Genomic DNA, 49917 nt, shown 5'->3' on the forward strand with positions numbered 1-49917 from the left:
ATAGAATAATTAATACTGGAAACAAAATATAGGTAATATATTTAGTTCTGTATTTTTTCTGTTTTTATATCAAAAATATTTTGTTTATTAAAAATTAAAAAAAAATTATTTAATATCATTTTTTGTAGAATAATTATTTTTTAAGAAATATTCTTATATTTTCACTTTAATATTTAAAGAAATTAGGTTGAATTAATTCTATTATTTGTAAAAGATATTTACTTAGATGTTAAAAAGGCGCCTTGAGCCCTAAGACTTAGCTGTTTTTTTTGAAGTGTACTTAGTAAGCTTTGACGTGTTCTTGAGATATGGTTTTCAATAAGTGATATCGTTTTTTGTATTTTTCCTTTTTTTAAGGCAATCACTATTTGACGATGTTCATCCCATCCCGTGTGATCATATTTATTTTCAAGCCAGCGGGCTCGTCTTAATCTCATCATTGCATTTTCAGTGCCTTGAATAATAAATTCATTTTCTGACAGTTTTGCAATCCATATGTGAAAATCATGGCCAATTTGATCAAGCTGTTCATGAGTTGAGGTTGGTGAAATTGAATTCAGTAGATTTTCAACTTTTGAAATATTTTTATCTATAACTATTTGTGTTGTTTCTTGAATAGCGGCAACCTCAAGTATTTTACGATAAATGCACACTTGAGAAATTTCTTCTAGATTAATCGGGGATACAATCCAACCGGATTTTTTGTGAATAACCAGTCCCTCACTAGCAAGTTTAAATAATGCGGTTCGAATGGAGGTTCTAGAAATTCCAATGAACCCTACAATATCACGTTCTGTTATACGTTCACCCGGTGCTATTTCCATATTCAGAATAAGATTTCTTAATTTTATTTCAGCATGCTGAGCTTGAGTAAGGGTTTCGTTCATAAATTTGTTTCTTATTATTGATTATATGATAGGATCATTTTGGTATACCAAATTGGTATACCAAACAAAGACAATTTTATGGTAGATTTATCATGTCCTCAACAATTGAAACAGATCAAGATGAGTCATATTGGGTTTGCAATCTTTTTGTTTGTTTATTTGGATCATTTACAACCTTTCTTGCAATGACATTAATGTTGCCTTTTTTACCGATCTATGTTCAGCAGTTGGGAGTCAAAGATCATGCAAGTATAGCTCAATGGTCAGGAATAGCCTATAGCGCAACATTTTTTATAGCAGGAATGATTGCGCCATTCTGGGGATATCTGGGGGATCGTTATGGTCGTAAACCAATGCTTCTTAGGGCGAGTCTAGGTATGGCCGTGACAATGGCATTGATGGGATGTGCGACAAATATTTGGCAATTGGTTGGATTACGATTGCTTGCGGGTTTTGCTGGAGGATATTCTTCAGGTGCAACAATCATGATTGCTGCCCAAACTCCCAAGGATCGTTCTGCTTGGGCACTTGGACTGCTTTCATCCGGTATCATGGCAGGAAATCTGATTGGTCCCCTGATTGGGGGGATATTGCCATCTTTAATAGGAATCCGTATTACGTTCATAGGGGCAGGATGTTTAATTTTCATCACGTTTCTTGTTACATTGGGTTTTATTCGAGAACCTTCAAAGTTGGTTATTCATGAAAAAACCGTTAAAGGAAATTGGTTCGATATTCCCAATAAAAGATTGATTTTCATAATGCTGGTTACGGGTATGTTACTAATGATTGCCAATATGTCTATCGAACCAATTATAACCTTATATGTTCATCAACTGGCTGTTGAGCAATCCAGAATAACTTTCTTTGCAGGTTTGATTATGTCGGCTGGTGCTTTTGGGAGTATTTTGTCTGCTTCATGGCTTGGTCATTTAGCGGATAAAATAGGTCATGCACGGATTATTATCTGGACCTTAATTATCGCCGGGATATTGCTTGTTCCCCAAGCCTATGTCACGTCAGTCTGGCAACTTATCGTATTACGTTTTTTTATGGGATTGGCCCTTGGTGGTTTAATGCCCTGCATTATAACAATCATTCGACATCAAGTTCCAAATCATTTAGTGGGAACTGTATTGGGTTATATTATTTCCGTACAATATGTTGGTCAGGTTATCGGTCCATTGGCTGGCGGGTTTGTCAGTGGTTATATGGGTATGTATTTCGTATTTCTCGCAACAAGTGTTCTATTGCTGATTGGTGCCATAGGCAATTGGTTTACGCTAAAAATATTAGATTATAAATATTAATATTATATTAAAAAGGCTAATTTAATGGTTTATTTAAAAATGAATAAAGAAAAACAGCTTTTCTATTTATGGATTTTCAAGATTTTATATTAAATAATTTTATATCTTTTTCAGTCGCTGGACAGATTACGGCACTGGATTATAAATTAACTGTTTTAAAAGCTGCTTGTGTCAATAGTGATTCTGCAAACACATAATTTTCTGACAGATAATTTTTTTTCAAAAATTTGGTTCTGTTATATATAATGATGAATTACTAAGTCAGCTTTCATAATACTACTGATACGTCTTCCCGATAAATTAAAACATTTTTCTTTCATGGGTCTAGATAGTAGGTTCTATTTTTATTCATAAAATCTTCTATTACTTTTGATTCCTTTGCAAAAAACATTCTTATAAACGAAATTCAGGTTTCGATCCTATATCTGTTTTTTTTGCAAATAAAAGGTTGATTAATTCAAAAATATGTCTCATTAACAGTATCCTTTGCATAAGGCAAAGTAAATCTGTTGATAACAATGATATGTGATATTAATTTGTAAAAAATATTTTCTTAATAAAAAAAAATATTTTCTTAATAAAAAAAATAGTTTCTTAATAAAAATGTTTTGTTACTATAAATTTTATAAATAATATTCTTAAAATTGTTTGTAAAATTTATTTAGATAATAAAGGCAGGCATATGAATGAGTTAGCACCGCACCAAGCTCAGTTATCTCTTTGGCGAGTTATTATCATCGGGATAGCTTACATGACTCCCATGACTGTTTTTGACACATTTGGTATCGTATCAGGTGTAACGAATGGTCGTGTTCCTATGGCTTATTTATTGGCATTGGGTGCCATCATGTTGACTGCTTTTAGTTACAGTCGACTCGCTGTTATTTTTCCTAAATCAGGCTCTGCTTATAGTTATACCAATCAAGTTTGCGGTAAAATTAGTGGTTTTATTGTCGGGTGGGGAACCCTGCTTGATTATCTTTTATTGCCAATGATTAATAGTTTACTTTCAGGAATTTATCTCAAAGCTTTATTCCCTGGTATTCCCGCGTGGATGTTAATCATTCTTTATACGGCATTAGTTACGTTTATTAATTGTCGAAATATTAAATTTCTTGCCAATCTTAATGCCTTGTTCGTTGGTATTCCTCTAATTTTGATGGTTTATTTCATCTATTTGGTTATCCATGCTTTGGTCTTTAAATATGATGTATCGCATGTAATGACGTTAAAACCTTTATTGAATGGGGATAATTCTTTCATTCCCTTGGTAAGTGGTGCTGCTATTTTATGTTTTTCTTTTTTGGGATTTGATGCTGTAACCACGCTTGCAAATGAAACTTTTGATGCCAGAAAAAATATACCGCGGGCGATTATTGCTACGGTTTTAACGGGTGGTATTATCTTTTTTGTATCGGCATGGTTTATCCAGCTTTACTATCCGAATAATAGCCTTTTCAAAGATCCTATTGAGGCAATGCCTGAAATTGTTTTGTACGTGGGGGGAAAATTGTTCCAATCGATCTTTTTATTAGCTATCTTGATTAATACTTTCGCTTCGGCTCTGGCATCGCATGCCAGTGCAGCACGCTTAATTTATATTATGGGTATTGATGGGGTTATTCCAGGAAAAAAATTGCAATATATTCATCCTCACTATCGCTCTCCTATCGTTTGTGTGCTGTTGGTGGGAATTCTTTCTTTAAATGCTATTTTCTTTCGGTTAGATACAGCCGTCTCATTAATTAGTTTTGGTGCGATGGTCGCTTTTAGTGCGGTTAACATTTCTGTGTTTATATGGTTTGTATGTTATAAAAAAGAGTTTTCAACGCTTAAACAAATTTTAAAAAATATTATCTGCCCTTCTTTGGGAATGTTCTCAGTAATTGTGATGTGGTCTAATTTAAAAGAAGACGCACTTTTATTGGGAGGCTTTTGGACCGCTTTAGGAATAACCTATATTTTATACTGTAAAGTTCGTAAACGGCCTTTATTTAAAAGGCATGATTTGTCGTTAACGTCTGGAACAGATATTCATGTAGCTAAATCAACATTATAAGTGTGGTCGGATGAAAATGATGAATACAGAACAAAAACTTGAAAAACCTATTTTAACAGAAGATGTTATCTTTAGAAAAACGGATGAAAGTCCTAAACAGGAAGAATGGAATTGGGTTGATTCGCGACAAGTACAAGATGAGGATGTATTAGCTAGACCCGCCAATTATTATGAGGCGACTTTATCCCCATGGAAAACATTTCCAGCCTTAGAACATGATTGTGAATGTGATGTGGTAGTAATTGGTGGCGGATTGCTTGGGGCTTCTACGGCTTTACATTTGTCAGAATCTGGTGTTGAAACAATCCTTCTTGAAAAAAATAAGGTGGGGTCAGCTGCTTCGGGAAGAAATGGCGGACAATTGACGCCTGGATTGGCACGATGGGAAGCAGAATCTATTATTGAGAATTTCGATTATGACGAAGCTTGTCGTTTGTGGAAATTTACATCCATTGAATCGTTTGATCTTATTCAAGAAATAACAGAACGTTATGCTTTGGATTTGGATATGCGTCGTGGGCATTTAACCGCGGCGATTCATCCTGGTCATATCAATGCTTTGACGGTTGGGGCAGATGCACGTCGATATTTAGGTGACGATAGTGTTCGCATTTTAGGGCCTTATGAAATTCGTGATCATATCAATTCAGAACTTTATTATGGTGGTGCTTTGGATAAGATTGGAGGGCAAATTCATTCTTTAGGTTTAACGCGTGGTTTGATTTATGGATTTGTTAAAAATGGTGGGCATGTTTATGAGGATAGTGAAGTTCTAAAAATAGAAACTGTATCAGAAGGGGTATCTATTGAAACGGCACAGGGTAAAATTCTTGCAAAAAAAGGCGTGGTATTAGCCGTTCACCAAACGACCTTTCAATTATTATCAGATGTTAATTCAACCATTCCTTTTTATACTTATGTTGGTGTTACTAATCCGGTTGAGGGGGGGAGTAAAACATTACTTCCGACACAAATGGCTGTTTATGATACGCAGCTACAAATAGATTATTATCGCCCGGTCCGTAAAGAGCGTATCTTATTTGGAGGGCAAGGAACAGGAATGCGATGGAATTCTGATAAAGTTGTTGATTATTTAATGTCACGAATTAAGACTATTTTTCCTCAACGTGATGATATTCATTTAGAATTAGCGTGGAGTGGAACAACTGATTTAACCCTAAATGGGGCGGTAGATTGTCGTAAATTAGGAGAAAAAGCGCCTATTTATGCGGTTCACGGATGGAGTGGTCATGGGATTGCCCAAACGGTCCGTATAGGCAAAGCGATACGAGATGATTTCCTAAAATTAAATGATGATTTTGAAATGCTGGCCTCTATCGAGCACCGTTCAATTTTAATGGGGAGACAACTTGCACCTGTTGCAATTCCTTTAGCCAAGTCGCTGTTGGGACTTGGAAATAAAATTACACCCGGTAAAATGATTTCTTTCTGATAAAATTGCTCGTCATTATTATTTATTTATTGAATTTTGACGAGCTTTTTATAAAAGAAATAGAAATATTATTTTTTAAAAATAGGTTTGAGTTTCACGATAAAATCCCAGCACATAATTAAAGCGCCTATAGAAAAGAAAATATCCCCGATTATACGTAACCATTGCCAAAATGTTTTGGTATCATAAAAGCTTAAGCTTCTGGCGTAAGTTAATCCGTGTTCGTAAACAGCGTTGAGTTGGGGCCAGCCGACAGGGAAAAAGGTTAATGTAGTCCATAGGACAAGTGTGATATTATAGAGGAATAAGGCAATATATCCCCATTTTTCTATAAATGGATATTTGTCACTAGCAATATATCTTAAACAGAAATAAATCATTCCCAGTCCCAAAAGACCAAAGGCTCCAAAAAGAGAGGTGTGGGCATGATTCAAGGTTAAAAACGTCCCATGTTCATAATAATTAACAAGTGGTGCATTCAATACACCCCCACCAAAGACACCCGCACCGATAAAATTCCATACTGCAGCAGCAATAATATACATATATCCCAATTTATACTGGAAAGTCTGATGGGCTGTAATGATTTTATATTCGTCAATAGATTCGATAACCAATAGAATTAGGGGTAAAACCTCGATAAATGAGAACATGCTTCCCATGGGGATCCAAATGGATGGTTCACCGGCCCAATACATATGGTGCCCTGTGCCAATGACCCCACCAATAAAGATTAGGATAAGTTCAAAATAAACTGTCCGCTCAGCAAAACAACGGGAAATCAATCCTATCCCCATCAAAAGATAGGCGGTAACACATGCCGTGAAGAATTCAAATGATTCCTCAACCCAAAGATGAACGACCCACCATCTCCAGAAGTCGTCCATGGTATAGGACTTGCCTATTTCAAACATGGGTATCATGCCAAATACGTATAAAATGGCAATATTTAGAGTCGATAACCAGAATAAATGTTCAAGACGTATATTTCCAATACGGAATGATTTAAAGGCTCTTTGCCAGTGACGTTTATCGGGCCAGAAGGAGCGGAATACTAAATAACTCCAAAACAAAAGAGCGGCAAAAAAAGCATATTGCCAACCTCTGCCTAATTCCAGATAGGAATTGCCCTGGTTGCCGAACCAAAACCATAAATGAGGCAGGTAACCCATGATGCCCAGATAGTTGCCAATGACAATACCCGCAATAACAATCACTGATGCATAAAATAAAAGATCAACAAGTATATTCTGATATTTTGCTTCCTTTCCACTGATAATTGGCCCTAAAAACAGAGCTGAACCAATCCAGGAAAATGCAATCCATACAATCGGGGTTTGCAAATGAATACTTCGTAGAAAATTAAAAGGTAAATATTTTCCTATTTCAAATCCGTAAAAACTTGTCCGTTCAGAATAGTAATGGGCCATTAATCCACCCATTAGAAGCTGGACGAGGAAAATAGCGGCAACAAATAAAAAATATTTACCGATTTTTTTCTGGCTTGGGGTCAGATTCTTAAATCCGTCGATAACCTGGTCCATCGCCTCCCTATCTTCACCAGATAGCCAGATACGATTGATCATGATCACGGCACCAAAGCCTGCAAAGGCAAAACAGAACCCAGCCCATGTCCAGGTAAAGGTTTGGCTGGTAGGTTGGTTTCCTGCAATGGGTTCATAAGGCCAATTTTGTGTCCAGGATATGGTGCTGTTGGGGCGATGGCCTACGGATGTGAGGGCGGTATAGATAATAAATTCAGAAGTGCTTTTGGCATCCGCCTGATTTAATGCATGAGCCCGCGAGTAACCGGCCTTGAAATTATCCTGTACTAATTCTTGAGATAAATTTTTTCTGACATCGACGATTGCCTGACTAAACGCAGTAGGAAAACGTAAAGATTTCTGTGTAAGATCAACGTTATGTAACATTATTTGCATTTTCCTTTGAATAAGGAATTGTTGATCTGAAGTTAATAAATGAAAAGACTGATGAAATTTTTCTCGGGCTAGATATTCTCGAGTTGCTTTGGCAAGATCCACGAGAGTTTTGGCAGTATAATCGGGTCCAAACATGGATCCCATACCGTATAATCCACCGTAATCAATCAGATCGGCTTTTTGAAAACCCTGTTTTCCAAGAAAAATATCTTTGTCTGTGAATAAAACCTGATCTTGTGATGAAATGAATTGAACTGGAATAGGTGGGCTTTGCTGATAGGTGAATAATGTTGCCCATCCCATAAATAAAAAACATAGAAAGGCTGAAATTAAAAGTAGCCATTTCAATTTTCTGTTAACAGGGTTCCTGTTAAGCTTTGTAAGTATTTCTGATGTTAGAGTACTGATAACACCATCTTGATAATTACTTTTCATAGACTTATCGATTCAGTATTTTTAAATATATTTATTTGAAATAAAAGGATTCTTAATATTTAAGCAAAAGATTTATTTCAAATACATCTTATATAACGTTTAATATGAAAAGGCAATAAAGATATATTTTAATTACATCTTTTTAATTTTTACGAATTAATAATAAAAATGACGAATAAGTTTGATTGTAATTGAAAAGATTTTAAGAGGTATTAATTGATTAGTAATAATGTTAATATATATAGAAAATTGATTTTTAATTGTAAAAAAGAATTTATAACGAACTTAAATTAATATTTTAATTGTTTTTTAATTATTTTATTCAAAAAAGATGCAAGATTTTTCTCTTTAAAAAGATATCCTGCAATATTTGCATTTTCTGCAGCCTGTAAATCAGTCAATTTATCACCAATCAAAAAAGAATGCTGACGATCAATGAATAAATCATGAATTGCATGTTCAATCATTCCTGCATGCGGTTTACGATCAGGGTGATCCTGTCGATACTTTTTAATCTTGGCTTCTGGATGGTAGGGACAATAATAAAAGGCATCAATAGCGGTATTATATTTTTTTAGTTTTTCTTGAATATAGTGATGAAAGTTCTGGACGTCCCGTTCTGTGAAAAAGCCGCGTGCAACCCCAGATTGGTTGGTTACTACGACGGTAAGGAAACCGAGTTTCTTGGCTTGACAAATAGCCTCTTCAACCCCTTCAACCAAAATTAAATCTTCCAGACGATAAGGATAGTTCGTATCGATATTGATAACACCATCCCGGTCAAAAAAGATTGCGGGTTTTATAATTTTTGATAAAAAACGGGACATTCGAGAATATTTTCTATTTCATTGACGATTGTTAAATAAAATAATCAATTCGTTTTGACCGGTTATGAAACAGAAATCAATTTAAAAGTTTTCTTATCATGTTTAAAGATTTATGATGATTTCAAATAAAGAAAGCGGTTGATTGTAAGATATAATAATAATTTATTAAAAAAATCATGTATAAAATTGCTTTTACAGAATAGTGAACTAATTCAATAGGAATTAATTTTAATCACAATTTATTTTAATTTTTTCATGCAAGGGTTAACGGATGCCTCAATATCGTTCATACATTTCTACTCATGGTCGTAATATGGCTGGTGCACGTGCTTTATGGCGTGCAACTGGAATGAAAGATGATGATTTTCATAAACCAATTATTGCTGTGGTTAATTCTTTTACCCAATTTGTTCCCGGCCATGTTCATTTAAAGGATTTGGGCCAGATGGTTGCAAAAGAAATTGAAAATGCCGGTGGCGTGGCAAAAGAATTTAACACAATTGCGATTGATGACGGAATTGCGATGGGGCATGATGGAATGCTATATTCCTTACCAAGTCGAGAGATTATTGCTGATTCAGTTGAATATATGGTGAATGCGCATTGTGCAGATGCAATGGTTTGTATTTCGAATTGTGATAAGATAACTCCTGGGATGCTAATGGCTGCAATGCGTTTGAACATCCCTGCTGTTTTTGTGTCCGGTGGTCCAATGGAAGCGGGTAAAAGTCATCTGGCTAATCATAAACTGGATCTGATTGATGCGATGATTGCCGCCGGTGATGATAATGTTCAAGATAGTCAGGTAACGGAATATGAACGAAACGCCTGTCCAACTTGTGGTTCTTGTTCTGGTATGTTTACGGCCAATTCCATGAATTGTCTAACCGAAGTTTTGGGTTTTTCCTTTCCTGGTAATGGCACTTTGTTGGCTACGCATAAAGATCGCCAGTTTTTATTCAGAAGGGCGGGCAAAAGAATTGTTGAACTTTGTAATTCTTATTATAGGGATGGTAATGATAAAATATTGCCACGTTCCATTGCAACGAAAGAGGCCTTTGAAAATGCGATGGCCTTGGATATTGCTATGGGGGGGTCAACGAATACGATTTTACATCTTTTGGCTATAGCACAAGAAGGGGAAGTTCCTTTTACATTACAGGATATAGACCGTTTATCTCGTAAAATACCACAATTATGTAAAGTGGCCCCGAATACTCAGCTCTATCATATTGAGGATGTGCATCGGGCCGGAGGTGTTTACGGAATTCTGGGTGAACTGGCTAAAGCAAATTTATTGCATCTAAATACAATCACAGTCCATTCAGATAGTTTAAAGGATGCTATTCTTCATTGGGATATTATTTCAACACATGAAAAATCTGTTTTGGATTTTTTTAAAGCCGCTCCCGGTGGTATTCCTTCTCAACAGGCCTTCAGTCAAAATCAGCGTTGGAAAACGTTGGATCAGGATCGTGTTGGCGGCTGTATCCGTGATATTGAACATGCATATTCCAAAGATGGTGGGCTGGCTGTTTTGTATGGTAATTTAGCCGAAGATGGGTGTGTTGTAAAAACAGCCGGTGTTGATCAATCAATTTTGGTATTTGAAGGCAAGGCACGTGTTTTTGAAAGCCAGGATAGCGCAGTTGAAAGCATTTTATCAGACCAAATTGAACCTGGGGACATTGTTGTTATTCGTTATGAAGGACCTAAGGGAGGTCCCGGAATGCAGGAAATGCTTTATCCAACCAGTTATTTGAAATCAAAAAATCTTGGGAAACTTTGTGCGTTATTGACAGATGGACGCTTTTCAGGTGGAACATCCGGTTTATCAATTGGTCATGTATCTCCAGAGGCTGCCGACAAAGGAACAATTGGCCTAGTTAAAGACGGGGATACAATTAAGATTGATATTCCTAATCGCTTCATTCATTTGCAGGTATCGGATGAGATCCTGAAACAACGCCGAAATGAACAGGATCAAAAGGGCTGGAAACCTGTCAGGGCAAGAGCACGTAAAGTTAGTATGGCCTTGAAATCCTATGCGATGATGGCAACCAGTGCGGACAAGGGAGCGGTTAGAAATAGAAAATTATTTGATTGATTAAAACAACTACGCTTTTAGTGGGATAATTGTTTCATTATTTTATTGAAAGCGTATTATTTCGTAAAAAAATGTGTTTTGAAAATGCAATATAGGATTTTATTTAAATAAGAATATTTTTAACTTTATAACTAAATCCATCTTTTATTCCATTAAACAAATATCTTAAGGATTGGACTCTATTTTTTTGAATCATGCATAAAAGGAAACATGTCATAATTCTGCATAAAGTTGAAGGCAAAGTAAAAAAAGGTTTGTTCCTGTAAATTTTATGGGTAATGATCAGGTTACGTACAAGATAATATAATTTCTTATTTGAAAAAATTTGGGAATGTAAAATAACATCATGTACAAAAATAAAATCTGGAACATACAGAATTTTATTATTTTTTTGTGACAAGTAATATGAAAAAGCCAAATCGTCAAAATAAATAAACAGATCATCTATTATTATATGGGCGTATTTTTTTAAAATGTTTTTATGAATAATGGTTCCTACAAACGAAAAGGTTTGTACCTCACAGATTGCATCAGACTGCGGTAAAAACTGTTTTGGGTTTATTTTATAATGTATTGTGGCCAGTAAAGTTGAAGGTATTTTTTTAAAGGGTATGTTCATGGAACATATTTTATAATCAGGGGTTAATACCCTGCAGCAAAAAATTTGATAATTGTCTTTTTTGAACTGGATAAAATTATCAAGCAAATTCTCAGCTGGATAGGCATCATCATCAAAGAAAAAAATCCAGTCTATGTCTAAAGACGCAATATATTGGGCACCGTATTTAAATCCACCCGCACCCCCAATATTATTTTTCATGCGCAAGATTTGTAGGCGGGATTCTTTTAGAGAGGATAGCCATTGTTCTGTACCATCTGTGGATGCATTGTCAATGACTATTATTGTATCAAATTTAAGGGCAAAAGTTGCGCGTAAACATAATTGTAATTTATTCAGCCGATTGTAAGTTACAATGAGAGCAGCACATTTCATTTATGGGAGAGCCATTTAAAAGAATACATATTTCTTTATATAGCATAAAACAATAGAATAAGTTAAAATAACAAATGGTTATTTAACTTCAGACTAGATATGAATAATATTCGATGCAAATAATTTATGCAATAAATTATTGGCGTCCCGTACGGGAGTCGAACCCGTGTTGCCGCCGTGAAAGGGCGATGTCCTAGGCCTCTAGACGAACGGGACAGAGGCAATGAAGGTTTTAATACATGGGTGTGATCTCTTGGTCAAGTAAAAAATATTAATTTTTTATAAAACTTGCATCTTTTATAAAAAAAGTTGTATTTTCCTGTCCATTCCATTGATTGTTACGTAACCATCCTGCCAAATGAACAGGTCGCCGGTTTTGAGAATCTTCTAAGAATACAGTTATCGGATTCTGATCTGCACGGAAGAGAAGGGCTTTTAAGGATTGTCTTTCTTCTCCTTGAATGATTAACCGTAAGGTATTCCCATCTTTGCCTATCCTGTCCGTACGGATAATGTGTACATAAGACAGGACAATGAGGGGTTCTTCATTTCCATTTCCAAAGGGAGCCAGATTTTCAATCTGTTTGGCCAGTTCAACTGAGGCTCCTGCTGGAGTGATGACGGTTTCAATTTCTAAATCTGCGACAGCCGGATAATGAGTGGCCTGGTTTAAATAATGATTAAGAAAATCGTGTAATTTCTGGCTTTTGTCTTTATGATAGCAATAACCGGCTGCCATTGTATGACCTCCTCCCTGGATCAATAAATCAGCCTGTTTTGCTGCGATAATAGCGGCTCCCAAATCTAGGCCAGGAACAGACCGGCCAGAGCCTTTGACGGTGCCATCCTGTAGTTCTGTCCCGATTAAAATTGGACGGTTGATTTGTTCCTTGATGCGACCGGCAACAATGCCAACGATACCGGAATGCCATTTTGGATTGCTAAGCATAATGACGGCATTACCTTGTCTATATTGTTCCATTGCTTGTTCGGTGGCCTGATCCAATACATCTTTTTCAATATTCTGCCGTTGTTTATTGATGGTATCCAGACGCTCGGCAATCAGTCTTGCATCAAAGGGGTTAGAGTTCGTTAAAAGCTGTAATCCAAGACTTGCTTCGGAAATACGTCCACCAGCATTAATTCTCGGACCTAATGCGAATCCGCAACTAAAGGCGTTGGGTACTTGCGTAATTCCAGCAACATCCAATAAGGCAGCCAACCCTATACGTTCACGTTTTGCTAGGATTTTCAAGCCTTGCGTGACAAAGGCTCTATTTAAGCCTGTCAAAGGCATAACGTCACAAATTGTCGATAAAGCGACGAGATCCATTAATTTAAAAAGATTAGGTTCAGGGTTGGTTTGAAAATAATTTTTTTCCCGCAGATTTCGGGTAATTGCAATGGATGCAATAAAGCTTACTCCACCGGCACAAAGATTGCCTAGTCTGGATGTGCAGTCTAAACGATTAGGATTGACGGTTGCATAAATATTGGGAACGTTCTCTGATTTATGGTGGTCAAAAACGATAAAGTCTGTTTTTTCCTGATTAATCTGATCAAAAACGGAATGAGCTGCGGTTCCACAATCGACACAGATGATAAGGGTTGCCCCTTGTTGAATAAGCTGTTCCAGCGCTTGCACATTTGGACCATAACCTTCCTTGAAGCGATCTGGAATGTATGAAATGGCTTGATTTCCCAGCATGGAAAAAAAGTCGCTAAACAGGGCTGTGGCACAGCCACCATCTACATCGTAATCGCCAAATATGGCAATTTTCTCATGGTTAATTATGGCATCGGCAATACGTGCTGCCGCTTTGTCCATATCTTTTAAACAAGAGGGATTGGGGAGTAATGCTTTAAGGGTTGGGGATAAAAAAAAAGGCAAATTTTCCGCGGAAACCCCTCTTAATGCCATCATGCGACCAACAACCTCGAAAAGGGAAGCTTTCTGAGCAATCGCTTGTGCCTGACGATCCAGAAAATGCTGATCCAGAGAAGAATGACGCCATACCCATTGGCGTCCTGAAAGACTTTGACTGACATTAAGGACTAGAGAAGAGGTTTCCGACATGGAGATTTGAGGAATTTAAATAGTTGTTTGAGGTTTGTTACGCGGGTCGTGGCAAGCGTTAATGAAACGGATGGTTTTTGATACTGATCTCGTAACTATTGAATTTGTCCATACATGATTTCCTTTCCAGCGCACACCTTTAAGGATATCACCATTTGTAACCCCTGTTGCCGAAAATAAGACATTTCCATTGGCCATGTCATGAAGGGAAAGTTTGCGTTGCGGATCAAGGGGATTCATCTTTCTGGCACGATTAATCTGCTCTTTATTTTCAAAAAGCAGTCTGCCCTGCATTTGCCCATCAAAACAACGTAATGCCGCAGCAGCAAGAACGCCTTCTGGGGCACCACCTGATCCTATGACAATATCAACATTACTTTTTGGGAGACAGGTTGAGATAATGCTGGCAACATCGCCATCAGAAACTAGTTTGACATGAGCGCCGGCTTCACGGGCTTTGGCAATAATTTCCTCATGACGCTCTCTTTCCAAAATGCTGAGAGTTAAATCAGAAACATCAACTTTTTTCGCTTTTGCAAGGTTCATTAAATTAGTTTTAACATTATTATCTATGTCAATGACACCTTCGGGGTAGCCCGGACCAATGGCAATTTTGTCCATGTAGATATCAGGGGCATGAAGAAAGTTCCCCTTTTCCGCCAATGCAACGACAGTGATCGCATTGGGCAGATTCTTGGCAACGAGATTTGTTCCTTCCAATGGATCGACAGCAATATCCATTTCGGGTCCGCCAGCCCCAACTTTTTCACCAATATAAAGCATGGGAGCCTCATCCATTTCACCTTCACCGATTACGACGGTGCCTGAAATGGCAACAGTATCAAAAGCTTGCCGCATGCCTTGAACGGCTGCTGCATCAGCTTCGTTTTTCTTGCCAAGTCCAACCCAGTGAAAGGACTTAAGTGCTGCAGCTTCCGTCACGCGTACGAGTTCAAGCGCCAAGTTTCGATCAGAGACGGTATAACCAGATTGAAAAGGAGGCTTATTCATGATTTAAAATTTCCTTGTATGTAATGATTATGGCTCTTCAATGCGGATCATGATGGGTTTTTCCAGAATTGCAGGAAGGTCATAAATTGCTTTTAATGACTTTAATAAAGAACTTTCCCTGTTTTTATGAGTCACAAGTACGATAGGAACTGTATTTTCAGAATCAGTAGTCATATGATTTTTATGTTGCAACAGGCTTCGTAGGGAAACATTGTTTTCTTTGAAAATGGTTGCAATATCAGCCACAACACCTGGTTTATCCTCAACAATAAGACGTATATAATAGGCTTTGTTAAAATCCGAGTTGGGGACAAGTGTTGCGGGACGGAGTTCATTCCAGTCCGTTCCCCACATGGGTATTGTATTGCCTCTGGCGATATCGATGATATCAGCGCAAACAGCTGTGGCGGTTGGGCCTTCGCCAGCTCCGGCACCTTCAAGCATCAGATAACCTGAAAATTCGCCTTTTGTTCTGATGGCATTAATTACGCCATTAACACGGGCCAAGGGAGAGGACTGAGGCAAAAGTGCGGGATGAACACGTAATTCCAGTTTGTTTTCTGAATGATATTGTGCCATACCCACCAATTTAATCGTGTAACCCAATTCTTGGGCATAATGGATATCATGTGGAGAGATGTTTCGAATTCCTTCAACAAAAATATCTTTGAAATTGAAAGTATACCCAAAACCAAGGCTTGCCAGAATGGCAAGTTTATGGGCGGCATCAAGTCCATCAATATCGGTGGATGGATCAGCTTCGGCATATCCAAGTTGCTGAGTTTCCTTTAGGATGTCTTCAAAATCTCGTCCAGTTCTTGTCATGGTGGTCAACATGTAGTTACAGGTTCCGTTTAAGATTCCGCCAATTTCAATCAGGCGATCTGCCGCCAAGGCTTCTTTGATGGTTTTAATAATGGGAATTCCACCTGCAACGGCAGCTTCAAAAAGTAATGGAACATTTTGACTGGCAGCCATTTTGGCAAGTTCGTTACCGTGCAGAGCAATCAGGGCCTTATTTGCTGTAACAACAGCTTTTTTATTTTTTATTGCTTCACAGACAAGTTCATAAGCCGCTCCATTTGCACCGCCGATCAATTCAACAACAACATCTATATCAGGATCAGTTGCAAGATCTAACGGATCTTCGTACCATTTAAAAGTTGTTAAATCAATATTTCGATTTTTATGGCGGTTTTTGGCATTCACGGCATGGATGCGGATCGGGCGTCCAGCACGGTTCGTTATAGTTTTTTGATTATTTTGCAATAATCGTAACACGCCAATTCCTACGGTTCCAAGACCAGCGATTCCAAGGTTTAAGGGTTTATTAACCGAAGGATTATCCATAAAATTTCTCCGAGCAAGATATATATTTTTCTTAAATAAAGATAGTTGGGCTATTTAGAGTAAGCCTGCATGAAATGTTTTATTGAACGGCAGGCTTGTCTCAATCTTTGGGTATTTTCCACCAGACCAATTCGAACATGATCGTCACCGTATTCACCAAAACCAAGACCAGGGGCGACAGCAACCTGGGCTTCCTTGAGAAGAAGTTTGGAAAATTCAACACTTCCCATTGATTTAAACTGTTCAGGAATGGGGGCCCATGCAAACATGGAGGCTTCAGGGGAAGGAACATTCCATCCAGCTGAATGCAACCCTTTGATTATGGTATCCCTTCTTTCTTTATATAGGGTTCGAATTTTTTCTACATAATCCTGGGGATTGTTCAGGGCTGCCGTTGCGGCAACTTGAACTGGTGTGAAGGCCCCATAATCTAAATACGATTTGATTCGAGTTAGTGCAGCAATCAGTTTTCTGTTACCGGCGGCAAAACCGATACGCCAGCCAGCCATTGAGTAGGTTTTAGACATGGAAGTAAATTCGACAGCGATATCTTTTGCTCCTGGTATTTCCAAAATGGAGGGTGGAATTTTCTCACCAAAATAAATTTCAGCATAAGCCAAATCAGAGAGAATCCAGATTGATTCTTTTTTTGCAAACTGAACGAGCTCACGATAAAAATCCAGTTCTGCCAAATAGGCGGTGGGATTTGAAGGAAAATTGACGATAAGGGCGGTGGGTTTCGGAATGGAATGTTTAACAGCACGATGCAGTGCTTCCAGCATATGTTCATCTGGTTTTGCAGGAATTGAGCGAATTGCAGCACCAGCGATAATAAATCCAAATTGATGAATGGGATAGGAAGGATTGGGAACAAGAATAGTATCGCCAGGACTGGTGATTGCAGAAGCCAGGTTTGCCAACCCTTCCTTTGATCCCAAAGTCACGATTGTTTCATGTTCAGGGTCAAGGGTGACATTAAAACGTCTTTGATAATAATTTGCAAGGGCTTTGCGTAGACCGGCAATTCCACGACTGACGGAATAACCGTGGACACGGGGGGCAGAGGTTGTTTCAATTAATTTTTGGATAACATGTTCAGGGGGACGGCTATCTGGATTTCCCATACCCAGATCTATAATATCTTCTCCACGTGCTCGTGCGGCCTTTTTAGCGGCATTTACTTCAGCAAATACATAAGGTGGCAGGCGACGAATACGATGGAATTCTTCTGTCATGACATAGGCTCGTTTGAATAGAATAAATTAAAATTAAAAAAGAAAATACTAATTGTCCATACGAATCCGAACACCGTGTCCAAACGCATAGGCCCGGATTACAATAGCGGATTCTGGTACATTATGGGCGATTAATAATTTTGCAACTGTTTTTGCACGTAGCAAGGCAAGTGAAACCGCCGCAGTTTGTGCATCGGGATCAAGAGAGGTTGTGTCACCATATCCGTGAACAAAAACGGTTCTGCCTTTTCTTTGCCAGGCAATATTATTTATTATATCTTCTTGTTTGGCATAAGGCGTGTCGGAATCAATCGGAAAACGTATAAGCGTTCCTGTTGGTTCCTTAAAGGATAAACCTGAAGGATGGGATAGAGGGGGAAGGTTGATGTCCGGTGGGACATCAAAATCAGGGAAGTGGGATGGAGGGGGAGGATTGACGGGAATAGAGGGAATCACAACATTTTTTTCATCAATTCTTGCCCTAAGTTCTGGCATAACCACGGGTTCGGTTTTATGGGATTCGACAGTCTCGACTGGTTTAACCGATTTTTCTTTTTGATTGATCGTGTTGTGAATATTCGAGTTCTGGTTTGGTTGAGGTGGCTCTCCTGCCGCATCAAAATTCGCAGAGGATGCGAGATTTTCCGCAGGTTGCATGTTGGTGTTCTGACCAGGTTGATTATTGACAGGTTTGGTTTGAACGGACGATTTTGCAGGTGGGTTATTCTGCTGTGCAGGTAATGGAGGAATATCAGGAATAATAATTGGGTTTTTTACATTCTGCCACTGTGTCTCATTTCTATCCTGTGAGAGAGAATCTGTGATTGCATTACGTAAATCTTGGGAGGGCAGAGGAGGGGAGGCTGTTGGTGTCAACCCTACATAGGGATATTTCTGATCATTTCCCGGAACAGGCAGCCTAGGTTGAGATACAATGCCGCCTTCTATATCATGATATGCGTTTACGGGGGCTTTAATAAACACAGATTGGGAGCATCCCCCCAGACAGAAGAGATTAAAAAATAAGAAATATCGTAAAATTGGCTGCTGGATGGAAGACACTCTATCTATACCCTTCTATACCCTTAATTTATAAAATAAAAACATATTTGATGAATTTTATAGTGTTTATAGGTTTTTTCTTAATACGCTATTTTGTTTCCATAATATAGAGAAATAATCTTTTCCCCCTGATTTATAAGATAAATTGCAGATCATAATACGTTTTGTTGTGTAAAAATGATAATTTTACAGGCATATATAAAAAACTGATCAGTGAATAAAAAAAATTTTCATTTATCAATGTAGGGTGTATAAAAAATAGAGTAAATAAAATAAAAATTGTTTTTTTGAAAAGATAATTTGAAGGAAGATATTGGTGAAGCTTATGCAGCTTTCAGATGGTGGACAAAAACATTTCAGTGATAGTGATCCAGATGATGAAGAGAAAAAGGAGGATAAAAATTTTCCTGAGGCTGGTGCAAATAATGAATTGGAAAATAAACTTTTCAAAGAACGTACAATTCTAATTTTTGGTGAAGTGAATGACAAGCTTGCAAGGGAAATAAGCGGGCGTTTGTTGGCCCTGGCTTATGAGTCGTCTAAGCCGATCAATATTTATGTCAATTCGCCTGGCGGTCATGTGGAAAGTGGTGATACAATTCATGATATGATCCGTTTTGTGGACAGCCATGCACCGATTAACATGATTGGTACAGGATGGGTCGCATCGGCAGGGGCCCTGATTTATGCCGCAGGACGTAAAGAACGACGTTTCTGTTTAGCCAATACACGTTTCTTATTGCATCAGCCAATGGGTGGGGTCAGAGGACCGGCGACGGACATTGATATCGAGGCCAGGGAAATTATAAAAATGCGTGAACGTTTGAATGCAATTTTTGCAAAAGAGACTGGACATTCTTATGATAAAATTGCCAAAGATACCGATAGAAATTATTGGATGTCTGCCCAGGAAGCCATCAAATATGGGCTTGTTAACCGTATCATCCATAAATTATCAGAACTGAAATGATTTAAAAAATTAATGATTTTAAAAGTAAGGAGTCGATTTGGAAATGTCTGACTTGGAAGCAATTTATACGCAATTACCTGAAGATTTACATACCTTGCCTCAGCCAAAATCAGATAAAGAGCTCGAGGAGATGAATTATCGAGTGCGCCATTGGATGAGTAATATTCCAGGCTCGATTAAAATCGGTAGTAAAGAGCATAGGCAAATGGTATGTCAGATGTTCCGTGAGACTTTTAATCCTTACAGACCAACTTTTATGGACTGGCCAAAGCTTACCGATCAGGAAATTGATCGTTTAAAATCGTTGCCTATTTGGGATATCGCTGTGCAGACAGAGGGCAAGGCCCGTTTGAGGATGGCTGCCTATGTCAAAGAAATTGTGGATCCAGAATGGGCTGATGCCATTGCACGGAATGCGTGGGAGGAAAATCGTCATAAGGAAGTTCTTTCTGATTTGGTCAGGTTTTATGGTATCCCCCTTGCATCAGAGTCCCCTTATTCGGTCCCAAAAGATCCGGAATGGGCCTATTTGGTAACAGGATTTAGTGAATGTTGGGATAGTTTTTATGCCTTCGGTTTGTTTGCAATCGCAGAAAAGTCTGGATTTTTCACGAAAGAACTGATTGAAACCTTTGAGCCTGTTATGCAGGAAGAATGTCGCCATATCCTTCTATTTGCAAACTGGTTGGCTTGGCATCGTGCGAATTTGCCCTGGATAAAACGTATCTTGTTTGAACTAAAAGTTATCGCTGTTCATGCATTTTTGGTTTACGAACGGATCGGTTTGATTAAAACGATGGATGCAGAGGGAGAGGAGCATTTCCAAGATAATAATTTCACGATTAACGGAGTTGCTGAGCTGGGTAATGAAAAAACGACCCTTGCTGATTTTCTTCGCTTATGTCTTTCAGAAGATGATCGTCGTTTTTCTGGTTATGACCGTCGTTTATTACGTCCAGAAACAGCACCCTTTTTGACAAAAATGGCTCTTTGGCTTCTTCCTAAAAAGCTGCTTGATAAACAATTGGTTGGCTGAACGTTGGTCTGGGTTAATGCCTCATTATTTTAAGGAGGCATTAAAGTGTTACACAAAACTGCTTGGCGATATGACCCGATTTCAGGCTGTTGGGGACTTGACCCAAAAGTTTGAATTCATCGATATATTGGGCAACCTGCTCCCATAAGTTATCATTTATTATGGCCATATTTCTGTTTTCATTCAAAAACATTTTTAATATTTCTTCAGGTCTCATTTTCTGCCATTCATCAGTTAGGATTTGGCTGGCTTCCTGAATATGCTGTGATTGCCATACGGAGGCATTTCGAATTGCTGTTGCAAGATATTTGAGTGCAAGTGGATTGGATTGTTGAAAATGATTTGAGATTCCCAAAACATAATTGATTCTTTGACTCCAGCTACCTGTCTGGCTCCCGGCAAGTTGGAACAATTTTTTATTGTTATGATGAAGAATTTGCCAGATAAAAGGGTCAGAACCTATTAATGCCTGTATTTGACCTGATAAAAGAGCGGGAAGTAATTCATCTTTTTCCAGTTCAACCCATTTAACATTCAAATCCGGATTTATGCCTTTACGTCTTAGAAGAATAGAAAAAAATAGTTTTTCTTTTTCGGAATGAGGTTGAATTCCAATGGATAGATTTGCCAAATCCATCAATCTTTGGATTTTTTGTTTATGTGTAACCAATAACCGAAAATCCCCACCATTTAAACCAATCATTAATTTTCCACCTTCAGAGCGGGATTTAAGAAGTTGTGGCAGCCAGTCCAGAATGGATAAAATAGCCGCATCACACTGATTGGTCTTGAGTAGATCGAAAATCTGGGTTTTATTTTTAATATTGGTAATGGGATCAAGGTTTATTTTGTAATGTTTCAGAAAACCTTTTGTCTGGGCAATGGTGAGAAGCTGGTTTTCTTCATTCTTTAGGTATGCAATACGAATCATTTGTGGTGAGATATCCTGAGGCATTATCTCGGGATCATGTTTGTTAATGGAATGATATAATCCCATTCCTGTTAAAGAGCCTATTGCCCCTAGTCCAACCAGTAAATTGCGGCGATTAAAAGATTTTTTTGTTTTATTTGAAAAAGGGGTCATAGAGCAAATTCTAGAAAATGAAAAAAATTGGATTTTATATAAAAAAATACTTTACCATTAATTTTAAATTAGGTATACAAAGTCTACCAAATGATCCCGAATAGCTCAGTTGGTAGAGCAAGCGACTGTTAATCGCTCGGTCGTAGGTTCGAGTCCTACTTCGGGAGCCATCTAATTTAAAAGATGTGCAAAAAATAAGTTGATAAATTATATCACCTAATAAATATTATTCCTGTAAAATTGGCTATTGTTTTTAATGTTGATAATTTAGAGCAGAGTCAATTGTCAAACCTGTTTAAAAGTTAGCCGATAATTAATAATGATACTATTATTAAATAGTATCATGGGTTATTGAATGCAGTGGGCATGAATTTGTATTATTCATTAATGGATATTAAATGAAGATCATAAATTTAAAATATATACCCACTTATTGAATCATTGAAAGTTATTAGTGCTCTGTAACATGTATAGACATTTCTATCATGTCTTTTGTCTTGGGTTTAATAATTTGCATTTGATCCAATAGTGTTCCAACCTCAAGGCACATCACTTGATTCCATAATGATGCAGGAAATTGATCTAAGGTTTTGGCTTGTTCTTTCCAAGGTGTCCATAACACGGCAGAATGTGAGAAAGGAGCTCGGATGATAATGTTTCTTTTCCATATAGGATCAATAATAGTTATTTCAAAGGGAACATCACTGTAAATTCGATCAACGGGACCAGTTAAATGGTGAAAGAATTTTTGTATGCCTGATTTTTGCTGACCCAATGCATTTTGTTCTGTATAGGTTAGATTTTCCAATCCATGGATATGGATATTACGGATATCACTGACATGGAAATAGTTATGTAAAGCCTGAGTTATGGCCATATCCTGGTTACTCTTGTTTTCAATATGAAGTTGTATGCTTAAAATCTCATTAAAACATATAATGAATTTCAATTCCGTTTCATGTGGCCATTCCGGAGTTAATGTTGGTGAGGTTTGTAGACTATTAATGATAATGATCCCTGATTTTGATGCATCGAGCTGATGATTTTTCCATTCAATGCAACGTGCAAAACCATGCGATAATGCGGGATGAGTTAGGCTATGCATATTTTGGACTATTGAAGGATTGGCTTTAAGATGACCGAACCAGGGCCAGCATAACGGGATGCCACTTCTTATGGCTTTGCCATCCTGATAGGTAGCCTTTGAATTTCCCCATAAAATATCCGGCTTTTTAAGAGATCCATAACGTATTATCTGAGCTCTTTTAGGAATATAATCAAGAAATCTGTCTAAAAAATGTAAACGTAAGGCTTCATAGGGACCATATTGAATTTTTTCAATTTTCATTTTCTTCCATTGAAATAATATTGATGATTAAAATGACCTACTTGCTATAAAAAACAAATAAGACAATTTAGGTTTATAGTCCTAATAAATCTATAAGCCAAAACATATAATGGTTGTTTTTTAATGATGCAGAATTTGGGTGGAATAAATGAACAAAAGAAGTGATTTGATTCCATGTTGTAAAAATCGTGTCGTTTCGTCCAGTTTTGATTACTCCTTGAATTTTGGAAAAATAGATTTTCGCAAACATCCTGAATATTATCGCATTGGCAAGGGAGAGCAAGGAGTATTGCTGGTCGAGCCATACAAGTCAGAAATATTGCCTTATTGGCAATTTGCGACTGTTGAAAAGGCAAGGGAAAGCAGTGAAAAGATATATCAATTATTTTTGCAGTATTTGAAACAAGAAGATTTTGTTGGGGCTGATATGGCGCGTAAATTTCTGCAGATGGGTTATACGCGTGCCCGACGTTATGCTAATCATAAAGGTGGCAAAAAATATAATGGATTTGTTCCCAAAGATAAAAAGGGTTTGAGTGGATCTTATGGTCGTCAGGAGTTACCCAAAGGTTTTGAGGATCCGATTAAGGCAAAAGCGGCATCAGTTTTTAAACAGAAATGGAAACAGGCAAGAGAACATTCAAAATATAAAAGTTTGAAAGAGAATTTTGTAAAAAAAGTTTCAAAAACAGCGGTCAATAATTAAGGTATTATAAAGGTTTTTTGCTCTTTTCCAAGAATATAACCATTTTGTTTTAAGTAGGTATACCAATATTTTTCAATTTGGCATAATCATGGTAACTATTTGGTAAATTTTTTTACTGTGGTTAAATTCAGCTGCATGGCACAGCTCATGGAGGATAACATAATCAATGGCGGCGGGATTTGCCTTGATTAGATGTTGAGTTAAGGTAATGATCACATTATTTTTTTGATTATAACTACCCCATTGATTTTTCAATTCGTAACAAAGGTGGTTTATTTTGCCAATCAATTCAACAAATTCTTGATTTTAAAAGGGAAAGACGTTCAGAAAAAACCTTTAAAGCCTCAAATTTATACCAGTTTTGAAGCATGCTATAGATTCTTGACGGAAAATTCTCTCGAACTGTTATTGCAATATGATGATCAATTAACTGGATAGTTTGTGCCTGATTGGTTATTTTAAGAATTTTTAAAGGATAAAGGTGTCCTAAATAAAGATGTTTTTCATGATTGATATACTGGTAATGGGATTCTTGAAATATAGGATTGGTGTAAATCCAGTTCTTATGATAATCCAGAATTTCAAGAACACGCTGATGGGAAACAGATGGATGAGCCTTTATTTTGATAATTTTATCTGTAGTGATTTCAAGGGTAATTCTGTTCCTATTATGATTATGAGTTAGATGAAGCTGACAGTTGAATTTTTGATTTTTACAAGAAAAATCAAAATGTTTGACAGGATAATCCAAAATAAAACAGATTTTGAAGGGGACAATTATATCATAATACAAGATGGCTGGGGTGGGAGGATTCGAACCTCCGCATGGCGGAATCAAAATCCGCTGCCTTACCGCTTGGCTACACCCCAAGGTTTGTTAAAGCATCTTTTAAAGGAGTTATTAGGTTTCGTAAAGAGGAAAAATAAAAAAATTTTTAAAATTTATTGTTGGTTTCCATCTTTATCTGAATAATAGGAATTATCCACTTGATTCTTCTTTTTTCCATTTTGATCTGTTACAGTTCTTTGAACACAATAACGAGCAAATTTCCCAGCTTTTTTAAAGCTTTTATCTAATGAAGCCATGGTTTGGGATAAATCTGAGCTTTCATCTTTTAACCAGATACGCATATTTAGCGCCCAAATGGCTGTCAGCCCCTTTATACAAGTAATTCCACGTAGGCCGCTTGTGTTGATTTCCGCTGCTTCAGCTAGCCATTTCATACTGTTTTGAATGGCTATCTGTAGAAGAAATGCTAATGGAGGGTTAAGGGGTAAGGAATGAATTGCAGAAATCAAACCTTGTCGATATTGTTGGAACGTATCAAACCGTTCCATAAAAAGATCGAATAAATATTCAGGAACGGGTTGATGCTGGTAGGATTGTTTCAATGCAGCCTGATCGGCGAGACGGTTCAGATAAAGTAAAAGGGAGGATTTGCAAGGGAATAATTTTCGTGCCATATCAAGCGAAACATTACAGCGTCGTGCCGCGTCACTTAATGACATGGCGTTCCATCCTTGTTCTGCCGCCAGATCCATGGAATTTTTTAAAATACGGTGGCGTATTTCTTCATCAGACATCATCAATCTCCTATATTGCTTTTATTTTATGAAGATAAAGCTCTGGAACGATCTGCAGCTGCCTGCAGGGCCTTAGAAAGAATATGGGGCCATGCATCGGGTTGAATTAGAACATTAACAGCTTGTTCTGTTATCCCGTTAGGGGTCGCAACATTTTTTCTTAGTGTTTCCGCCTCTTCCGGGGAATGATTCAATAATGCGGCAGAGCCAATTACGGTTTGTCTGGCTAAAAGACGTGCCAGGTCTTCTGACAATCCTTTCTCTTGTCCTATCTTTTGCAACAATTCCGCTAATAGGAATATATAGGCGGGCCCACATCCAGCAATTGCTGTGGCGATGTCAATTTCCTGTTCTGTATCAAGCCATGCGGTTTTACCAATGGCATTAAACAATCGTTCTGCAATTTGTTTTTGATCCGATTGCGTTTGGGAGTTGGCAATCATGCTGGTCATACCTAATCCTAATTCTGAAGGGGTATTAGGCATAACTCTGATAATAGACTGATGATCTCCGAATTGTTGTTGTAACCAGGCAAGCGTTTTCCCGCCAAGAACGGAAATAACAGGTATATTTTTACACCATGGTTTTAAATGGGGGATAAGTTCGGCAGCTTGATCCGGTTTGACGGCAAGTACAACAGCTTCTGGTTGAAACGTTTTTGGAACATCCTGAATAGTATGTGCCAATTGATGTGGAGTAACTAGATCGAAATCATGTCGATTAACAATGAAAGAATGATTCAAGCCTTTTTTTATCCAGCCTTTTAACATGGCTTTCCCCATATGCCCGCAGCCAATCATTAAAAGGGAGGGAAGTGATGACATAATGAATTCCTCGATCAATAGTGAATAAAATAGGATTGTTTTTTGTATATGATTGTAAGAATTCTAACATAAAAATGTCCAATATAAAAATATTTGTACATTGTCAGAAAAAGCATATGTATTTAACAAAAATTAGTATTAAATAATTAGTATAAACTTTAATATTTTATTTCATGAAAGAAAATTGTCCCATCATTTTTTTTAAGTTAAGTGCGTCCCAAGGCATGTGTTCTGCAAAAGTTATTCCGGCTATATCCGTTATGAGGGAAACATCCTGGATGATTTTGCTCAATTGGGGGATGGTCATTTCTCCTTTTACGTTATTAAAGGTTTGTGGTGAGATGGGATTATTTGAAAATTGCGAATAAAAAGATCGGGGATTAAGGACATCAACGTCCACATGTATTGCAAGATGCTCAAAATTGTTTTTTCTAATCCATGCCAAAATGGCTTGATTATCTGGGGTAAGATCAGGACTGGCAATGGTTTGCAATCCTAAATCATGTACAATTTTTTTTTCATAGGCATTGTTATAATTATGAATGCCAATGATTAAAACCTGGTTGGCTTTAAAAGGTAATCTGACTTCATTTGCAAGATATGGATCACCTTTTCCCAATAAATTTCCCAAAACCATTGCATGTTCTCGATCAAAATGTTTGGGGGTGGAAATATCGGGATGGGAATCAATCCATAACAACCCTATTTTTCCGTTATAATGTCTATTGAGATAGGCAAAAGGCGCCTGGCTAACAATACAAGTACCGCCGAATGTAATAATCCGATCAGGTTCGTGTTCATCTATAATTTTTTGCGTTGCTTTTAATTGATGAATAATGACATCTTGCCAAACAACACCATTTTCCCTGGTTCTTTGTTGTTGATGATAAGGTTCAATGGGAACTTCAACAATCGGGGATGTATTATTTTGGGGAGCTAAGAAAGCTAACAGACGAGCTCCTAGGGGGTAGATCTCGCCGGAGGGTTGATTGTCATAATCTCCACTTTGCCATTCTGGAATTAGAAGTCTTAGGGTTTTGCAATGTTCAGTTTTATAAATCATAATTATTTTTCTTGTCTGAAAATTCAATGGAATTAAATTATTGAGCAAAAAGGAATTATGGATCAACAAGATAGCTAGAATTCAAGTTATTTTTGTACCGTTAGGCACGGGGCGTTCCACGGTTGTAATAACGATTCCATCTTCTGTTTCAAAACCTGTTAGTAAGAATTGCGAACGAAAAGGACCAATTTGTTTTTCAGGAAAATTAATAATTCCTATAATTTGTTTATGAATTAAATCCTCGGGCTGGTAGAGTTTAACCAGTTGAGCGCTTGTTTTAAGCTTGCCATAGTGTCCAAAATCAACCCATATTTTATAGGCGGGTTTACGGGCTTCAGGAAATTTTTCTATTTTTATAATAGTTCCAATTACCATTAAAATTTTTTCAAAATCTTCCCATTCTATTAAATCCATCAATAAAATTTCCCTGGATTGATCAATATAAAAGGGGTTTGAAATATCCCCCTGTTAAAATATTTACGATTAAATATTTGCTTTTTTTTCTAATTCTGCGATTTTTTCCTCAAGTTTTTTGACATGTTCTTCTAACTTTTCTTGAGCGGCACGGGTACGGCTGGCAATTTCTGTAACAATTTCAAATTCATCACGTCTGACCAGTTGAAGGGTTGACAAAACCTCATCAACCCGTCCCTTGACAATGGCAGCAATCTCTTCCTTGATACCACTGAAAACAGAAAATACACTGCCAGAAGCATGAGAGGCATCGTCAAATATTTTTTTTGGATTAGGCATGATTTTTCCTTATTATTATTTCAAAATTAGTAAATTAGTATAAGTTAATCTAATACGTTATCAAAGTTATAATATAGCATGTTTTTTTTAATTTATAATTTATGTGTATGAAAACAATATGATTATTATCACTGGTGCAACAGGGTTTATCGGTTCTTGTTTACAGGCCAGACTCTATGATTTGAAAGAGAAGACGGTTGTAATTGACTGGTTGGGGGATGAGGGAAAATGGCGCAATATTGCAAATCATGTGCCAACAGATTTAATTTTTCCTGAATATATTGATGATTTTCTGGTGCAGCATTGCAAAGTAATAAGGGCTGTCATTCATTTGGGTGCAATTAGTGAAACAACGGCCCGTGATGGGGATCTGGTTTGGAAAACCAATGTCAATTTGTCAAAAAAATTATGGCATTGGTGCGCTTTGAATCAGGTAAGATTCATTTATGCTTCATCTGCCGCAACCTATGGGGGAGCCAATCAGCTGGAGGAATTTACAGATGAACCCAACCATATTGCAGATTTAAAACCCTTGAATTTGTATGGGTGGTCCAAACAGGTTTTTGATCGATTTGTATTGGAACAGGTTAGGAATCATCAACCTGTCCCCCCGCAATGGGCCGGATTAAAATTTTTTAATGTATATGGACCAAATGAATATCACAAGGGCAAGATGATTTCAGTTGTAAAGGTCAAATTTGATGATATTCAGAAGGGAGGTGTTCCCCGTTTATTCAAGTCTGATCGCGATGGTTTGACAGACGGTGCCCAGGCCCGTGATTTTATTTGGGTTGGGGATGTTATTGAAATTATTTTATGGCTTTTAAACAATCCCGATGTAAATGGAATATATAATTGTGGTACCGGACAAGCTAGAACCTATCTTGATTTGGCATATGCCGTCTGTGATGCGGTTGGCTGTAAAAGAGAGGTTGAATTTATAGATATGCCCCAGAGTTTGCAGGGACAATATCAATATTTTACCCAAGCTGACATGACACGTTTGAAAGTTGCCGGATATCAACGGGCATTTACCTCATTGGAAGAAGGTATTTCAAAATATATTCAGGGTTATCTTTTACGGCCAGACCCTTATTTATAAGGTCATATTTTTTAATGAAAGACAGGTTTTATGTCATCTCCCTTGTATTATCCTAATTTTGATCCTGTTATGTTGCATATCGGCCCCTTATCGATACGTTGGTACGCTATGGCCTATATAGCAGCATTGCTTGCCGGTTGGTTTTTGGTAAGACGATTGGTTCAAAGGGAACCCGTGGTTGCAACTGTTACACAAGTTGATGATTTTTTAACTTGGGCGACGTTGGGCGTTATTTTGGGGGGACGTTTGGGATATGTTTGCTTTTATCAGCCTGCTTATTATTTAACGCATCCATTACAGATCATCCAGGTATGGCATGGAGGAATGTCCTTTCATGGTGGTGCTTTGGGGGTTATATTCGCCTTAATAATATTCACCCGTTATAACCGTTTAAGTTTTCTTGGTTTTTCTGATCGTGTCACAACCGTAGTGCCTATGGGACTAGGATTTGGAAGATTGGCAAATTTTATTAATGGGGAGCTAGTGGGTCGTGAAGCTCCGGACTGGCTACCCTGGCGTATGATTTATCCCGGTGTTGAAGGTGCAAGACATCCATCTGAATTATATGAATGTTTTTCAGAAGGTGTGTTGCTATTTTTTATTATGCTTTGTTTGATTCAATGTAAAGCCATTCGAGAGCGGCCAGGATTTCTTTCCGGTGTGTTTCTATTGGGGTATGCCATGGCACGAAGTGTTTGTGAGTTGTTTCGTGAGCCAGATGCTTTTTTGGGTTACTTTGCTTTTGGTTTGACGATGGGGCAAATTTTATGTATCCCAATGGCGATTGCCGGGATATATTTCATTTGGCAGTCTTATCAATTGCCGAAATTGCAAAATTTGACAGTTTCTGAAAAGTAAAGGCAGAAATGAAGAATTGTTCAGAAATGCGATTGGATCAATTTATGGAAAAGGCAAATGCCGCCTATTATGAAAAAAGGGATCCATTTTCTGATTTTATTACTGCACCTGAAATTTCACAGATTTTTGGTGAATTGATCGCGGTTTGGATCATTACGGTTATTCGGTCTATGCCCAAACCAGACAAATTGGCAATCGTGGAGGCCGGGCCGGGCCGGGGGACGCTCATGATGGATATTTTAAGAGTTTTATTCCGTTCGGCTCCTGATATCTGCCAATATTGTAAGGTTTTTCTGATTGAAACCTCGTCGCGTTTACGTCAAATTCAAGAAAATACATTGAAAAATTATGAAATTGAAATTCAATGGCTTGATTCTGTTTATGATATCCCGACTTTACCCCTGATTATGGTGGCGAATGAATTTCTTGACGCTTTACCTATTCGTCAGTTTATTTACAGGGGCGGAAAAAAATGGGATGAGAATTATGTTTCCCAAGGAAATGTGTTTCATAAACCCATATTCCAATTGCCTTTTTCACCTGTATTCCAGCGCCCTATAAAGGTTGGTGACACTGTAGAGGTAAATGAAGCTGGACAGGATATTGTACAATATGTTTCAGCACATATCTGTCATTATGGGGGGGCGGCTTTATTTATTGATTATGGGTATTCTTCCCAGGTTTGGGGAGACAGTTTACAGGCAATTGCAAACCGAGAAAAAGTCTCTCCTTTTGTTCCGCCCGGAGAGGCTGATCTAACCGCTCATATAGATTTTCCTTCCTTGAAAGAAATTGCAGAAAAACAGAATGTGACTGTTTACGGGATACAAACACAAGGTGCTTTTTTAAAGCAGCTTGGCATACTGATAAGGGAAAAAATCTTATTGGATCATGTACCGATAGAACAACGAAATGAAATTCGGTCTTCTGTACAACGTTTGATTGACCCTACAGAAATGGGGGATTTGTTTAAAGTTATGGCAATTTGTAACGCTGAGTTATGTGCTCCACCGGGTTTTTAGGAAAACACACTATACTTTTTTATATTTCAAAAACAAGGCTAATTTAAAAGGGTTATAAATTTCATGAACTGTAAACCATTGGCCATTCAGCATTCCTTATTGTCGAATATTGTTCGGCATGGTTTTTTTACAAGAATAGGTGGGGTTTCTCAAGGAGAATATACTTCGTTAAATTGTGGTTTGAAATCAGGTGATAACCCTCATTTAATTATGGAGAACCGTAAAATTGTTGCTGAGTATATGAAGGTATCCCCGAATTATTTGTGGGGAGGGTTACAGATTCACAGCAATAAAGTTTTATGGATTACAAAATCGAATTGTATACCTGTTGAGGGGGATGGAGCCGTGACGACCGATCCTGATATTGCTATTAGTGTTGTTACAGCTGACTGTGCCCCTGTATTATTTAGTACAAAAACTGGTGATATTGTTGGGGCAGCCCATGCAGGCTGGCGGGGCGCAGCATGTGGAATTTTAGAAAATGTCGTGGATCAAATGGAGGCTTTGGGTGCGGATAGACAGGATATCATTGCTGTTGTAGGACCCTGTATTGCCGTGACACATTATGAAGTGCGGGAAGACATGCGTAATGAGGTTTTGAGACAGGATCCAGATGGAAGAGTTTTTTTTACCCCCGTTCGTGAAGGATATTATTTGTTTGATTTGGGTCGTTATTGTGTTGACCGGTTAAGACGTAAACATGTGGGTATTGCGGCTATAACAGGAAGGGATACATTTATGGATACCACTCATTTTTTTAGTAATCGTAGACGTGTCATGGAACGGAAAGCGGTGTTAGGACATCAAATTTCAACAATTGCCTGCCGTCAATATTCGTAAGGGAAATCATAAAGATGCAATTTAAAAGTTCAAAGTCTTTTAAGATTGGATTCAGTTTTTTAGGTGTTTTATCTTTAATAGGTTGCATCCAGGTTCCACATCCATTTGAAAAAAACAAAACCACATCATTGACGACACCTCCTCCGTCAAGGTTAATTGTTCCACCACCTTCTAATTCAATGTTAAATGATAAAAACGCCCAGGGATTTGCCGAGGAAATGGCAAAGGCAATGTTGGGACAGACGGTTCCCGCAGTTGCACGACCTGCTCAAAAGGGGGACTGGATTTTATTGACCAAGGTGAGATCAGAAGAAGATATGATTATTCCTTCTTTTACAATTATTGCCCCTAATGGAAAAGTCGAAGCGGTGAGAAAAGGAATGCCCGTTTCAAAAAAGGATTGGATAAGTGGACAGCAAAGCATTTTTCATGATGTTTCAGAACAATCTGCGCCAATAATCAATCAGGTATTGACAGGATTACAAGCTCGGCAGATGGCGGCTGATCCACATAGTTTAAAACATCGGGCAGCCAAAATTTATTTCAAGGGTGTTTTTGGGGCTCCTGGAGACGGAAATAAAATTATTGCTCAGCAATTTGCTATTTCGTTTGCGGACAAGGCAAATGCTATTCAATATAAACCTGACCAGGCAGATTATACTGTGGATTGTCATGTCAGTGTAACAGATGGTGCGCAGGGGACACGTGGTAATCCGGTACAACATGTTGAAATTATTTGGCGGGTGACCGATAGCAAGGGAAAAGAGGCGGGTAAAGTTTCACAAATCAATGATGTTCCTGCGCATCGTCTTGATCACTATTGGGGTGATATTGGCTCTGCGGTTGGAGAAGAGGCTGCTGGTGGGGTTAGGCAGGTCATCACTAATTATTCTGGTCGTGATAATCAGCCTTTGCCTGCAAATAATGCAAAAGAGTCCGCTTCTTCTAATGCACCAGAATTGAAAAATATTCAGATGCAACATAAATAATATGTTTTTTATGGTATAGATCGTTTTAACTGGTTCTGTGTGTTGGAGTTCGTTGATGAAAATTATTGCAGGGAATAGTAACCGTCCATTGGCAGAGGCGATTGCGGCAGAGTTGAAAATGCCTTTATGTGATGCGTCCGTACAACGTTTTTCGGACAAGGAAGTTTTTGTGGAAATCTACGAAAATGTAAGGGGTGAAGATATTTTTGCTGTACAAAGCACGAGTTATCCAACCAATGATAATCTTATGGAATTATTGATTATGTTGGATGCCTTGCGTAGAGGGTCTGCACGACGAATTACAGCTGTTATGCCCTATTTTGGCTATGCCCGGCAAGATCGCAAATCGGGTCCAAGAACGCCCATAAGCGCGAAGCTTGTTGCCAATCTTTTGGTTGAAGCAGGAGCGAATCGTATTTTAACACTCGATTTGCATGCAGGACAGATTCAGGGTTTTTTTGATATTCCTGTAGATAATTTATATGCGGCACCTCTATTCACACGTGATATTAAACACAAACATGCTGGTAAATCGAATTTAATGGTTGTTTCTCCTGACGTTGGCGGAGTTGTAAGAGCACGTCAATTGGCAAAAAGACTTGATGTTGATTTGGCAATTATTGATAAGAGACGTGAGCGTGCCGGTGTTTCCGAGGTTATGAATGTTATTGGTCGCGTTAAGGGACGTCACTGTCTATTGGTCGATGACATTATCGATAGTGGCGGTTCACTTTGTAATGCGGCACAAGCTTTGATGGATGCGGGGGCAACTGGAATTGACGCATATGTGACTCATGGGGTTTTATCCGGCAGTGCCGCACAACGTGTTGAAGATTCGGTTATTGGAGAGTTAGTCATCACCGACAGTATTAAAATGACAGATGCAGTGCGTTCCGTTCGTAAAATTCGTCAGATTAGTTTGAATAATTTGATTGGTCGGGCCATTCGTGCCGTAGCGGATGAAAGCTCCGTTTCTTCTTTATTTGATTAATTATTTGAAAGGTATATCGTTATGTCTCCTTTACTGCATCGGCCCTACTGGTATCTTCGTCATGGGCAAACAGATTGGAATGTATTAAATCTGTCTCAGGGTAGAACAGATATACCTTTGAATAATACCGGCATTAAACAGGCCATAACCGCAGGGAATGCGTTGGCTAGAAACTGGAACAATTTAGAATTATCCATTACTCAGATTATAAGTTCACCTCTTGGAAGGGCAAGACGTACAGCAGATATTGTGAAATCAATCATTCATGACAAAGTTGGTGTCCAATTACCATTGGAATTGGATGATGGGCTCAAGGAGGTGTGTTTTGGTGAAGAGGAGCAAAAACCTATGGGACCATGGTATGACAAATGGATTTCAGGTGAATTTACGCCAAAAGGTGCCGAGCCTTTTCATGTTTTATGTAAAAGGATTAGCGACGCTGTAAACCGTTCTATACTGAAAGCTGGTGATGGTCATGTTTTGATTATTGCGCATGGAGGTGTTTTTCGTTCCTTGCGTTATATGATGGGATTAAAACCTAATGTAAGATTGGCCAATGCACAACCTTTATGTGCTTGTCCTCCCTTTCAGGGAGGTAAGTCCTGGTCTTTGGATCCTGTTTCTCTGGAAGCCTGATAGAGTTGGACTGGAAAGGGTGATACAATTTTTTCTTTCCTGGATAGGGTATTTATTGTGCAAATGATCGAAAGATGATTGCAACGGCTCGCCCGATTGACGCGGGAATTACACTTTGATGATCTTCATTTTCAAATTCTGTGCATGTTGTTGAAAGATCATCTATTTTTTTAAATGTTTCACAAGCTGCCAGAATACGAGAAACTTGCTGTTTTCTAAGAAGCTGTTGTTTTATTTTTGCGACTTGAGGAATTGATTGCCAATAATCAGGAAATTTCTGTTCATACTCTCCAACGGATAAGGATAGGGTTGGATGTAGTTTATGAACGTCAAGACTGGATTTAAAAGATTGGGTATGCTTGTCAATAATGCTTGGATCAAGCCATAAAGAAGGACTTGCGGCTATATAAATCTGATAGGAATCTGGATGATAGATAAGATTATATATTGTAAATAATCCACCAAAAGAGTGACCGAAGATGGCTTGTTTATGGTGATTAATTTTAAGATGTTTATCCAGTAGGGGTTTCAGATCATCTTGGATGAAATGATAAAAATAATCAGCCCCTCCAGTTTTGTATAAAATGGGGATCAAGGTATTTTGCGGTGGTGTTAAATCATAAGTTCGCAATTTAAGAATATTTTGATCTGGAGGATAGCCAATTCCAACAAGAACAGCATGATTTTTATGGATGTTATCCGGACGCTTTTCATAGGATCTTATTGCTTCGCGAACCGTGTCAAAAATACTGTTGGCATCTGTGATATAAATGATTGGATAACCATCTTCTGGGGGTGGTTCTTTTGGAATAGAGGCAAAAATCTTATAAATTTGTGATGTTTTTTTATTTTGCAGGTTAAAAGTGATGGTATCGTTGATTGTTAAGGGTTCGGTGGAAAGGCCAGCAAGGGGAGAATTACTGTTAATTGCCTTTACCGGACTGAATAACAGGAAATTCAGACAGACTAGTGTCAGATAGAACCAGAGGCGTATCATAAGATTATATCCATTATATTATTTGATAATGAAAAGAACATATTACCATTGTGCTCTTACCTGTCCCATTATAACGCGACGTGTTCCATAAAAACAGTTAACTTTTGATGCGCAAGCAACAACATATTTTTTATCAGCAATATTGGTTATATTCAGCTGTAATAAGGTGCTGTTAATTGTGGGAAAGCTGTTTTTAAGGTCATAATGTACCTGCATATCACCAATGACAAAGCTTGGGACCTTAAAACTGTTGGCATTATCCCCGAATGTATAACCATTGTAACGAATGCCACCGCCAATTCCAACACCCTTGAACATACTCTGTTGCAGATCATATGTTATCCATCCAGAAACCAGATTGGCAGGAGCTCCCAAAGGGCGGTTACCGATATTGTTTTTATTTGTGTCCGCACGGATCTGGATATCATTGTAGGCATAGCTGGCGATAAGATTCAGTCCCGGCAATAATATAGCGCGAGCTTCCAATTCAAAGCCGCGGGATCGTGTTCTGCCAGTCTGAATATTGTAGGTTGTATGTTCCGGATCGGTTGTGGTTACATTTTCTTGTGAAATGGTATAGGCAGAACCTGTCACCATGATATTGTTATTAGGCTGGTATTTGATCCCGACTTCATATTGATCTCCCTTAGTAGGTTTAAAAGCCTTACCTGCAAAGGTTGTCCCGGGTGTAGGCATGAAAGAGGTGGAATAGGAGAAATAGGGTGAAATTCCATTTTGAAAATTGTAAACAATACCGCCGCGATAGGTTACAGCTCGATCAAAATTAGAGGCTGATTTTCCGCCATATTTGAAATTGGTCGAGGTGCCGACCCAGTCATATCGCCCACCCATAATAAACGACCAGTTTCTATAATTTGCTTGATCTTGAATGTAAACACCCAACTGGTTCTGGGATTGTGTTCCGTATGAAGTGATTAGGGGTGTAAAACGTGCGCCATAAACAGGATTGAACAAATCAAGGCTTGGAATGGCCGTATTGCCCAAGGCACGTTTGGAATCTGCAAGCAGATAATCAATTCCTGTAATCAGTATATGTTTTACATTCCCTGTATCAACATGAAACTGAAGGTTACTGTCGATATTATAACTGTTCAAATGTTCATTTGATATTGTCGCCATTCTTGATACAGTTGCCTGATCACTGGCAAGTCCCTTGATAGAAATGGATCGGAAATCTGAATCAAGATGCAGGTATCTGAATTTCTGATTGAATTGAATAAAATCCGTAAAATCATGGGTTAGATTGTATTCAAACATATATTGAGAACGATGATACTGATCAAAACCAGGTTCACTGGTGTTAAGATGTGTTGAAATCTTTCCATGTCGATTTGGCAGAACTGTACCTGACGCGGGAAGTGCGATACCATAAAGGCTATTTGGATCATACTGATATAAGAACCGCATGGATACAGAAGTATCATCAGTGGCTTGCCAACTGATCTGGGGCATAATGGCGATATGGCGTTCCTTGGCAAAATCAACCTGTGTATCTCCATACCGTCCCACAGCTGTTACCCTATAGGAAAGTGTCTTGTCTTTGTTTAAAGAACCGCCAGCATCACCCATAATGTCTCCATAATTAAAGGAGGCACCACTTGCCCTCATTTCATAAGAGTCTACGGGACGTGCTTGTTTCATGGTCATATTTACAAAACCGCCTGGGCTGGCCTGTCCATAAAGTACGGAGGCGGGTCCGCGCAGGACTTCAACGCTTTGCATTAAATATTCATCAAAGGAAGGAACGGCATATGACATGCCACGTAAAAGACGAAGACCATCAAGGAACTGGACATAATTGGCATTTCCCCCAAATCCTCCAAACCCTCTTAAATAGATACTATCAAACCGTCCGCCTGGCCGACTTCCTGCAGAAATACCCGCACTATATGCAAGTGCATCCGAAACGGTCCTGGCATTTTGGTCATCCATCTGTTTGCGGGTGATGACGGTAATGGATTGGGGAACTTTTCTTAATGGACTGTTTGTCTTGGTAGCAACATCAGAATTGGTTTCAACGAATGGATTGTAATTGCGTTTGCCAACGACGGTTATTTTTTCATTATCCTTGTTTTCTTGATCTTCCTTGGAATAGGCTATTGGGTCTGCAAAAATTGTTGTAGAAACGATTAATAAAGAGAATGTTACGGTAAAATGATTAAATCGCATAGATCAGATTTTCTTGCATAATTTGAGAATGATTGTAATTATTATTTTCAACAAGAAAGAAAATCAATTTGTATTTTACTTAAAATCTTCAATTAATTTAGAAAGATATTTGCACTTTTCCAGTTTATTAGGTAAAGAGGATAGTGCATCAACACCCCTGGAGGTTGATGTTTCAGTTTTGCCTTATTTACTAGGAGTTATAACGTGGCAAGAAATTTTGTTGAATTAAAAGTATCGATGCGTGCGAAGGCTGGTAAGGGGGCAGCGCGCGCAACCCGTCGTGAGGGACTGGTCCCTGCTGTTGTATATGGTGGCAAATCAGAACCAGCCATGATTGCCCTTGATCCGCGTCTTGTTATGCGTGAATTGGGAAAATCAGGATGGCGCTCTCAACTGTATCAATTAATGGTTGATGATAAGAGAACAGTTGCCTTGATGCGTGCCGTGCAATTACATCCCGTAACCGATCGACCATTACATGTAGATTTCCAACGTATGGTTGCTGGTCAGCATATTCGCGTTGAAATTCCGGTCACTTTTGAAGGTGAAGAAATCGCCCCTGGTGTAAAACGTGGCGGTGTTGTAAATATCGTTCAACATTCTGTTGAAGTAAACTGTGACGTTGAACATATTCCAGAAGCCTTTATTGCCGATCTTTCCAAATTGGATATTCACGATAATATTCGTTGGTCTGATTTAAAAGGCGCGGATAAAGTTACGCATACAAATCAGCATGAAGAAGATTTTGTAATTGCAACTATTGCGCCGCCAACCGTTGCAGTTGAAACAAGTGAAGAAACCTCGGAAGAAACATCTGAAGAAAAAACGGCCGAAGTTTCTACTGAAGAATAGTTTAACGAAAGAATAGATCATGTTACTGTGGGCTGGGCTTGGAAATCCCGAGCCTGGGATGCAGGCAAATCGTCATAATATCGGTTTTATGGCGATAGATCGAATTGCTGAACGTCATGGATTTTCTCCATGGCGTAAGCGGTTTAAGGGCGAAATTGCCGAAGGTATTATAAAGGGTGAAAAAATCCTTTTACTAAAACCTATGACCTATATGAATCTTTCTGGTGAAAGTATTCAGCCTTGTATCGCTTTTTATAAAATTCCACTTGATAACCTTTTTGTATTTCATGATGAAATGGATTTGGTCCCTGCCAAGATACGGATTAAAAAAGGGGGAGGGGCGGCTGGTCATAATGGTTTGCGTTCTACGGATAAAATGCTTGGCAGTCAGGACTATTGGCGTGTGCGCTTGGGAATAGGGCATCCAGAAGACAGATCTCAAGTTGTACGTTATGTCTTGGGAGATTTTTCAAAACAGGATAGGGAATGGCTTGATCCATTTATTGATGCAGTTGCGGAAAAGGCATCATTGTTAACTGAACGAAAAATGGACGCTTATCTATCCAAAGTGGCTTTATTGTTAAAAGGATAAAAAAAGATATGGGGTTTAATTGTGGTATTGTTGGATTGCCTAATGTTGGAAAATCAACATTATTTAATGCGTTAACGGCAACGGTTGCCGCTCAATCGGCGAATTATCCATTTTGCACCATTGAACCTAATGTTGGACGGGTTGCTGTCCCCGACCCGCGTCTGACTATTTTATCAGAAATTACGCATTCTCAAAGAATTATTCCCACAAGCTTGGAATTTGTTGATATTGCAGGTCTGGTTAAGGGAGCTTCACGTGGAGAAGGGCTCGGAAACCAGTTTTTGGCGAATATCCGAGAGGTTGATGCAATTATCCATGTTCTGCGTTGTTTTGAAAACGATGATATCACGCATGTTGAAGGGTCTGTGAATCCTATTCGGGATGCTGAAATTATCGAGACAGAGTTGATGATTGCAGATTTGGAAAGTTTAGAAAAAAGAACGGTTGCTTTACAGAAAAAAGCCAGAGGAAATGATAAAGAGGCTCAGGCCACTCTTGAATTAATTGAACCTTTGATCAAGGCCCTGCAGGATGGTAAGCCGGTTAGGGATGTCATTCCTGTTGGCGAGGAGAAGGCCATCGCCCGATTACAGCTTCTAACGAGCAAACCTGTTTTATATGTGTGTAATGTTAACGAAGAAGCCGTTGCAACTGGGAATGAGTATTCTCGGCAGGTTATTGAAATGGCAAGAAAACAGGGGGCTGAAGTTGTTATTGTTTCTGCTGACATCGAGGCAGAGGTCAGTCAGTTGGGTAAAGAGGATCAGACAGAATTTTTATCGGGTCTGGGTTTGGAAAATAGTGGTCTCGATCGTGTTATTGCTGCAGGATACAGATTGTTAAATCTGATTACCTATTTTACATGTGGTCCAAAAGAAACCCGTGCTTGGACAATTTCAGAAGGAACCAAGGCCCCGCAAGCGGCGGCAGTTATTCACAATGACTTTGAACGGGGATTTATTGCCTGTGAAACGATCGCTTATGATGATTATGTTAAATATAAGGGGGAAGCTGGAGCAAAAGAGGCCGGTAAAGTTCGAATTGAAGGAAAAGACTATATCGTTCATGATGGAGATATTTTATTGTTCAGATTTAATGTATAATCTGCAATAATTTATTTGTTTAAAATTATTAAGGAGTAGGTGGAGTGAATCGTAATTCTACCTTATCTCAATCGAACTCGATCCAACAATTGGCTAGAAAGGTTAAAAAAGCTTCTTATTCATTGGCTCACAGTTCATTTCAACAGCGTAACAAAGCTTTGCTTTGTGCAGCAGAAGCGCTGCGTGCTTCAATGAATGCCATCCTGTCTGTTAATTCCGAGGAAGTGGAGAAAACAGAAGTTGGTGAAGCCTTTAAGGATCGTATGACATTGAATGAAAACCGGTTGGAGGCAATGGCGCAGGGCTTGGAGGCGATTGCGACGTTACCTGATCCTTTAGGAAAAGAGCAGGCTTGCTGGACAAGACCAAATGGACTAGAAATTAGACGAGTTACCGTTCCTCTGGGTGTTATTGGCATGATTTATGAAAGTCGTCCGAATGTTGGTGCTGATGCGGCAGGGATTTGTATCAAATCTGGTAATGGTGTTATATTACGAGGTGGTTCCGAATGCTATCAAACGGCAATTCTAATCCATCAGGCCATGCAAAAGGGTGTTCAGGAGGCCGGCCTTGATCCTGATATAATAGCCATGGCACCGGATAATAATCGTCAACATGTGAAAGACATGTTGCAGGCCGTTGGATTAATTGATGTTTTAATCCCTCGTGGGGGACGATCCCTTGTTGAATTTATTCAGAAAGAGGCCCGTATACCTGTTTTGGCTCATGCAGCTGGATTATGTCACACCTATATACATGGGTTAGCGGATTTCGAGAAAGCACGTGCTGTTTTAATAAATGCAAAAATGCGTCGAACAGGGATTTGTGGTGCCACTGAAACTTTATTGATTGATCAAGCTGTAGCCAGACAATATTTACCTAAATTAGCCGATGATTTAATTGAGTTGGGATGCCGTCTGGTCGGAGACACTATGGCAGTGAAAATTGATTCCCGTATCGGTGTGGCAAAAGAAAATGATTTTGCCACAGAATGGCTGGATTCGGTGTTATCAGTTAAGGTAGTTAAAAATATTTATCAGGCAATTCAGCATATATTAAAATATGGTAGTGGGCATACCGAGGCTATTTTAACCGAGGATAAAGAGGCTGCTCGTTATTTTATGGATCATGTTGAGAGTGCTGTTGTTATGTGGAATGCCTCCACGCAATTTTGTGATGGAGGTGAATTTGGGTTTGGAGCCGAAATTGGCATTGCTACAGGTCGTTTACATGCACGAGGACCTGTTGGAGTTGAACAATTAACAAGTTATCGTTATGAAGTTATTGGAAATGGACAGGTGAGACCTGTATGATATCAATACCGACATGGGGTGATCATAGAAATATAAAGGTTGGATTATTAGGCGGATCCTTTAATCCTGTTCATAGTGGTCATTTACAACTGGCTCGTCGGGCTTTTACAATTTTACAATTGGATCAGGTATGGTTGATGGTATCTCCGGGGAATCCTTTGAAAACCGGAAAAGAAATGGCTTCTTTTTCGGAACGTTTTCAAGGGGTACAAAAATGCGTTGATGGTCGGCATATCATTGCGACAGATATAGAAAGCCGGTTACATACACGGTATAGTTACGATACGTTGAAAAAATTATATCAGCGCTTCCCAAATTGTAAATTTGTTTGGCTGATGGGCGCTGATGGATTGTCACAAATGGTATTCTGGTCAAGATGGCAAAAGATTTTACGGCTCGTGCCTATAGCAATTTTTCCACGCCCTCCTTATATTTATAAGGCTTTAAACGGAAAGGCTGCACAATGGGCCCGCTCATATCGATTGCCCTCACAGAAAGCTTCGGTTTTGGCCAGTTATAAGCCGCCAGCTTGGGTATTTGTTCCATCTCCAGAAAACAAAATTTCAGCCACAGCTTTAAGGGCTCAAGGAAGATCAGGTTTATAACGGTTACATGTAAATATTAAACAATAGAAATAGAGTTATTAATGAATCAAAATAATTTATCGGAAACATTACAACAAAACAGACAACAACATAATATCAATGACAAAACGATTATAGATATCGAAAAATTGCAGAAATGCGTCAATTTGATTATTGAATCTTTGGAAGGAGATAAGGCGGAGAATATTGTTGTCATTGATTTGGTGGGAAAAGCTTCATTTGCAGATCGTATGGTTATTGCAACAGGTATGGTGGATCGCCAGATCATGGCGATGGCTGAACATCTTGACAAGATTTTGTATGAACAGGGAATAAGAAAGATCGCAATAGAAAAAAGCAGTGATTGGGTTTTATTAGATACAGGAGATATTATAGTTCATTTGTTTCGAGCAGAGGCAAGAGAATATTATAATATTGAACGTATTTGGGGGGTTGAAATTCCTGAATTTTCTGAACCTGATCAAGTCTAATTTTTCTATGTTTTCAATTATTGCCATTGGCAAAATGCGGGATAAGGCAGAACTGGATTTATTCAATCGTTATGCCAAACGTATTCGTCCCAGTTTGGATCTAATCGAAATTAATGAAAGCAAAGGTCAGCCTATTGAGACCAAGATAAAGGACGCTCAAAATCTTTTGAAGGCAGTTCCAGAAAAATCCTTGATCATTAGTTTGGATGAGGGTGGAAAAAGTTATAACAGTTTTGATTTTGCAATGCATATGCAAAAGTGTTTGGAATTATCTAAATCAATTTCATTTTTAATTGGCGGGGCAGAGGGATTGCACGCTTCTGCAATCAAGACCTCTCACTCTGTTATTTCCTTGGGAAAGTTAACCTGGCCTCATATGATCGCCAGAATCTTGTTAACTGAACAAATCTACAGGGCTCAAATGATCTTGTCGGGACACCCCTATCACCGACAGGGTCGTCCGTAGGCTATTTTAAAGAGCGGTTAGGGGCGTCAGATCCAAAGAGATCACTGTCAGAAATGTTTGGCGCCAATGCAACTTCAGTTGTTGTTTTTGCTGTAGCGGCGTCAGCTGTCCACGTCCGTATATTTCCTTTTGTATTTTCACGAATAATAGGGTGGGTTGTTTCCTGAGTGGATGGATATATAAATCCATGAGTAGGATAGATACTTCCAAAGGCATTTTTATTGCCATTTAAAGCCACACGAACGGCTGACCAGTCATTGTTTGCGGATACGTCTATGACAGGTGTATTATGACTGATGCCTCTTTGCGCCCAATGAGATTGGTCGATTATGATTGTTCGCGAATCAACCACTTGTTTTACGACGGCAACATGTCCCAGGGGCATTCTTCTGGTTGGACGAAAACTCAAAACACTATTTGCTTCCGGAGTGTTTCCACGTTTATAGACGCCTTCCGCATTATTCCACCAGTCCCTTGCATTTCCCTTCAGCTGAATGTCAGAAGCGGACCGGGCAAAAGCGACACACTGGATGACATGACCATAAGATTTGTGTTTGAATTTATAGGTTCGGGTTCTGAAATGTGAATTTCTTGTATGATGAGTGGCAGAAACCTTGTGAACATTCGCTTTTTTATGGATTCTTTTATGTGTATGATGAACAGGGGAACGTGCCTCGACATTTGTTGACACAGTGTAAAAAGATACAAGGGAAAAAAGTAGAATTTTAATTCTTCTGGGAATAACTGGTTGAATCTTTTCCATTGGAATCCTGGTAGGTTAGGGCTTGGATTTTACGACGAACAAAATTTACTTATACTGATCTGTATATCAAGGGCAATATTAATTTGGGAGTTTTTTATTTTTTTAGAAAAATTTCTCCAAATGTGTTCTGTTATGGTGCAAAATAGCAACGATCGTATGGTTAAGGTTATTATTTGAATATTTATTTATATTTGTATAAAGAATGAATATTGTTGAAGTAACAAGCTATAAATATTGAGGGTGAACACGCTTTGTTTTTAGAAATGTCCAGTTTGAAAATAGAAATTATTCCAGTTACACCCATCTATCAAAATTGTACACTAGTTTGGAACAAGGATAATAATATTGGAGTTGCAATAGATCCGGGTGCATATGTTGATACGATTCTTTCTGCAATTCAAACCAATCATATAGATATACAGGCTATTTTGTTAACGCATGGTCATTTTGATCATGTTGGTGGGGCTATGTTGTTACAGGAAAAACTTGGGCAAATATATAATAGGGCAGTTCCTCTTCTTGGTCCATCAAAAGAGGATTTGTTCTTGTTAAGTAAAGTTGTTGAAAACTGTAACCATTTCGGTTTTCCCACTTCAGAGATTCGAGATGTTAAACCATCGCGTTTTTTAAAGGATAAAGAGCGTTTGACATTTGATGGAATAAATTTTGAAGTTATTCATATTCCTGGTCATACGCCAGGTCATATAGTTTATTTTGAACCTTCTGCACGTTTGTTAATTACCGGAGATACTCTTTTTAAGGGCACGATAGGACGTTCTGATTGGGAATATGGTAATGGAGCTCTGTTGATCAAAAGCATCAAAGAGCGTTTATTAACATTGGGAGATGATATTTACTTTATACCCGGACATGGAATGGGTAGCACCATTGGTGTTGAAAAAAAGACTAATCCATTATTAACTTAAAAATTCAGGATGTCTAAAATGAAAAAATTTTTTTTCCGCTATAGTTCAGTATTAATAGGAATTGTAGGATTATTTACAGGAATGAGCCGGGAGGTTGTTGCAGAAAATCCCGATCATGTAATAAATAAAGCGCAGGCTGAATTGGCAAAAGAACCTCTGACAATTTCCTCTAAAGATGGAAGAAAGCATAGTTTTATAATAGAAGTTGCGAAAACCCCTAAAGAGCAAGAGGTAGGGGAGATGTTTAGAACTTCAATTCCTGAAAATGGCGGAATGTTGTTTATGTGGCCAGCCCCGCAACGTAGCATGATGTGGATGAAAAATACACTTGTTTCCCTGGATATGGTTTTTATTGGTGTAGATCATCATATTCAAGCAATTGCTGAAAATACGGTTCCATATAGTTTGGCTCCTGTCAGTAGCCAGGGTCCGGTCATCGCCACCTTGGAGTTGAAAGGTGGGATAACAGAAAAATTGGGGATCAAGGTAGGGGATGTGGTTGATAGTGCAATTTTTGATAATTCCATATCAAATGAAAAAAAATCTGTACAAAATCAATAATAACAGTTTTAGAAAATAAAAAAATCTGCTGGAAAAAATACCAGCAGATTATAAAACAAATTATGTAAAACAAAATTTCAGATAAAAGCTACTTGGCGTGTAACTTGGATGGATAGGGTTTATGTGCCTCCAGGAACCATAGTTGTTGATCCATTGCACGGGACACCTCGGTAAACAAGTCAGAAGTATCCGCATCACCAGCCTCATCAGCTTCATCAATAGCTTTGCGAAGGGCATTGGCATAGATTGCAAATCGTTCAGAAAGTGCGGTCAGATGGTCATCGACACTGATGATATCTGTTGGATATTCAGCAATGCTTGAATTCTTGGCGATTTCCTGAGTTGTTCCCAAGGCTGTTCCACCGATGGCGGCAATTCTTTCAGCCATTTTATCATTCAGCTCGTTTTGTTCACTGCGGAAATCATCCATCATTTTATGAACGCCTATAAAATTGTGTCCTTTCATATTCCAGTGGGCCTGTTTGGTAATAAGCGCGATATCAAGACCATCCGCAAGACGGGCATTTAATAGTTGGATAACAACGGTTTTAGTATTGGAATGCAAATTATTACGAGTAGGATGTAGCGGGTATTTTGTTTTGGTCATTAGACTATCTCCTAAAATAATTATTTGTAAGAATTATAAAATATTTTAAGTAATGATACAATAATAGTTTATTTTTAATTATGAGTTGTCGATTATATTTAATAATTAATTAATATTTATTTATGGTAAAGTTAAGTTTTTAGAAAATAATTAAGCAGGGCTTCAGACTTGAAGATCTGGGAAAATTCTGATTATAATCCGTTTTTTATAATTTTAAGTGACAAGAGCTCAAAAGTGATTTTTTTGATTACGGGTGCGGCAGGATTTATCGGTTTTCATATTTCAAAAAAATTGTTAGAACGTGGTGAAACTGTTATTGGTTTGGATAATCTTAATGATTACTATTCCATCGGTTTAAAAAATGCTCGATGTGACAGATTAAAAGAATATAAAAATTTTATTTTTCATCAAGTTGATATTTCTGATCAAGAGGCGATAACCTTATTATTCGACAAATATAGAGATATTAATTATATAGTTCATTTAGCCGCACAAGCGGGGGTAAGATATTCCCTGAAAAATCCTTTTGCCTATATCCAGACTAATGTTACAGGACAGTTGGTTATATTAGAGGAAGCACGTAGATTGGAAAAACTGGAGCGCATTTTTTATGCTTCATCTTCTTCTGTCTACGGGTTGAATAAAAAGATTCCTTTCAGTGAAAAAGATCGCGTCGATAAACCGGGTTCGGTTTACGCGGCTTCCAAAAGGTCTGCCGAATTATTGTCCTATAGTTACAGTCATGTTTATGGCCTGAAACAAACGGGATTACGGTTTTTTACAGTATATGGTCCATGGGGTAGACCTGATATGGCATACTATATATTTGCAAGGGCAATTGAACATCAACAGCCAATCACATTATATACAGGGGATAATCTTTCACGTGATTTTACCTACATTGATGATGTAGTGGGTGCATTAACAAGTTTATTTGATTGTTCCACCCTGGAGGATTATGACGTATATAATATCGGGAATAATTGTCAGGAACGGGTTGAAAAACTTATTGTATATTTGGAAAATTATCTTGGTAAGAAAGCATTGATCAATTATGTAACTCGCCCTAATACGGATATTGAGGCGACACTTTCAGATATTGGCAAAATCAAACAAAAAACGGGCTGGTTACCCAAAACAAACCTAAAAAACGGTGTCGAATATTTTGTCAGATGGTTCAAGGGGTATATTTAATATCGATTAAGATTTGGACTGATTATTGTCCAAATCTTAAACTCTAAATAAATCAGGCTATATGTAATTGTTGTTGATACTCTGATTTTTCATTAATATAATAATCATGGGATAGTACTTGGATTATCAATATGCCGGGTTTGTCAGCTTTGCCATTGTCAATATTTATTACAGCATTACCATTAGTCCAGCGAGCATTGGCATTTTCCCATGTATGCCAGCCATCCAAGGTATGAGAGGAGAGGTGCTCTGTTAGGGAGAATGCTTGGTTTTTACGCAAAAGCGTCACATTTCCAATTAAAACACCGAGTATGCGACGGTCATCAATGTAGGGACCGATAACCCGGTTTGGGCAGCTCGCACGAGAAACTAAACGTACATATACGGTGTCTGGTGGAATCTTAAAAGCAACATATCCTTCTTTTTGATATAGTTTGGTCAAAGTTGTTCCAGTATTGGTTACCAGGCGCAATGCACTGTCATTGGTGATGCTTTTTTCAGGCAGTTCAATTTTATAACCTAAATCTTTAGCCCTATTCATTAACTGACTGAAAATAGGCTCAACCAATTCCTTTGTTGTTCCCAAGGGAGCTGCTGAATCAATATTCCAGCTTTTTCCCCGATTGATAATGCTGATCACTTTTTGGTCGTGATTGAATACGGAGCGATGTCCTGTATCCAGATAGCTTTCAGTCAGAGCGCCATCAGCTTTGATGATTGCGTGTTCTTCAGTTTCAATGTGATAATAGGTATATTCTTTAATTGAATGATCATAAAAGATGGTGGATCCATTAATCAGCATGCGAACCGGAATGAAATGATTCTTAAAGAACATGCAATGTTCGGCTGTAATCAACATATCCTTAAAAGGAACACCATCAGTGATCGCATTTTTGATAATACGTACAGGATATCCGGCATTCTCGTCATTAAGGGTTGTTTTGACTTTGATTGTACGATGACCTACCCAAATAACAGGAGACGGTTTTTCTTTACCGTCAAGATAGGTGATTATTTGGTCCCCCTCTTTAATATGTTCAACGGCTATTAAACCTTTAGGGCTGGCTATCATTGTGCCTTCCAAGAAACAAGGATCGGAATTGTCCTGGTTGTTGATTATACCACCGTTTACCAATACCTGGTATGTTCCGGCACCCTTGTCAACACCAACATAAGATCCATCAAAAACACCCCCTTGTGTTAAATCGACAACTCGGTTCTGACCGTTCGAATCTGATGCGCAAAAAGGAGCGGTGGCAGACTGATAGAAAAAATCATGCTTAGTAACAGAGCCTTTTGCGCCATTGTAATTTATGGAATAAAAGGTGTTATTTTCTGTTACTGCGCCAACGTGATTATTAATGGTGCTGTTTGATAATATGGAATCTTTAAGAGTCCCATAATTGTTAATAGTGGAATCAGCTGATCTTGTATTTATTGTTACCCTGAGATGTTCAACAATAGCTCCTTTATTGATGGTCAAGGAATTAATGTCCACAAGATTGATAGGGCCTTCAACGATAATTTTCGTGATATTATTTGTATAAACTGTTCTTCCAGTATCCGGATCCAGGCTTGCAACCCAGTCTCCACCGATAAAAACAGGATTTTCATTCAATCTTACCAATGTTTGGTTTATATTATTTATATAATTATTTTTTACATCTATATTTCCAAATTCTGTACCGCCATTTAATGTGAAATTACCAACCGTTGGTTCACCTTTGATAATAGGATTTATTATTTTGGCATTATTCAGTAAATTGAACCCACTGACAATGCCATTGTCAGGTGTAAAATGATAGGCACCATTCGCAGAGATAAGATGTGAATCATAAATCTGCCCGTTATTATATCCACCAAAAGTATCATTTTTTGAAATGCCTTGGATACCCTTGCATATGTCTGCCATATTTATTGATGTATACGTGTTGTTTTGAGATAAACCACCATCTTCAATATTTAACCAGGCGTTATAAACATTTGAATTTTGAAGTATTCCACCATTTTGAATGTCAACGGTTGGCCATTGCCCATCACTGGTAATTACTATCAAATCAGTGGCAACCGCACCATTCTCTACAATTAATTTACCTCCAGATATATTGATGGGTCCTTCATAAATACCATCAGGTGCGCCAAAACAAGTATCAGCACCGGTGACTTTGTACATGGTTTTTCCGGTTGCCTGGTCATAATAAGCATGAATTGTCGCATTGACGAAGGTGGTATTCTGGTTATGAATGGTTACCATTCTACGAGTAATATGATAATTTCTATCTTGTATAATTTCTTCCTCTATTTTTGAGGATTTATTATTGTCTGCCATTATATATTAATTCTTTCTAAAATGTTTCGAAACAATTTCTGCAATATCGTTGCAGTTTATTTAATATTTATAATTCTTTATAAGTAATATTTACGTATTTATAACATTTTGTAAACAGAATAATAATTATTAAAGGCATATATATTTAAAAAAACATGGTTACTTTATAAAAGGCTTGGCATTTATTTGATTCTGTAAGTGTAGTTTCTTATAACATTATGAATATTAATAAAATTTTTAAAAAAATAATTTAATAAAATTGAGAGTTACGGAATCGGAGATTTGGATGTTTTGTTGGCTGGGTTATGGTTATTTAAGGTGTAAGGTATTGATAACCTATTATTTTTGTTATTGGCGAGATTTTTTTGGATAATTTTGAGAGAAATCGGTTGACTG

General features: G+C 38.1%; 47 protein-coding genes and 3 tRNA genes. 25 read left to right on the plus strand and 25 right to left on the minus strand.

Features of this window, described 5'->3' with window-relative positions; genetic code table 11:
* Positions 1–218: 218 nt before the first annotated feature.
* Entirely contained in the window at positions 219–887 is a 669-nt protein-coding gene (locus GM552_RS00995) for a GntR family transcriptional regulator (RefSeq protein WP_155564895.1), read from the minus strand.
* 92 nt (positions 888–979) lie between these two features.
* Between GM552_RS00995 and GM552_RS01000 the strand changes: the two genes are divergently transcribed.
* The 3 genes from GM552_RS01000 (at position 980) to GM552_RS01010 (ending at position 5709) form a co-directional block, all read left to right on the plus strand.
* Positions 980–2197, plus strand: coding sequence for an MFS transporter (locus tag GM552_RS01000; protein ID WP_155564896.1), 1218 nt, complete (start codon positions 980–982; stop codon positions 2195–2197).
* A 682-nt stretch (positions 2198–2879) separates the two neighbouring features.
* Positions 2880–4256: an APC family permease gene (locus tag GM552_RS01005; protein WP_155564897.1), complete on the plus strand. Its 1377-nt coding sequence runs from the start codon at positions 2880–2882 to the stop codon at positions 4254–4256.
* Between the two features lie 16 nt (positions 4257–4272).
* A complete protein-coding gene (locus GM552_RS01010; protein WP_230882720.1) occupies positions 4273–5709 on the plus strand; it encodes an FAD-binding oxidoreductase in 1437 nt (478 codons plus the stop codon).
* Positions 5710–5777: 68 nt separating this feature from the next.
* Here the strand turns inward: GM552_RS01010 and GM552_RS01015 are convergent, their stop codons facing one another.
* Entirely contained in the window at positions 5778–8084 is a 2307-nt protein-coding gene (locus GM552_RS01015) for a nitric-oxide reductase large subunit (protein ID WP_155564898.1), read from the minus strand.
* A gap of 290 nt (positions 8085–8374) precedes the next feature.
* Positions 8375–8911, minus strand: coding sequence for a D-glycero-beta-D-manno-heptose 1,7-bisphosphate 7-phosphatase (locus GM552_RS01020; RefSeq protein WP_155564899.1), 537 nt, complete (start codon positions 8909–8911; stop codon positions 8375–8377).
* Positions 8912–9182: 271 nt separating this feature from the next.
* On the opposite strand from GM552_RS01020, the gene ilvD reads away from it, so the two are divergent.
* A complete protein-coding gene (gene ilvD, locus GM552_RS01025; protein WP_155564900.1) occupies positions 9183–11018 on the plus strand; it encodes a dihydroxy-acid dehydratase in 1836 nt (611 codons plus the stop codon).
* Positions 11019–11121: 103 nt separating this feature from the next.
* On the opposite strand, the gene GM552_RS01030 is transcribed toward ilvD, so the two are convergent.
* From GM552_RS01030 to GM552_RS01060, 7 genes are all read right to left on the minus strand, one after another.
* Positions 11122–12012, minus strand: coding sequence for a glycosyltransferase (locus GM552_RS01030; protein ID WP_155564901.1), 891 nt, complete (start codon positions 12010–12012; stop codon positions 11122–11124).
* Positions 12013–12152: 140 nt separating this feature from the next.
* A tRNA-Glu gene (locus GM552_RS01035) sits at positions 12153–12228 on the minus strand.
* A 55-nt stretch (positions 12229–12283) separates the two neighbouring features.
* Positions 12284–14089 carry a single-stranded-DNA-specific exonuclease RecJ gene (gene recJ, locus GM552_RS01040; RefSeq protein ID WP_155564902.1) on the minus strand — a complete coding sequence of 602 codons (1806 nt, stop codon included), beginning with the start codon at positions 14087–14089 and terminating at the stop codon, positions 12284–12286.
* A 15-nt stretch (positions 14090–14104) separates the two neighbouring features.
* A complete protein-coding gene (gene glpX / locus GM552_RS01045) occupies positions 14105–15100 on the minus strand; it encodes a class II fructose-bisphosphatase (protein WP_155564903.1) in 996 nt (331 codons plus the stop codon).
* A 27-nt stretch (positions 15101–15127) separates the two neighbouring features.
* Positions 15128–16450, minus strand: coding sequence for a homoserine dehydrogenase (locus GM552_RS01050; RefSeq protein WP_155564904.1), 1323 nt, complete (start codon positions 16448–16450; stop codon positions 15128–15130).
* Positions 16451–16500: 50 nt separating this feature from the next.
* Positions 16501–17685 (minus strand): LL-diaminopimelate aminotransferase, encoded by a 1185-nt coding sequence (locus GM552_RS01055; RefSeq protein WP_155564905.1) that lies wholly within the window; start codon positions 17683–17685, stop codon positions 16501–16503.
* 48 nt (positions 17686–17733) lie between these two features.
* A complete protein-coding gene (locus tag GM552_RS01060; RefSeq protein WP_155564906.1) occupies positions 17734–18747 on the minus strand; it encodes an OmpA family protein in 1014 nt (337 codons plus the stop codon).
* A 325-nt stretch (positions 18748–19072) separates the two neighbouring features.
* On the opposite strand from GM552_RS01060, the gene GM552_RS01065 reads away from it, so the two are divergent.
* Together GM552_RS01065 and GM552_RS01070 are read left to right on the plus strand one after the other, a co-directional pair.
* Positions 19073–19717 carry an ATP-dependent Clp protease proteolytic subunit gene (locus GM552_RS01065; RefSeq protein WP_110439590.1) on the plus strand — a complete coding sequence of 215 codons (645 nt, stop codon included), beginning with the start codon at positions 19073–19075 and terminating at the stop codon, positions 19715–19717.
* A 43-nt stretch (positions 19718–19760) separates the two neighbouring features.
* A complete protein-coding gene (locus GM552_RS01070; RefSeq protein ID WP_155564907.1) occupies positions 19761–20753 on the plus strand; it encodes a ferritin-like domain-containing protein in 993 nt (330 codons plus the stop codon).
* A 40-nt stretch (positions 20754–20793) separates the two neighbouring features.
* On the opposite strand, the gene GM552_RS01075 is transcribed toward GM552_RS01070, so the two are convergent.
* A complete protein-coding gene (locus tag GM552_RS01075) occupies positions 20794–21837 on the minus strand; it encodes an ABC transporter substrate-binding protein (RefSeq protein ID WP_155564908.1) in 1044 nt (347 codons plus the stop codon).
* 94 nt (positions 21838–21931) lie between these two features.
* On the opposite strand from GM552_RS01075, the gene GM552_RS01080 reads away from it, so the two are divergent.
* Positions 21932–22007 (plus strand) — tRNA-Asn (locus GM552_RS01080).
* A gap of 281 nt (positions 22008–22288) precedes the next feature.
* On the opposite strand, the gene GM552_RS01085 is transcribed toward GM552_RS01080, so the two are convergent.
* Complete coding sequence (locus GM552_RS01085; protein ID WP_155564909.1) at positions 22289–23185, minus strand: D-hexose-6-phosphate mutarotase; 897 nt, start codon at positions 23183–23185, stop codon at positions 22289–22291.
* 148 nt (positions 23186–23333) lie between these two features.
* On the opposite strand from GM552_RS01085, the gene GM552_RS01090 reads away from it, so the two are divergent.
* Positions 23334–23891 (plus strand): DUF4385 domain-containing protein, encoded by a 558-nt coding sequence (locus tag GM552_RS01090; protein WP_155564910.1) that lies wholly within the window; start codon positions 23334–23336, stop codon positions 23889–23891.
* A gap of 72 nt (positions 23892–23963) precedes the next feature.
* On the opposite strand, the gene GM552_RS09015 is transcribed toward GM552_RS01090, so the two are convergent.
* The 8 genes from GM552_RS09015 to GM552_RS01130 all read right to left on the minus strand — a co-directional run bounded on the left by GM552_RS09015 (position 23964) and on the right by GM552_RS01130 (position 28115).
* The gene (locus GM552_RS09015; RefSeq protein ID WP_110439560.1) at positions 23964–24179 is read right to left on the minus strand and encodes a M48 family metallopeptidase; all 216 of its coding nucleotides are present in this window, start codon (positions 24177–24179) and stop codon (positions 23964–23966) included.
* A gap of 1 nt (position 24180) precedes the next feature.
* The gene (locus GM552_RS01100; RefSeq protein WP_196424821.1) at positions 24181–24642 is read right to left on the minus strand and encodes a YgjP-like metallopeptidase domain-containing protein; all 462 of its coding nucleotides are present in this window, start codon (positions 24640–24642) and stop codon (positions 24181–24183) included.
* A gap of 44 nt (positions 24643–24686) precedes the next feature.
* A tRNA-Gln gene (locus GM552_RS01105) sits at positions 24687–24761 on the minus strand.
* 72 nt (positions 24762–24833) lie between these two features.
* Entirely contained in the window at positions 24834–25478 is a 645-nt protein-coding gene (locus tag GM552_RS01110; protein WP_155564911.1) for a TetR/AcrR family transcriptional regulator, read from the minus strand.
* 23 nt (positions 25479–25501) lie between these two features.
* On the minus strand, positions 25502–26299 hold the full coding sequence (proC, locus tag GM552_RS01115; protein ID WP_155564912.1) for a pyrroline-5-carboxylate reductase: 798 nt from the start codon (positions 26297–26299) through the stop codon (positions 25502–25504).
* Positions 26300–26465: 166 nt separating this feature from the next.
* Entirely contained in the window at positions 26466–27362 is an 897-nt protein-coding gene (locus tag GM552_RS01120; protein WP_155564913.1) for an arginase family protein, read from the minus strand.
* An 81-nt stretch (positions 27363–27443) separates the two neighbouring features.
* Entirely contained in the window at positions 27444–27776 is a 333-nt protein-coding gene (locus GM552_RS01125) for a tRNA-binding protein (RefSeq protein ID WP_155564914.1), read from the minus strand.
* A 69-nt stretch (positions 27777–27845) separates the two neighbouring features.
* Positions 27846–28115: an accessory factor UbiK family protein gene (locus GM552_RS01130; RefSeq protein ID WP_122122936.1), complete on the minus strand. Its 270-nt coding sequence runs from the start codon at positions 28113–28115 to the stop codon at positions 27846–27848.
* 118 nt (positions 28116–28233) lie between these two features.
* Between GM552_RS01130 and rfaD the strand changes: the two genes are divergently transcribed.
* The 7 genes from rfaD to GM552_RS01165 all read left to right on the plus strand — a co-directional run bounded on the left by rfaD (position 28234) and on the right by GM552_RS01165 (position 34553).
* Positions 28234–29217 (plus strand): ADP-glyceromanno-heptose 6-epimerase, encoded by a 984-nt coding sequence (rfaD, locus tag GM552_RS01135; RefSeq protein ID WP_155564915.1) that lies wholly within the window; start codon positions 28234–28236, stop codon positions 29215–29217.
* A gap of 30 nt (positions 29218–29247) precedes the next feature.
* A complete protein-coding gene (lgt, locus tag GM552_RS01140; protein WP_155564916.1) occupies positions 29248–30075 on the plus strand; it encodes a prolipoprotein diacylglyceryl transferase in 828 nt (275 codons plus the stop codon).
* 8 nt (positions 30076–30083) lie between these two features.
* Positions 30084–31097 (plus strand): class I SAM-dependent methyltransferase, encoded by a 1014-nt coding sequence (locus GM552_RS01145; protein WP_155564917.1) that lies wholly within the window; start codon positions 30084–30086, stop codon positions 31095–31097.
* A 63-nt stretch (positions 31098–31160) separates the two neighbouring features.
* Positions 31161–31937, plus strand: a complete 777-nt coding sequence (gene pgeF, locus GM552_RS01150) for a peptidoglycan editing factor PgeF (protein WP_155564918.1) — start codon at positions 31161–31163, stop codon at positions 31935–31937.
* A gap of 14 nt (positions 31938–31951) precedes the next feature.
* Complete coding sequence (locus GM552_RS01155) at positions 31952–32926, plus strand: hypothetical protein (RefSeq protein ID WP_155564919.1); 975 nt, start codon at positions 31952–31954, stop codon at positions 32924–32926.
* Between the two features lie 55 nt (positions 32927–32981).
* Positions 32982–33917, plus strand: coding sequence for a ribose-phosphate pyrophosphokinase (locus GM552_RS01160; protein ID WP_110439573.1), 936 nt, complete (start codon positions 32982–32984; stop codon positions 33915–33917).
* 21 nt (positions 33918–33938) lie between these two features.
* A complete protein-coding gene (locus tag GM552_RS01165) occupies positions 33939–34553 on the plus strand; it encodes a histidine phosphatase family protein (RefSeq protein WP_155564920.1) in 615 nt (204 codons plus the stop codon).
* 52 nt (positions 34554–34605) lie between these two features.
* Here the strand turns inward: GM552_RS01165 and GM552_RS01170 are convergent, their stop codons facing one another.
* Positions 34606–35550: an alpha/beta hydrolase gene (locus GM552_RS01170; RefSeq protein WP_155564921.1), complete on the minus strand. Its 945-nt coding sequence runs from the start codon at positions 35548–35550 to the stop codon at positions 34606–34608.
* 42 nt (positions 35551–35592) lie between these two features.
* Positions 35593–37740, minus strand: a complete 2148-nt coding sequence (locus GM552_RS01175) for a TonB-dependent siderophore receptor (RefSeq protein ID WP_155564922.1) — start codon at positions 37738–37740, stop codon at positions 35593–35595.
* Between the two features lie 204 nt (positions 37741–37944).
* Here GM552_RS01175 and GM552_RS01180 point away from each other — a divergent pair, with 204 nt between their 5' ends.
* From GM552_RS01180 to GM552_RS01210, 7 genes are read left to right on the plus strand one after another with little or no spacing between them, the layout of a single operon-like run.
* Complete coding sequence (locus GM552_RS01180; protein ID WP_255412384.1) at positions 37945–38592, plus strand: 50S ribosomal protein L25/general stress protein Ctc; 648 nt, start codon at positions 37945–37947, stop codon at positions 38590–38592.
* Between the two features lie 19 nt (positions 38593–38611).
* Positions 38612–39184 carry an aminoacyl-tRNA hydrolase gene (gene pth, locus GM552_RS01185; RefSeq protein ID WP_155564923.1) on the plus strand — a complete coding sequence of 191 codons (573 nt, stop codon included), beginning with the start codon at positions 38612–38614 and terminating at the stop codon, positions 39182–39184.
* Between the two features lie 8 nt (positions 39185–39192).
* On the plus strand, positions 39193–40287 hold the full coding sequence (ychF, locus tag GM552_RS01190) for a redox-regulated ATPase YchF (RefSeq protein WP_155564924.1): 1095 nt from the start codon (positions 39193–39195) through the stop codon (positions 40285–40287).
* A gap of 44 nt (positions 40288–40331) precedes the next feature.
* Positions 40332–41600 carry a glutamate-5-semialdehyde dehydrogenase gene (locus tag GM552_RS01195; RefSeq protein ID WP_370533576.1) on the plus strand — a complete coding sequence of 423 codons (1269 nt, stop codon included), beginning with the start codon at positions 40332–40334 and terminating at the stop codon, positions 41598–41600.
* The gene (locus GM552_RS01200; RefSeq protein WP_155564925.1) at positions 41597–42205 is read left to right on the plus strand and encodes a nicotinate-nucleotide adenylyltransferase; all 609 of its coding nucleotides are present in this window, start codon (positions 41597–41599) and stop codon (positions 42203–42205) included. Before GM552_RS01195 ends, GM552_RS01200 begins: the two co-directional genes overlap by 4 nt.
* A 41-nt stretch (positions 42206–42246) precedes the next feature.
* The gene (gene rsfS, locus GM552_RS01205) at positions 42247–42675 is read left to right on the plus strand and encodes a ribosome silencing factor (RefSeq protein WP_110439582.1); all 429 of its coding nucleotides are present in this window, start codon (positions 42247–42249) and stop codon (positions 42673–42675) included.
* Between the two features lie 7 nt (positions 42676–42682).
* The gene (locus GM552_RS01210; protein ID WP_155564926.1) at positions 42683–43141 is read left to right on the plus strand and encodes a 23S rRNA (pseudouridine(1915)-N(3))-methyltransferase RlmH; all 459 of its coding nucleotides are present in this window, start codon (positions 42683–42685) and stop codon (positions 43139–43141) included.
* 1 nt (position 43142) lies between these two features.
* Here GM552_RS01210 and GM552_RS01215 read toward each other — a convergent pair whose 3' ends face one another.
* Positions 43143–43904, minus strand: a complete 762-nt coding sequence (locus GM552_RS01215; protein WP_155564927.1) for a CHAP domain-containing protein — start codon at positions 43902–43904, stop codon at positions 43143–43145.
* A 263-nt stretch (positions 43905–44167) separates the two neighbouring features.
* Between GM552_RS01215 and GM552_RS01220 the strand changes: the two genes are divergently transcribed.
* Both GM552_RS01220 and GM552_RS01225 read left to right on the plus strand, forming a co-directional pair.
* Positions 44168–44830 carry an MBL fold metallo-hydrolase gene (locus GM552_RS01220; protein ID WP_155564928.1) on the plus strand — a complete coding sequence of 221 codons (663 nt, stop codon included), beginning with the start codon at positions 44168–44170 and terminating at the stop codon, positions 44828–44830.
* Positions 44831–44911: 81 nt separating this feature from the next.
* Positions 44912–45391: a DUF192 domain-containing protein gene (locus GM552_RS01225; protein WP_155564935.1), complete on the plus strand. Its 480-nt coding sequence runs from the start codon at positions 44912–44914 to the stop codon at positions 45389–45391.
* Positions 45392–45479: 88 nt separating this feature from the next.
* On the opposite strand, the gene dps is transcribed toward GM552_RS01225, so the two are convergent.
* Positions 45480–45998 carry a DNA starvation/stationary phase protection protein Dps gene (gene dps, locus GM552_RS01230; protein WP_155564929.1) on the minus strand — a complete coding sequence of 173 codons (519 nt, stop codon included), beginning with the start codon at positions 45996–45998 and terminating at the stop codon, positions 45480–45482.
* A 234-nt stretch (positions 45999–46232) separates the two neighbouring features.
* On the opposite strand from dps, the gene GM552_RS01235 reads away from it, so the two are divergent.
* Positions 46233–47192 (plus strand): SDR family NAD(P)-dependent oxidoreductase, encoded by a 960-nt coding sequence (locus tag GM552_RS01235; protein ID WP_370533577.1) that lies wholly within the window; start codon positions 46233–46235, stop codon positions 47190–47192.
* Between the two features lie 52 nt (positions 47193–47244).
* Here the strand turns inward: GM552_RS01235 and GM552_RS01240 are convergent, their stop codons facing one another.
* Positions 47245–49521 (minus strand): Hint domain-containing protein, encoded by a 2277-nt coding sequence (locus GM552_RS01240; RefSeq protein ID WP_155564931.1) that lies wholly within the window; start codon positions 49519–49521, stop codon positions 47245–47247.
* Between the last annotated feature and the right edge of the window lie 396 nt (positions 49522–49917).

The sequence above is a fragment of the Commensalibacter sp. ESL0382 genome (genome assembly GCF_009725775.1).
Taxonomy (GTDB): domain Bacteria; phylum Pseudomonadota; class Alphaproteobacteria; order Acetobacterales; family Acetobacteraceae; genus Commensalibacter; species Commensalibacter melissae.

Excerpts from the sequence above, each read along its gene's own strand:
- GM552_RS00995 (WP_155564895.1), bottom strand. The coding sequence starts at position 887 with ATGAACGAAACCCTTACTCAAGCTCAGCATGCTGAAATAAAATTAAGA.
- GM552_RS01000 (WP_155564896.1), top strand. The coding sequence starts at position 980 with ATGTCCTCAACAATTGAAACAGATCAAGATGAGTCATATTGGGTTTGC.
- GM552_RS01005 (WP_155564897.1), top strand. The coding sequence starts at position 2,880 with ATGAATGAGTTAGCACCGCACCAAGCTCAGTTATCTCTTTGGCGAGTT.
- GM552_RS01010 (WP_230882720.1), top strand. The coding sequence starts at position 4,273 with ATGATGAATACAGAACAAAAACTTGAAAAACCTATTTTAACAGAAGAT.
- GM552_RS01015 (WP_155564898.1), bottom strand. The coding sequence starts at position 8,084 with ATGAAAAGTAATTATCAAGATGGTGTTATCAGTACTCTAACATCAGAA.
- GM552_RS01020 (WP_155564899.1), bottom strand. The coding sequence starts at position 8,911 with ATGTCCCGTTTTTTATCAAAAATTATAAAACCCGCAATCTTTTTTGAC.
- ilvD (WP_155564900.1), top strand. The coding sequence starts at position 9,183 with ATGCCTCAATATCGTTCATACATTTCTACTCATGGTCGTAATATGGCT.
- GM552_RS01030 (WP_155564901.1), bottom strand. The coding sequence starts at position 12,012 with ATGAAATGTGCTGCTCTCATTGTAACTTACAATCGGCTGAATAAATTA.
- recJ (WP_155564902.1), bottom strand. The coding sequence starts at position 14,089 with ATGTCGGAAACCTCTTCTCTAGTCCTTAATGTCAGTCAAAGTCTTTCA.
- glpX (WP_155564903.1), bottom strand. The coding sequence starts at position 15,100 with ATGAATAAGCCTCCTTTTCAATCTGGTTATACCGTCTCTGATCGAAAC.
- GM552_RS01050 (WP_155564904.1), bottom strand. The coding sequence starts at position 16,450 with ATGGATAATCCTTCGGTTAATAAACCCTTAAACCTTGGAATCGCTGGT.
- GM552_RS01055 (WP_155564905.1), bottom strand. The coding sequence starts at position 17,685 with ATGACAGAAGAATTCCATCGTATTCGTCGCCTGCCACCTTATGTATTT.
- GM552_RS01065 (WP_110439590.1), top strand. The coding sequence starts at position 19,073 with ATGCAGCTTTCAGATGGTGGACAAAAACATTTCAGTGATAGTGATCCA.
- GM552_RS01070 (WP_155564907.1), top strand. The coding sequence starts at position 19,761 with ATGTCTGACTTGGAAGCAATTTATACGCAATTACCTGAAGATTTACAT.
- GM552_RS01075 (WP_155564908.1), bottom strand. The coding sequence starts at position 21,837 with ATGACCCCTTTTTCAAATAAAACAAAAAAATCTTTTAATCGCCGCAAT.
- GM552_RS01085 (WP_155564909.1), bottom strand. The coding sequence starts at position 23,185 with ATGAAAATTGAAAAAATTCAATATGGTCCCTATGAAGCCTTACGTTTA.
- GM552_RS01090 (WP_155564910.1), top strand. The coding sequence starts at position 23,334 with ATGAACAAAAGAAGTGATTTGATTCCATGTTGTAAAAATCGTGTCGTT.
- GM552_RS01110 (WP_155564911.1), bottom strand. The coding sequence starts at position 25,478 with ATGATGTCTGATGAAGAAATACGCCACCGTATTTTAAAAAATTCCATG.
- proC (WP_155564912.1), bottom strand. The coding sequence starts at position 26,299 with ATGTCATCACTTCCCTCCCTTTTAATGATTGGCTGCGGGCATATGGGG.
- GM552_RS01120 (WP_155564913.1), bottom strand. The coding sequence starts at position 27,362 with ATGATTTATAAAACTGAACATTGCAAAACCCTAAGACTTCTAATTCCA.
- GM552_RS01125 (WP_155564914.1), bottom strand. The coding sequence starts at position 27,776 with ATGGATTTAATAGAATGGGAAGATTTTGAAAAAATTTTAATGGTAATT.
- GM552_RS01130 (WP_122122936.1), bottom strand. The coding sequence starts at position 28,115 with ATGCCTAATCCAAAAAAAATATTTGACGATGCCTCTCATGCTTCTGGC.
- rfaD (WP_155564915.1), top strand. The coding sequence starts at position 28,234 with ATGATTATTATCACTGGTGCAACAGGGTTTATCGGTTCTTGTTTACAG.
- lgt (WP_155564916.1), top strand. The coding sequence starts at position 29,248 with ATGTCATCTCCCTTGTATTATCCTAATTTTGATCCTGTTATGTTGCAT.
- GM552_RS01145 (WP_155564917.1), top strand. The coding sequence starts at position 30,084 with ATGAAGAATTGTTCAGAAATGCGATTGGATCAATTTATGGAAAAGGCA.
- pgeF (WP_155564918.1), top strand. The coding sequence starts at position 31,161 with ATGAACTGTAAACCATTGGCCATTCAGCATTCCTTATTGTCGAATATT.
- GM552_RS01155 (WP_155564919.1), top strand. The coding sequence starts at position 31,952 with ATGCAATTTAAAAGTTCAAAGTCTTTTAAGATTGGATTCAGTTTTTTA.
- GM552_RS01160 (WP_110439573.1), top strand. The coding sequence starts at position 32,982 with ATGAAAATTATTGCAGGGAATAGTAACCGTCCATTGGCAGAGGCGATT.
- GM552_RS01165 (WP_155564920.1), top strand. The coding sequence starts at position 33,939 with ATGTCTCCTTTACTGCATCGGCCCTACTGGTATCTTCGTCATGGGCAA.
- GM552_RS01170 (WP_155564921.1), bottom strand. The coding sequence starts at position 35,550 with ATGATACGCCTCTGGTTCTATCTGACACTAGTCTGTCTGAATTTCCTG.
- GM552_RS01175 (WP_155564922.1), bottom strand. The coding sequence starts at position 37,740 with ATGCGATTTAATCATTTTACCGTAACATTCTCTTTATTAATCGTTTCT.
- pth (WP_155564923.1), top strand. The coding sequence starts at position 38,612 with ATGTTACTGTGGGCTGGGCTTGGAAATCCCGAGCCTGGGATGCAGGCA.
- ychF (WP_155564924.1), top strand. The coding sequence starts at position 39,193 with ATGGGGTTTAATTGTGGTATTGTTGGATTGCCTAATGTTGGAAAATCA.
- GM552_RS01200 (WP_155564925.1), top strand. The coding sequence starts at position 41,597 with ATGATATCAATACCGACATGGGGTGATCATAGAAATATAAAGGTTGGA.
- rsfS (WP_110439582.1), top strand. The coding sequence starts at position 42,247 with ATGAATCAAAATAATTTATCGGAAACATTACAACAAAACAGACAACAA.
- GM552_RS01210 (WP_155564926.1), top strand. The coding sequence starts at position 42,683 with ATGTTTTCAATTATTGCCATTGGCAAAATGCGGGATAAGGCAGAACTG.
- GM552_RS01215 (WP_155564927.1), bottom strand. The coding sequence starts at position 43,904 with ATGGAAAAGATTCAACCAGTTATTCCCAGAAGAATTAAAATTCTACTT.
- GM552_RS01220 (WP_155564928.1), top strand. The coding sequence starts at position 44,168 with ATGTCCAGTTTGAAAATAGAAATTATTCCAGTTACACCCATCTATCAA.
- GM552_RS01225 (WP_155564935.1), top strand. The coding sequence starts at position 44,912 with ATGAGCCGGGAGGTTGTTGCAGAAAATCCCGATCATGTAATAAATAAA.
- dps (WP_155564929.1), bottom strand. The coding sequence starts at position 45,998 with ATGACCAAAACAAAATACCCGCTACATCCTACTCGTAATAATTTGCAT.
- GM552_RS01240 (WP_155564931.1), bottom strand. The coding sequence starts at position 49,521 with ATGGCAGACAATAATAAATCCTCAAAAATAGAGGAAGAAATTATACAA.